The 57671-nt window shown below is 42.9% G+C and carries 54 protein-coding genes; 20 read left to right on the top strand and 34 right to left on the bottom strand.

All coding sequences use genetic code 11. The features are described from left to right. Window positions 1–1059, top strand: a 1059-nt coding sequence (locus HOO90_RS08785; protein ID WP_292842158.1) for an ATP-binding protein, incomplete at its 5' end; no start/stop codon positions are given. 107 nt (window positions 1060–1166) lie between these two features. On the opposite strand, the gene HOO90_RS08790 is transcribed toward HOO90_RS08785, so the two are convergent. Then, window positions 1167–1820: a c-type cytochrome gene (locus HOO90_RS08790; RefSeq protein ID WP_292842160.1), complete on the bottom strand. Its 654-nt coding sequence runs from the start codon at window positions 1818–1820 to the stop codon at window positions 1167–1169. A gap of 217 nt (window positions 1821–2037) precedes the next feature. Here HOO90_RS08790 and yihA point away from each other — a divergent pair, with 217 nt between their 5' ends. After that, complete coding sequence (gene yihA / locus HOO90_RS08795; RefSeq protein ID WP_292842162.1) at window positions 2038–2661, top strand: ribosome biogenesis GTP-binding protein YihA/YsxC; 624 nt, start codon at window positions 2038–2040, stop codon at window positions 2659–2661. 29 nt (window positions 2662–2690) lie between these two features. Here yihA and trmB read toward each other — a convergent pair whose 3' ends face one another. Both trmB and HOO90_RS08805 read right to left on the bottom strand, forming a co-directional pair. Further along, entirely contained in the window at window positions 2691–3431 is a 741-nt protein-coding gene (gene trmB, locus HOO90_RS08800) for a tRNA (guanosine(46)-N7)-methyltransferase TrmB (RefSeq protein ID WP_292842164.1), read from the bottom strand. A 39-nt stretch (window positions 3432–3470) separates the two neighbouring features. Beyond that, window positions 3471–4637 carry an SAM-dependent methyltransferase gene (locus HOO90_RS08805; RefSeq protein WP_292842166.1) on the bottom strand — a complete coding sequence of 389 codons (1167 nt, stop codon included), beginning with the start codon at window positions 4635–4637 and terminating at the stop codon, window positions 3471–3473. Between the two features lie 43 nt (window positions 4638–4680). Between HOO90_RS08805 and HOO90_RS08810 the strand changes: the two genes are divergently transcribed. Both HOO90_RS08810 and ttcA read left to right on the top strand, forming a co-directional pair. Next, on the top strand, window positions 4681–5433 hold the full coding sequence (locus HOO90_RS08810) for a pteridine reductase (RefSeq protein WP_292842168.1): 753 nt from the start codon (window positions 4681–4683) through the stop codon (window positions 5431–5433). A gap of 22 nt (window positions 5434–5455) precedes the next feature. Further along, a complete protein-coding gene (gene ttcA, locus HOO90_RS08815) occupies window positions 5456–6358 on the top strand; it encodes a tRNA 2-thiocytidine(32) synthetase TtcA (protein ID WP_292842170.1) in 903 nt (300 codons plus the stop codon). A gap of 70 nt (window positions 6359–6428) precedes the next feature. Here the strand turns inward: ttcA and HOO90_RS08820 are convergent, their stop codons facing one another. The 8 genes from HOO90_RS08820 to HOO90_RS08855 all read right to left on the bottom strand — a co-directional run bounded on the left by HOO90_RS08820 (window position 6429) and on the right by HOO90_RS08855 (window position 13407). Then, window positions 6429–7406, bottom strand: a complete 978-nt coding sequence (locus HOO90_RS08820) for a vWA domain-containing protein (RefSeq protein WP_292842172.1) — start codon at window positions 7404–7406, stop codon at window positions 6429–6431. Continuing rightward, entirely contained in the window at window positions 7403–7984 is a 582-nt protein-coding gene (locus HOO90_RS08825) for a hypothetical protein (RefSeq protein ID WP_292842174.1), read from the bottom strand. The genes HOO90_RS08820 and HOO90_RS08825 overlap by 4 nt, the downstream gene beginning before the upstream one ends. After that, window positions 7981–8958, bottom strand: coding sequence for a vWA domain-containing protein (locus HOO90_RS08830; RefSeq protein ID WP_292842176.1), 978 nt, complete (start codon window positions 8956–8958; stop codon window positions 7981–7983). Before HOO90_RS08830 ends, HOO90_RS08825 begins: the two co-directional genes overlap by 4 nt. Beyond that, the gene (locus HOO90_RS08835; protein ID WP_292842178.1) at window positions 8958–9893 is read right to left on the bottom strand and encodes a hypothetical protein; all 936 of its coding nucleotides are present in this window, start codon (window positions 9891–9893) and stop codon (window positions 8958–8960) included. Before HOO90_RS08835 ends, HOO90_RS08830 begins: the two co-directional genes overlap by 1 nt. Window positions 9894–9974: 81 nt before the next feature. Beyond that, complete coding sequence (locus HOO90_RS08840) at window positions 9975–10862, bottom strand: DUF58 domain-containing protein (RefSeq protein ID WP_292842180.1); 888 nt, start codon at window positions 10860–10862, stop codon at window positions 9975–9977. 4 nt (window positions 10863–10866) lie between these two features. Beyond that, the gene (locus tag HOO90_RS08845; protein WP_292842181.1) at window positions 10867–11916 is read right to left on the bottom strand and encodes a MoxR family ATPase; all 1050 of its coding nucleotides are present in this window, start codon (window positions 11914–11916) and stop codon (window positions 10867–10869) included. A 205-nt stretch (window positions 11917–12121) separates the two neighbouring features. Then, window positions 12122–13069, bottom strand: coding sequence for a vWA domain-containing protein (locus tag HOO90_RS08850; RefSeq protein WP_292842183.1), 948 nt, complete (start codon window positions 13067–13069; stop codon window positions 12122–12124). Window positions 13070–13122: 53 nt separating this feature from the next. Then, window positions 13123–13407, bottom strand: a complete 285-nt coding sequence (locus tag HOO90_RS08855) for a hypothetical protein (RefSeq protein ID WP_292842185.1) — start codon at window positions 13405–13407, stop codon at window positions 13123–13125. Window positions 13408–13576: 169 nt separating this feature from the next. Here HOO90_RS08855 and HOO90_RS08860 point away from each other — a divergent pair, with 169 nt between their 5' ends. From HOO90_RS08860 to topA, 4 genes are all read left to right on the top strand, one after another. Continuing rightward, window positions 13577–14305, top strand: coding sequence for a hypothetical protein (locus HOO90_RS08860; protein WP_292842187.1), 729 nt, complete (start codon window positions 13577–13579; stop codon window positions 14303–14305). 31 nt (window positions 14306–14336) lie between these two features. After that, window positions 14337–14891 (top strand): TetR/AcrR family transcriptional regulator, encoded by a 555-nt coding sequence (locus tag HOO90_RS08865; RefSeq protein WP_292842308.1) that lies wholly within the window; start codon window positions 14337–14339, stop codon window positions 14889–14891. A gap of 80 nt (window positions 14892–14971) precedes the next feature. After that, entirely contained in the window at window positions 14972–16438 is a 1467-nt protein-coding gene (locus HOO90_RS08870; protein ID WP_292842189.1) for a PLP-dependent aminotransferase family protein, read from the top strand. Between the two features lie 116 nt (window positions 16439–16554). Beyond that, a complete protein-coding gene (gene topA / locus HOO90_RS08875; RefSeq protein ID WP_292842191.1) occupies window positions 16555–19125 on the top strand; it encodes a type I DNA topoisomerase in 2571 nt (856 codons plus the stop codon). Window positions 19126–19205: 80 nt separating this feature from the next. Here the strand turns inward: topA and pbpG are convergent, their stop codons facing one another. After that, complete coding sequence (gene pbpG / locus HOO90_RS08880; protein ID WP_292842193.1) at window positions 19206–20195, bottom strand: D-alanyl-D-alanine endopeptidase; 990 nt, start codon at window positions 20193–20195, stop codon at window positions 19206–19208. 262 nt (window positions 20196–20457) lie between these two features. Between pbpG and gcvH the strand changes: the two genes are divergently transcribed. Then, window positions 20458–20841: a glycine cleavage system protein GcvH gene (gene gcvH, locus HOO90_RS08885; RefSeq protein ID WP_292842195.1), complete on the top strand. Its 384-nt coding sequence runs from the start codon at window positions 20458–20460 to the stop codon at window positions 20839–20841. Window positions 20842–20875: 34 nt separating this feature from the next. On the opposite strand, the gene HOO90_RS08890 is transcribed toward gcvH, so the two are convergent. From HOO90_RS08890 to HOO90_RS08900, 3 genes are read right to left on the bottom strand one after another with little or no spacing between them, the layout of a single operon-like run. After that, window positions 20876–22456, bottom strand: a complete 1581-nt coding sequence (locus HOO90_RS08890; RefSeq protein WP_292842197.1) for a hypothetical protein — start codon at window positions 22454–22456, stop codon at window positions 20876–20878. 56 nt (window positions 22457–22512) lie between these two features. After that, window positions 22513–22932 carry a DNA polymerase III subunit chi gene (locus HOO90_RS08895; RefSeq protein ID WP_292842199.1) on the bottom strand — a complete coding sequence of 140 codons (420 nt, stop codon included), beginning with the start codon at window positions 22930–22932 and terminating at the stop codon, window positions 22513–22515. A 9-nt stretch (window positions 22933–22941) separates the two neighbouring features. Continuing rightward, on the bottom strand, window positions 22942–24441 hold the full coding sequence (locus HOO90_RS08900; protein WP_292842201.1) for a leucyl aminopeptidase: 1500 nt from the start codon (window positions 24439–24441) through the stop codon (window positions 22942–22944). A 91-nt stretch (window positions 24442–24532) separates the two neighbouring features. Here HOO90_RS08900 and lptF point away from each other — a divergent pair, with 91 nt between their 5' ends. Both lptF and lptG read left to right on the top strand, forming a co-directional pair. Next, on the top strand, window positions 24533–25651 hold the full coding sequence (gene lptF, locus HOO90_RS08905) for an LPS export ABC transporter permease LptF (protein WP_292842203.1): 1119 nt from the start codon (window positions 24533–24535) through the stop codon (window positions 25649–25651). A gap of 15 nt (window positions 25652–25666) precedes the next feature. Further along, entirely contained in the window at window positions 25667–26737 is a 1071-nt protein-coding gene (gene lptG, locus HOO90_RS08910) for an LPS export ABC transporter permease LptG (protein WP_292842205.1), read from the top strand. On the opposite strand, the gene HOO90_RS08915 is transcribed toward lptG, so the two are convergent. The 4 genes from HOO90_RS08915 to HOO90_RS08930 are packed head-to-tail and all read right to left on the bottom strand — an operon-like array spanning window position 26706 to window position 28674. After that, the gene (locus HOO90_RS08915; protein ID WP_292842207.1) at window positions 26706–27152 is read right to left on the bottom strand and encodes an RDD family protein; all 447 of its coding nucleotides are present in this window, start codon (window positions 27150–27152) and stop codon (window positions 26706–26708) included. The two genes, lptG and HOO90_RS08915, sit on opposite strands and share 32 nt — an antisense overlap. Window positions 27153–27162: 10 nt before the next feature. Continuing rightward, window positions 27163–27624, bottom strand: coding sequence for a DUF3106 domain-containing protein (locus HOO90_RS08920; RefSeq protein ID WP_292842209.1), 462 nt, complete (start codon window positions 27622–27624; stop codon window positions 27163–27165). Continuing rightward, the gene (locus tag HOO90_RS08925; protein WP_292842211.1) at window positions 27600–28061 is read right to left on the bottom strand and encodes a DUF3619 family protein; all 462 of its coding nucleotides are present in this window, start codon (window positions 28059–28061) and stop codon (window positions 27600–27602) included. Before HOO90_RS08925 ends, HOO90_RS08920 begins: the two co-directional genes overlap by 25 nt. A gap of 10 nt (window positions 28062–28071) precedes the next feature. Continuing rightward, window positions 28072–28674 (bottom strand): RNA polymerase sigma factor, encoded by a 603-nt coding sequence (locus HOO90_RS08930; protein ID WP_292842213.1) that lies wholly within the window; start codon window positions 28672–28674, stop codon window positions 28072–28074. Between the two features lie 145 nt (window positions 28675–28819). On the opposite strand from HOO90_RS08930, the gene HOO90_RS08935 reads away from it, so the two are divergent. The 3 genes from HOO90_RS08935 to HOO90_RS08945 are packed head-to-tail and all read left to right on the top strand — an operon-like array spanning window position 28820 to window position 32123. After that, on the top strand, window positions 28820–29053 hold the full coding sequence (locus HOO90_RS08935) for a PP0621 family protein (protein WP_292842215.1): 234 nt from the start codon (window positions 28820–28822) through the stop codon (window positions 29051–29053). Continuing rightward, window positions 29054–30700 (top strand): HAMP domain-containing sensor histidine kinase, encoded by a 1647-nt coding sequence (locus HOO90_RS08940; protein ID WP_292842217.1) that lies wholly within the window; start codon window positions 29054–29056, stop codon window positions 30698–30700. A gap of 19 nt (window positions 30701–30719) precedes the next feature. Further along, window positions 30720–32123, top strand: coding sequence for a sigma-54 dependent transcriptional regulator (locus HOO90_RS08945; protein WP_292842219.1), 1404 nt, complete (start codon window positions 30720–30722; stop codon window positions 32121–32123). A 47-nt stretch (window positions 32124–32170) separates the two neighbouring features. Here the strand turns inward: HOO90_RS08945 and HOO90_RS08950 are convergent, their stop codons facing one another. Genes HOO90_RS08950 through HOO90_RS08960 form a run of 3 tightly spaced genes read right to left on the bottom strand, consistent with a single transcriptional unit; the run spans window position 32171 to window position 37887 of the window. Next, the gene (locus tag HOO90_RS08950) at window positions 32171–33727 is read right to left on the bottom strand and encodes a sulfatase-like hydrolase/transferase (protein WP_292842221.1); all 1557 of its coding nucleotides are present in this window, start codon (window positions 33725–33727) and stop codon (window positions 32171–32173) included. A gap of 12 nt (window positions 33728–33739) precedes the next feature. After that, window positions 33740–36301: a glycosyltransferase gene (locus tag HOO90_RS08955; RefSeq protein ID WP_292842310.1), complete on the bottom strand. Its 2562-nt coding sequence runs from the start codon at window positions 36299–36301 to the stop codon at window positions 33740–33742. A gap of 8 nt (window positions 36302–36309) precedes the next feature. Further along, window positions 36310–37887, bottom strand: a complete 1578-nt coding sequence (locus HOO90_RS08960; protein ID WP_292842223.1) for a beta (1-6) glucan synthase — start codon at window positions 37885–37887, stop codon at window positions 36310–36312. A gap of 168 nt (window positions 37888–38055) precedes the next feature. Here HOO90_RS08960 and HOO90_RS08965 point away from each other — a divergent pair, with 168 nt between their 5' ends. Continuing rightward, on the top strand, window positions 38056–38559 hold the full coding sequence (locus tag HOO90_RS08965; RefSeq protein WP_292842225.1) for a hypothetical protein: 504 nt from the start codon (window positions 38056–38058) through the stop codon (window positions 38557–38559). Here the strand turns inward: HOO90_RS08965 and HOO90_RS08970 are convergent. The 5 genes from HOO90_RS08970 to HOO90_RS08990 all read right to left on the bottom strand — a co-directional run bounded on the left by HOO90_RS08970 (window position 38556) and on the right by HOO90_RS08990 (window position 43457). After that, a complete protein-coding gene (locus tag HOO90_RS08970; protein WP_292842227.1) occupies window positions 38556–39353 on the bottom strand; it encodes a ChbG/HpnK family deacetylase in 798 nt (265 codons plus the stop codon). The genes HOO90_RS08965 and HOO90_RS08970 overlap by 4 nt on opposite strands. A 13-nt stretch (window positions 39354–39366) precedes the next feature. Next, on the bottom strand, window positions 39367–39759 hold the full coding sequence (locus HOO90_RS08975; protein WP_292842229.1) for a GtrA family protein: 393 nt from the start codon (window positions 39757–39759) through the stop codon (window positions 39367–39369). Between the two features lie 36 nt (window positions 39760–39795). Continuing rightward, on the bottom strand, window positions 39796–40767 hold the full coding sequence (locus HOO90_RS08980) for a glycosyltransferase family 2 protein (protein WP_292842231.1): 972 nt from the start codon (window positions 40765–40767) through the stop codon (window positions 39796–39798). A gap of 24 nt (window positions 40768–40791) precedes the next feature. Beyond that, window positions 40792–42345 carry a glycosyltransferase family 39 protein gene (locus HOO90_RS08985; RefSeq protein ID WP_292842232.1) on the bottom strand — a complete coding sequence of 518 codons (1554 nt, stop codon included), beginning with the start codon at window positions 42343–42345 and terminating at the stop codon, window positions 40792–40794. A 110-nt stretch (window positions 42346–42455) separates the two neighbouring features. Next, window positions 42456–43457, bottom strand: coding sequence for a sodium:calcium antiporter (locus HOO90_RS08990; RefSeq protein ID WP_292842234.1), 1002 nt, complete (start codon window positions 43455–43457; stop codon window positions 42456–42458). An 89-nt stretch (window positions 43458–43546) separates the two neighbouring features. On the opposite strand from HOO90_RS08990, the gene ampD reads away from it, so the two are divergent. The 3 genes from ampD (at window position 43547) to HOO90_RS09005 (ending at window position 48383) form a co-directional block, all read left to right on the top strand. After that, window positions 43547–44080 (top strand): 1,6-anhydro-N-acetylmuramyl-L-alanine amidase AmpD, encoded by a 534-nt coding sequence (ampD, locus tag HOO90_RS08995; RefSeq protein ID WP_292842312.1) that lies wholly within the window; start codon window positions 43547–43549, stop codon window positions 44078–44080. A gap of 80 nt (window positions 44081–44160) precedes the next feature. Continuing rightward, complete coding sequence (locus tag HOO90_RS09000; protein ID WP_292842236.1) at window positions 44161–45264, top strand: efflux RND transporter periplasmic adaptor subunit; 1104 nt, start codon at window positions 44161–44163, stop codon at window positions 45262–45264. A gap of 11 nt (window positions 45265–45275) precedes the next feature. Further along, window positions 45276–48383 carry an efflux RND transporter permease subunit gene (locus HOO90_RS09005; protein ID WP_292842238.1) on the top strand — a complete coding sequence of 1036 codons (3108 nt, stop codon included), beginning with the start codon at window positions 45276–45278 and terminating at the stop codon, window positions 48381–48383. Window positions 48384–48453: 70 nt separating this feature from the next. On the opposite strand, the gene HOO90_RS09010 is transcribed toward HOO90_RS09005, so the two are convergent. Beyond that, window positions 48454–48984: a GNAT family N-acetyltransferase gene (locus tag HOO90_RS09010; protein WP_292842240.1), complete on the bottom strand. Its 531-nt coding sequence runs from the start codon at window positions 48982–48984 to the stop codon at window positions 48454–48456. 196 nt (window positions 48985–49180) lie between these two features. Here HOO90_RS09010 and HOO90_RS09015 point away from each other — a divergent pair, with 196 nt between their 5' ends. Both HOO90_RS09015 and HOO90_RS09020 read left to right on the top strand, forming a co-directional pair. Further along, window positions 49181–50569, top strand: a complete 1389-nt coding sequence (locus HOO90_RS09015; RefSeq protein WP_292842242.1) for a DUF898 family protein — start codon at window positions 49181–49183, stop codon at window positions 50567–50569. Window positions 50570–50583: 14 nt separating this feature from the next. Then, window positions 50584–51636 carry a M48 family metallopeptidase gene (locus HOO90_RS09020; RefSeq protein ID WP_292842244.1) on the top strand — a complete coding sequence of 351 codons (1053 nt, stop codon included), beginning with the start codon at window positions 50584–50586 and terminating at the stop codon, window positions 51634–51636. A 21-nt stretch (window positions 51637–51657) separates the two neighbouring features. On the opposite strand, the gene HOO90_RS09025 is transcribed toward HOO90_RS09020, so the two are convergent. From HOO90_RS09025 to HOO90_RS09050, 6 genes are all read right to left on the bottom strand, one after another. Further along, window positions 51658–51984, bottom strand: a complete 327-nt coding sequence (locus HOO90_RS09025) for a hypothetical protein (RefSeq protein WP_292842246.1) — start codon at window positions 51982–51984, stop codon at window positions 51658–51660. A gap of 59 nt (window positions 51985–52043) precedes the next feature. Next, the gene (locus tag HOO90_RS09030; protein WP_292842248.1) at window positions 52044–52889 is read right to left on the bottom strand and encodes a hypothetical protein; all 846 of its coding nucleotides are present in this window, start codon (window positions 52887–52889) and stop codon (window positions 52044–52046) included. An 87-nt stretch (window positions 52890–52976) separates the two neighbouring features. Next, a complete protein-coding gene (locus tag HOO90_RS09035) occupies window positions 52977–54206 on the bottom strand; it encodes a dicarboxylate/amino acid:cation symporter (RefSeq protein ID WP_292842250.1) in 1230 nt (409 codons plus the stop codon). A 6-nt stretch (window positions 54207–54212) separates the two neighbouring features. Further along, window positions 54213–55754: an RsmB/NOP family class I SAM-dependent RNA methyltransferase gene (locus HOO90_RS09040; RefSeq protein ID WP_292842252.1), complete on the bottom strand. Its 1542-nt coding sequence runs from the start codon at window positions 55752–55754 to the stop codon at window positions 54213–54215. 62 nt (window positions 55755–55816) lie between these two features. Next, window positions 55817–56935 carry a DUF3108 domain-containing protein gene (locus tag HOO90_RS09045; RefSeq protein ID WP_292842254.1) on the bottom strand — a complete coding sequence of 373 codons (1119 nt, stop codon included), beginning with the start codon at window positions 56933–56935 and terminating at the stop codon, window positions 55817–55819. Continuing rightward, window positions 56925–57593, bottom strand: coding sequence for a DUF3108 domain-containing protein (locus HOO90_RS09050; protein WP_292842256.1), 669 nt, complete (start codon window positions 57591–57593; stop codon window positions 56925–56927). The genes HOO90_RS09045 and HOO90_RS09050 overlap by 11 nt, the downstream gene beginning before the upstream one ends. Between the last annotated feature and the right edge of the window lie 78 nt (window positions 57594–57671).

Genomic DNA, 57671 nt, shown 5'->3' on the forward strand with positions numbered 1-57671 from the left:
GCGACTCTGGTTGTTTTAAGCTGGCTATGGAACCCTAGCTCAACCTTTTCTGGCCTAGAATTATTGATGTCGCGCTACTTACTAAGCATCGGCCTGCCCTTTGAGCATTGGATTAGACAAATCGCCAAGTACGCCGAATATGAACCCACGGCAGAAAGCTTTTTGCAATCGGCGATGCGCGAATTAGTCGCGCTCAACTGGGTAAGCGGTTTAATGTGGGAAGTTGAAGGATCTAGAAACCAGATTGGTGATGCCACGCCCTTTATTTCTACCTTTAATTTCCATCAGTTGCATTTAACGCTCTACTCACGCTGGCAATTTAGCCCGGCCATGTACTTGCATGTACAACTGCTAACTCAAATATTGGGCGAATTTTACGAGGCAAAACGTCGTGAAGAACTCATCGTGCAGAATACTTATATGCAATCACTTTATGAAACTGGCTCACGCCTGACGCACGATATTAAAAACATATTGCAATCCATGGGCACCTTATCTACCGCAGCCGAACAAAGTAGCGATGATGGCAGTGATGATGCAAGGCTAATTGAGCTTGTCAAGAAACAAATCCCACGGCTTAACCAACGTTTAGCGAGCACATTGACTAAACTCGAACGCCCAAGCGCCGAGAAAAAAAGTCAAGAGAAAGTAGCAAACTGGTGGAAAGCTTTCAAACAGCTCAACGCGCATCTACAAGTGTTATTTGAAGCGCCCATCAGCATGCCTAAGACCAATATCGACCCCGATGTTTTAGATAGCGTGGTCGACAACTTGATTCACAATGCTTTAGAAAAAGCCAAGCTTGAAGCGAATACGCGCATTACTGTAAGCTTAATGCCTAGCAAACACTTTTGCCTAGAAGTTACAGATACGGGCTCTGCAATCCCCGAGAGTGTTATTGAGCGCCTATTTAAATCGCACATCAGCTCTAAAAACGGATTAGGTGTAGGATTATTTCATGCCGCCCAGCAGGCTAGAAATGCAGGTTACTTGTTGAGCTTGGTCGACAACCGCGATGGCGAAGTGCGCTTTAGACTTGAATTAATCGCAACAGAATAAGATAAGCCAAAAATTGCATGAAAAAAAGGGCTGCAAATTCGCGGCCCTTTTAATTTTTAGCTATCTAATTCTAACAAATCCGTTCATACAATCTGTTTCAATGTGAATTAACGTAAGCCTTGAATGTAATCCGACACTGCAGCCATTTCTGCGTCTGTCAATTTTGTTGAAATCACCATCATCATAGGCGCATTTGCGCGCTCACCGGTGCGAAAAGTTTTTAATTGTGCCAAAGTATAGTCTGCATGCTGACCCGCTAAACGTGGAAATTGTTTAGGTATACCAGCGCCATTAGCCCCATGGCAAGAGGCACAGGCTGGCACATTGGTAGCGGCAATACCGCCACGATAGATTTTTTCACCCAATGAGCCTTTGCCATTGGTTTTTGCTTGGCCTAGTTTAATCCTTTGACTAGCAAAATAAGCCGCAACAGTTTTGACATCTTCATCACTCAAGGTGGCCGCCATGCCAGACATCACCGCATTGGCACGTTTGCCTGATTTAAATTCGGTTAGTTGCTTTATTAAGTATTCAGGGTGCTGACCCGCTAATTTTGGATTCACCGTAATCGCGCTATTACCATCGGCGCCATGACAGGCTGCACATACGGTATTTACCGTCTGCAATGCTTTATCTTCTGGCGCGGCTGGCTTTGCATCTGCCGCCGCTGCTTGTGCAGACAGGCTGAAAACAGCACCAAACATTAAACCTGCTAAATTAGCACTCACAGAACTCAACTGCATTAGATGACGAAATTCCATTACCGCTCCCAAAATATCAAATTTACTTACGCTGATTTACTGAAACTAGCTTAGCTTGCATTTCACATATGTGCGACTAATCTAAATTATTCAACCAATTAACGCGCTATTTTAGCGAAAAACACCTATTCGTGATAGCATTTTTCACGATTGTTTAGCGCGCATCTAATTATTGCGCCACAAGCATTAAGCTACACACAAATTAAATTGGAATTTCATGCCCTTGTTTCAAAACGCTACATTTTTTATCTCAGCCCATCATTTGCGAGATCTACCACCTGCCAGCGGCGTTGAAATTGCCTTTGCAGGACGCTCTAATGCAGGCAAATCCAGCGCACTTAACACCTTAGCCAATCATAATCGCTTGGCTTTTGTGAGCAAGCAACCTGGTCGTACACAGCTGATAAACTTTTTCACACTGGGTAACGATAGGCATTTGGTCGACTTACCTGGCTATGGCTATGCAAAAGTGCCAGAAGCCATGCGCGCGCACTGGCAAAACGTGCTGGCTCGGTATTTAAGTGAGCGCTCCAGCCTAGGCGGCTTGGTATTAGTCATGGATAGCCGCCATCCACTCACACCGCTAGACCGACAAATGCTAGATTGGTTCTGCCCTAGCGGCAAACCGGTGCATGTTCTATTGACGAAATCAGATAAATTATCCCGCGGTGAAGCCTCATTAACACTGAATAAAGTACGAAAAGAGCTTTTGGAAACCTGGGGCAATCATTACCACAGCGAATGCACCATCCAGCTGTTTTCTAGCCTAAAGAAACAAGGGGTTGAAGAGGCGGAAAAGGTGATTGGAAAATGGCTATTTGCCAATGAATCAGAAGTTTGAGCTTAAGTTCAAAAACATCGAGCTACAAATTATCGATGTGCTTGTACCCGTTTAAACACCATATCCCAAACGCCATGCCCTAGTTTTATTCCACGATTTTCAAACTTGGTAAGTGGTCTGTAACTCGGTTTTTCGGCATAAGTTTCCGCGGTATTTTGCAATTGCTGCTCGGCACTTAATACTTCCAATACCCATTCTGCATATTCCTGCCAATCGGTGGCCACGTGCAAATAGCCGCCCAATTTTAACTTGCTACACAGCAACTTCACAAAACCCTCTTGAATCAAACGGCGCTTATGATGACGCGCTTTATGCCAAGGATCGGGAAAAAAAATATGTACGCCATCCAAACTGGCATCTGCTAACATATTTTGCAGCACATCGACTACATCGTGCTGAATTATGCGAATGTTAGTGAGCGCTCCCTCTTCAATTAACTTAAGCAGAGCGCCAACTCCAGGCGTATGAACTTCTGCCGCCAAAAAATCACAGTCCGATAAAGTGTGCGCGATTTTGGCGGTAGTTTCGCCCATACCGAAACCGATTTCTAAGATTTTTTTGCTATCTGTACGATTAAACTTAGCGTTTAAATCGATGATTTCTGGCGCGTACTCAATACCAAACTTCGGCAGACCAATTTCTAAAGCGTGCGCCTGCCCTTTTGTGACGCGCCCTTGGCGCAACACAAAACTGCGAATGCGGCGACCTTTTAAGGCTTCTTTTGCTTCGTCTTGCTGTTTGGTTTCTTCGGATTTATTTATGTCGTTCATGCTGCGTATTATACTGTAGGAGCGATTTTTAAATCGCTCCTACAATGTATAAGATTTATCTCCTTGCAAAAATCCCAATAAGGGCTCGTCAAAATTTTTGCTAAGCGCAATGACCTTAAATAAATCGCCCATCTCAGCGGGGGATAATAGCTTTTGCGCCGCCGCAGCAAGCGGCGCATAACTTGCCATGTCGTGCGGTGATACCTGACTCATCAGGTCTAAAATTCCACAATTTATTAAAAACTGAGCTTGCGAGGCATAGCCTGCGAGCCTTATTCCATGCGGCTCGCAGAGCATCGCAATTTGGCTAAAATCAACGTGTGACGTAATATCTTGCAGGCCAACATTTATTAGCGGGTCAGTGTGCGCATAGTGCTGGTAATGGCACATCAGCGTGCCTTGATTACGCTGAGGATGGTAGTACTCACTTGCAGAGAATCCATAATCAATCATCAAAATTACACCATGATGTAACGCACTAGCAAGGCTGGCAATCAATCCATTTGCTGCTGGGCAAACTTCGGTAATATAACCAGCGGTTAAATTTAGTTTGGTAACGCCATCTAGCAAGTTTGGCTCTTTTAAAATTTCATCTTGCCAAACAAGAGTTTCATCATCAACGGCGATGCCGCACTCGTAAATACCGTCATCCTTAACATGCACAATATGCACTGGAATAGCATCTAAAACTTCGTTTCCTAGCATCACGCCAACAAAACTCTCGGGCAACACTGTTAGCCATTCCACGCGTTGCAATAAATTTGCAGAAATTTTATTACGCAAGGTTTCTAGCTGCACTTGTCGCAAGTGGTCACTTACTTCCAATATATAGTATTTATCAGGGATACAATTCAACTCGGCTAAAGTTAACAAAATATCTGCCACAAATTTACCTGTACCTGCTCCGAGTTCAAGAATACTCCCGTGCGTAATGCGCAAGATTTGGGCTACTTGATTTGAAATTGTTTGCGCAAACAGCGGTGAAATCTCGGGAGCAGTAACGAAATCTCCCCCACCTTTTTTGCTATCACCGAACTTTTGATTACCTGCGCTGTAATAGCCTAAACCTGGAGCATAGAGTGCTAACTGCATGAATTCAGCAAAACTTAACCAACCTTTTGACGAATTGATGGTCTGTTGAATCAACCTGACTAATTGCTGGCTATGTTTTTGCGCTTCAATGGAAGGTGTAGGCAGTGTACTCATAGACTTAGATTATAATAGCTAACAATCAAGAATGGACTAAAGCGTGGATTCAAAACTCATAAATAAAGTTGTTCTCATTACTGGCGGAGCCAAACGTGTCGGTGCGGCTATTTGCCGCCATTTGCATACCGATGGTTTTAATTTGATGATTCACTATAAAAGCTCCATTAATGAAGCGCGTGCATTGCAAGCCGAGTTGAGTTTGCTACGTCCAAATTCAGTGGCGATTATTCAAGGGGATTTATTAAATATCGCCAGCCTACCCAATTTAATCAGCGAAACTGTCAATCACTTTGGCCGTTTAGATGTATTAATTAATAATGCCTCAACCTATTACGCAAGTGAAATTGGCGATATTGACGAAAATAAATGGCATGATTTAATGGGTAGCAATCTGAAAGCCCCCTTATTTTTATCGCAGGCCGCGGCGATAGAATTGCGAAAAAACCATGGCTGCATCATCAACATTACCGACATGCACGTGGAACGTCCAAAAAAGGGCTACATCGTATATAGCGTCGCAAAAGCTGGCTTAGTCACACTAACAAAATCTTTAGCCCATGAATTAAGTCCGGAAGTACGCGTAAATGCAGTTGCTCCTGGCCCCGTACAATGGCCTGAAAATAACCCGCAGTTTGACGAAGTTTATCGTCAGCGGGTGATTAACCAAACCTTGCTCAAACGCGTTGGAGAAGCCGAAGACGTTGCCAAAGCGGTTAAATTTTTAGTGGCAGATGCGCCATTTATTACTGGCCATGTGTTGGCGGTGGATGGCGGACGTTCTTTAAATCTTTAAAACATGCAAACGATGCAAAACCATGATTAACCACTTACCTCCCAATCGCTCAAATAACTTCATCAAGCTGCGTAATAGTTTGATTAGCGCCACGGGTAAAGCCATCGGCGACTACAACATGATTGAGGAAGGCGATACCGTGCTGGTATGCATGAGCGGTGGCAAAGATTCACACGCCATGCTAATGATTTTACTTGCCCTGCAAGAGCGTGCACCAATTAACTTCAAACTGATTGCCATGAATTTGGATCAAAAGCAGCCTGGTTTTCCTGCGGATATTTTGCCTGCTTATTTTAAAAAGTTAGGCATTGATTACCGCATTGTCGAAGCGGATACTTACTCGATTGTAAAAGAAAAAATTCCTGAAGGTGCAACCACCTGTAGTTTATGCTCAAGGTTAAGACGCGGCATAATTTATACTACCGCTAAAAAACTAGGTGCAAACAAAATCGCGCTTGGGCATCATCGAGACGACATTGTCGAAACTTTGTTTTTAAACCTATTTTTTGGCGCAAAACTTAAAGCGATGCCGCCAAAACTATCCACCAATGACAAGCAGAATGTTGTAATTCGCCCGCTGGCTTACTGTAGTGAAAAAGACATTGCTAGCTACGCGCGCCAAATGGCGTTTCCGATTATTCCGTGCGATTTATGTGGTGGACAAGAAAATCTACAACGGCAAAAAGTAAAAGAAATGCTTAAAGCGTGGGAGTTAGAACAGCCGGGGCGTGTGAATAATATTTTTCGCGCCATTGGCAACGTAGAACCTTCACACTTGGCTGATTTTAATTTGTACGATTTTAAAGGCTTAAGCCAAGCCAAGGCAGAAGATGAAGACCCTCTTTTTGGGGACATTGCCAAAGAAGAGAATGCGCTGAATATAGGCAATGTAAGCGACACTAAAATTGAGTTTGTACGCAAATAATGAAGGGCTTACTTCAAGCTAAGCACCTTGTTATTTGCATCTATGTTTCAGCATCAATCGATAGCCTGCACTAAGAGATTTGACGTTTAAACACGCGCCCACCAAAACGGTAAGAAAGTGCATCAGGCAAGTATGTCGCCAACACCAGAAGTGCCGTTATAATTAAAAATAGCCAGCGCACAGAATAATCCGTAATAAACTTAGCTGCTGGTGCTTGTGATTGCACAAAATTGTAAAATTCAGGCTTGTCAATGCCCTCTACATATTGCCCTTTTATTTCAGCGGTCATCGCTTGTAGGTGTTCAACATCAAGCTTTGATAAATAACGGTCAAACTCAGCATAAGCCACAGGAGGGTCGGGGTCATCTAAACTGGCATCGTTATACATAATACCGCCGCCTGCACTCTCGGCCGCTGCATCTGTACCCCAATAGCCGACAAATTTATTATTGGCATTGAATCGTTTAATCGGTGCAGGCTCATGCCCACCAACGCCCACAAAAATTACATTTTTACCAATACGTACATTGCTAATGTCCAGTTTGTTGATGCCATTAGCTTTGGGCGACTCATCGCCATCGGTAAAAAACAACATTTGTGCGGGGATATTTAAATAGTCAAACGTTGCCTCTGCCGCCTTAACGCCAAAGGTCATACGGCTATTGCCGCTCCATGCCATGCGCCATTCTAGGTGGTCAATAGTGTCATTGATGATGTCAAAGTTTTTACAAACCTCTAACGGCATGAATAACAGGGCGACATTTTCAGCGGCAAAGATGCCTACGCTTACATACGTGCCACAGGGGGAAGTTTTCACCACTTCTTTCATCATGTGCTGGGTATACACCAGCCTGCTTACAGGCTGATTGTTTACCTTCATGTCTTCCGCATTCATGCTTTGCGAGACATCTGCCACCAATAAATAATTATGCACGGCTTGCTTAAGCTGAATTTGCGGCTTAATTAAGGCCAGCAGCAAAAAAAACGATGCCAAAACGAGCAACACGGTTTCGTAATTCTCTTTTAGCAGATTAAATGCTTTTCTCATGGCAAACCTTGCGGCAAATTACTAATTTCCATGCCGGATGGGTCTTGCGGCACAGTTTTGATATTACTTGGAATCACGCCCAGCAATAAACTTAAATTAAACTTTGCTGCGCGTGAGCTAGGGTCAAGCTTTAAGGCTTGCTCATAAGCAGATTTAGCCTGTAGGTAATCAAACTTAGCCTGTTCTTGAATTGCGCCATCTGCTGTCACTAAGCGTTGCAAGCCTGAGCGGAATAAGTTGTTACCGATGTTGTAGTGAATATTAGATTTAAGCGCTGGGCTGACTTCAAAAGCAGTCTCGCTTTTTTTATTAGCAATTTCTAAGGTTTGACCAAAGCCCTGCACGGCATGTTTAAAATTACCCGTTTTACCTTGCTGGTAGGCATCAGCAAATTTCTTGTGAAATGGATAGGTTTCGTCATAAATGACCTCCCCTGCGCGTAAGGCTTGATTTACCTTACTGATTTTATTGGTTTGGTAGATTTCATAGGCGGTGCCAGCCAATCCTACCAGCAAGAGCAACCCAAACAGCTGGTTTTTACGGTTTCTATTTTTATGAGAACCAGTATGCTTATTCATTCGTGTACCCCATCTTTAATCGTCAAATTTTTAATCGTCAAAATCAACAAACCCAATATTAAGGCGATGATGATAAACACCTGTGAATAATCATAGCCTGCAATGGTTTCAATATATTTAATGGCTTTTTTCTCTCGCGAGTCAATGTCACGAATCGCCGACTGCAACGACTCGGCATCTTCAGCCTCATAAGCGTTATATTTCAGCCCAAGTGATTGAAAATACTTATGTAGCACGATTGAATTAGGCACTCGATCTTCTGCATAGACCTCTTTGGTAAAAATGCTGGGCTCGCCAGGTTCGCGCAACATAATCCAGTAGATACTGAGTTTTCGCTCTTTTAAGCGCTGACTTAATAAAAACTTTACGCGCGGGCTAAGCTTTCCCGCACCATCAGACAGCAAAATAATGGCACGTGAACCTGAATTTTCAATTTTATCGAATAAACCAATACCCTCAGTTAGGCCCGCGCCGATATTGGTTTGATTCAATGAGGGGCTGGTAGCGGCTATAATTGCCGAGTGAATTGCATCGCGATTGGTGGTGATTTTAACACCATATAAAGCCGAGTTAGTAAACCCTACCACGCCCATCATGTCATTTGGCCGCGAATCAATAAACTGCGAAATAATACGTCGTGCCGCAACGGATTTAATCTCCGCCACATTGCCCGAGTTATCACCAGTAAAAGGGTGATCCATACTCACGCTACGATCTATGACCATCACGGTTTGCGCGCCTTTACCAGTGCGCTGTATTTTTTCATCGTGCCCGCGTGGATTAGCCAAAGCAATGACAATATTGGCTAACAGTAATGCTGTGACCACTTTAATTGCCAAATTAAGCCTATCTGAAAGCTTATCTTCAGGCATCATCTCCAGCCAAGTGTAAACTTTTCCTTGGTGGCCTTTTAGCCAAAAGGGGAGCAGTGTGATAGGCAATAATAAGAGTGCCCAAGGAGTTAAAAAAACCATCAAATGCCCCGCTCACAATCGCGCAATTGCTTGCTGAGTTGCGCCAAATCGCTAATGATTTTTTTGCTGTTACGCGGCTCGACCGCGTATAAAGATTGATTTGACTCATTAAAAAACTGTGCAATTTCAGCCTTCATTTTCTTGAAACTTGGGCGTAGATTAATAAAGTGTTCAATATCACGGGCAAACATATTGGCACCATAATGCTGATTAAACGCTTGATGAACATAAACTAAGGCCTGCTTCTCTTCAGCCGCTGATTTTACTGCGGGTGATTTAGCGAGTCGTTTTAATTGCCGATGTGTTTTAGCAAATGCGCCACCCATAAAAGGTAGCCAATTACCGTCGGCATTCATGTAAAGCAAGACAAGCAAACTGGCGGCTAAAATGCTTGCAAACTCTGCAAGCCGCGTTTTATGTGTGCTTATTTCAACCAGTGGCGGCATGGCTTCTGGCTGAATATTTTTTTGTGCCGTATCAATATTACCTGTAACAATTGGTGATAACCAAAACCCCCATGCCGGCACTTCTAGCGTCTCAATCTTTGCTCCGCCAGCTAGTACCAATTTCTCTGCGGGCAATTGCATTACGGCAGGCTTATTTGGGCTGGTGAACGATTGATAGCTTAAATAAAGGGTGTACTGCGTCAGCGCTTTTTGTTGCTTAGTGACAACGCTAACATCGACCAGCTCAACACCGTTGGTTTTACTGCCTTTTTTTGGAAAGGCACTTTCTGCAAAATTTAATGGTACGGGTACTTGAAGCACAACTTTTCGGCTTAATTTATCACCAATCTGCACACCAAAGGTGTTGGTAGGATTGGTGAGCGACACTATTTTCGCCGTGGTGGTATTATTCGCTTCATCAGCCGCTTGCAATGCAAAACTGGCCGACAACAAGGCGGCGGCACATAATCTTGAAATTAGGTTTATCATGGAATTCTTCATTGAGTTAATCTCGATAGCCCTTGTTTATTCAGCTTGGACTATTCAACTGGGTTTATTCAACGGGCTTTTTTATAGGCTCATATTGTGTTCAAAATAATGCGTCATCGTTTCGGGTTTGTAATCCGCGTGCATAAATAATGCTGGAGAATCAAACTTAAGGAATAAAGCCTCTAGTGCGTGTCTGCGTTCATTAAAGGCCTTAATAAATTTAGCCCTGACTTCATATCTAAAAAACAAGGTTTTATTCAAACCGGTTTCTGGGTCTATCATGGTGCCAAAGCCAAATTTTGGAAGTTTTTTGTACTCTTCGTCATCCCAAAGCACAATCGGAATCACTTGATGTGCAGACATGGCCGTGAGCGTTTGTTCAATCACGCTGAGAGGCATGTGGAAATCTGAAATCCAAAATACCAAACCTCGACTTTGCCCTAGAAAATTAGGCACATCGACTACCCCTTCAGCCCCCACACGCATTTTTTGATAATCATGCAATTGCGCGATGGCTTCTTTTGATTGATATAAATTACGGCTTAAGGGTAGCGTAAAATCTTCAAGCACATGGTTGTTATAGCCAATAAAGCTAAAAACATCACCCGCTTGATAAGCAGAATTTGCCACCGCTGTTGCTATTTCAATAGCTTTATCAAGTTTTCGTTGTTTTCCCTTAAATTGCATCGAACTAGACAAATCACAAATAGCGTAAATCGGCGTCGTGCTTTCTTGGTTAAATTGCCGAACTTGCACTTGCTCAAAGGGGTCGCGAATGGTTTCCCGAATATCCATGCGTCTTGCATCGGGGTGATCAACCAAATTAACATTGCCGCGATACTCTAGCCCCAAGCCGCGTTGTGTGCCACGATGCGCGCCCAATTGTAAGCTGGCAGACTTCCACGAAACAATGTACTCAAAAGGTTTCGCATAAGCATCGTTCGCCGCATTGCGTGTGGCTAAACTCATGAGATTAAGCCGCCTTACTAAATGTTGTGCTAGGCACGGCCACTGTACTCATAATGTTGGCGGTCAACTCACGCGCCAATGCGGTTCTGCGGTTCTCGTACATACTATTAAACACCAAGCGATGTGAAATCACCTCATGGAATACAGCGTGAACATCTTCAGGGTACATACTATCGCGATTGTTCAGCCACGCATTCACACGTGCAGCTTTCATTAACATCCCCATACCACGTGGGCTTGCGCCTGTTTGAATAACACGAGTCACATCGACGCTTTCCATTTTTACACCGAATTTTTCAGGGTGTTGCGTGGCATCCCATAAATCAAGCGCATATTCTTCTAATACATCGCTCGATTTAATGTGGTTTTGCAATTGTTCAGAAAACGCATTGAGTTGATCAAAATGCAAAATGCCACTTTCCACTTGCTGGGTCAATTTTTCTGCGTTTTGAAATTTGGTATTAAAGATGAGTGATTTTTTTAAATCGCGATCAGTTGGAATCTCAATTGGAATTTCCATCATAAAACGGTCACGCGCGGCAGATGGAATTTCAAATGTTTCGTTTTTTTCTACTTGATTACGGTCAGCAAATACAATCATGTGTGGCAGACGGTATTCTTTCTTAAACGCACTGACATGACGCTCTGCCATCACACGCAACATCAAGGCATGTACTTGTGGGCGAGCACGGTTGATTTCATTAAAAAAGAATACCGATAAATTTTCACCCGCACGCAATAGCGGGCCTTCATCAATTTTAGGACGGCCATCATCGCCTAAATAAGTATGGTAAATCAAGTCGTTCGGCATTAAATCGACCGTACCCTCAATACGCTCGTAAGCCCCACCAATACCGCGCGCAATGGCTTGCAATAATGTGGTTTTACCTACACCCACGCCACCATCTAGCAGCACATGGCCGCGCGCAAAAATCGCTGTGTTCATTAGGCGAACCGCTTTACTTTGCCCGACAATGACCTTATTTACTTCATCTTCTAGTTTTAATGCGTGCGCACGCACGTCGGTGAGTTGAGCGTCTAATGGTGGTGACATAAAGTTTCCTTTTTAAACTTACGTTATAACTTCCGTTTAATAATAATGACCTAGGATGCTTTCATCAAAAACCCTATGAAACTATCCCTTGTTACAAAGAGTTGCCACAATGTAACAGAATGTTTGCTGGGCTTAATCCTCCAGATTGGAAAATTTTAGTGGTCCAGCAAAATTTAATTTAATATTAAAGTTCAATCCTCCAGAATCAGGGATTTCTATGCTTCAGGCGATATAACAAATCTGGGATATAAGTGCCCAAAACTGCCAATGCGGCTAACAACAAATATAGCCACCTTAATGAGTAAGCTGTAATAAAATTAGCCGCGGGGGCCTGTGATTGCAAAAATTGATAGAACTCTGGCTTATCCAGACCTTCGATATATTGACCTTTTATATCATTTGCCAGACTTTTCAAATAGTCAGCCTCTTGTTTTGATAAATAGCGGTCATACTCTGAATAGGCCACCACGGGATCGGGATCGTCTTTGCTAGCATCGGCATAATTAGCGCCAACGGCACCAGCATCAGCGGCCGCATCTGTGCCCCAATAACCAACAAATTCATTATTCGCATTGAAACGTTTAATAGGGGCTGGCGCATGGCCGCCAACGCCCACAAAAATCACATTCTTACCGATTCGAACACCACTTAAGTCTAGTTTATTAATACTATTGGCTTTGGGTGCTTCATCGCCGTCGGTAAAAAATAGCATTTGTGCTGGGCTATTTAGATAGTCAAAGGTTGCCTCGGCCGCCTTAATGCCGAAAGTGATACGGCTATTGCCACTCCAGGACATGCGCCACTGTAGATGATCAATAGTGTCGTTAATGATGTCAAGATTTGCACAAACCTCGAGTGGCATAAACAATAAAGCTACGTTTTCTGCCGCAAATGCACCCACACTGACATACGTTCCGCAGCCTGAAGTGTTGACTATTCCTCGCATTAAATGTTGTGTGTAAGCCAGCCGACTTACAGGCAGGTTATTCAACTTTAAGTCTTCTGCATTCATACTTTGCGACACATCAGCAATCAGCAGGTAGTTATGCACTTCTTGCTTGAGTTGTATTTCAGGCTTGATTAGAGCAAGCATTAAAAATGCGACAGCGCACAAATACAACACCGTCTCGTAGTTTTCTTTCAACTTGGCCATAAGTTTGTTTACGTGGTTCATTAGATGAAATTATTGAAGAAGTAGTTTATGTTTTAAAGGTTGAACGAAATATCAGTACAGCACCTTTGCCAAACCCGTAACTTGTAGTGAGAAAACTGGCAAAAAGATATATTTGGAAAATTTGTGGTGGCGGTACTTTGGGCATATCTAAATATTGGAAAGATAGCCATCAGTAAAAACAGACTGGAGTTAGTAAAAGCTCCTACCACCATCGCCCAGCGTACATGCCACGGAAATTGCACTTTTGCGGCATAGTAACCAAAAATGAGCGCACTCATCAGCACGACATTTCCAGCATGATTATCATTTTGGTGCATTACTATTTCCCCCATATTTTTGATATGCTTTGTTCAAAAATCTTTACAGTTGCATTTAGCGCAAGTTAACGTTATTATGCAGACAGGTCTGTTCACTTATTTACAGTCTAATCCCAGTGAACATAATTTTGCAAGCGATTTAAAAATAATTTTTTTAAAGAGGTTTAAATTGAGCGACACTTTGAATGTTAGTCACACTCATTGGCAATGGTTGCGCAATAACTCTCGCATTGGGGGGAAGCGCACAAACGCCAGTTTATATGGGCTTTCCGACCTCATTCACCAATGGAATATAGAGCGCATATCACGCAACCACTTGCATGGGTTAGCGCAAAACTTAACCATTGAAAATGTGCAAGATTTAAAAAGCATTATTCAAAATATCCTGAGCAAAGCAACAGCTACACAAGCGGAAGTAATTGCCGACCAATTGTTATTTTTAGCCATTGGTGCAATTCAAATAGAATCGCAAAATCGCTCAAATGAAGCTTGGCGATTAGTGAATCGTGCCATACAAAATATCGCTGCACCTAAAAAAGAAAAGCCCGTACTTATGCTTAGTTTCATGGCAATGCTACTTGCGACATGCACCTACATCGCGATGAATACACCCTCTAAAACACACATCATCACACCGGCTTTACCGCTAGTAATCGAAGTTAATAACGCGCCAGACCCTGTCACCATAAGTATGCTGGAATTGACTTACAACAAAATGAAAGTGGGTACTTGTCAGCTACCACAAGCCGCTATGTTGCCGCCTGCACAACGACATGCGTTTTTAATGTTTGTGAATGCAGGCACCATTGACGTGCATCACGTAGAAGATTTGAGGCAAGCCTTAGGGTATGTCAATTGCTTATACCCGCAAGAACTCATGCACCCAACGTCCACCTAGGGGCGAATAAGGATATATCATGACTAACAGTATCACTATGTACGAAAAAATACTAAACGCCGCCGCCAGTTTGTTCGAAACGCGTGGCATTCAAGCCTCAGGCGTGGACACCATTATTGCCGAAGCAGGTGTAGCAAAGGCAACGCTATACAAGCATTTTCCCAGTAAAAATGAACTGGTTATGGCGTATCTACGTGATAAATCCGACAAATTTTACGCATGGCTAAATGAGCGATTAAGCGCAAAAAAAGCCACTTCACTAGAGATTTTATTTGAGCTTTGTGATCTCGTAGAAATTTGGATTTCTACGCCAGAATTTCACGGACTTCCGTTTCACATCGCATCCGTGGAGTTCCCTGACCCGTCACACCCCATCAATCAATACTCATCTGTGTTAGCCATTGAGTTACAACACTATTTATCAAAAATAGCAGCAGCTGCGGGCGCAAAAGACCCTGAAGCTTTGGGCCAACAACTCACCATTTTGTTTGAAGGCGCTGCTTTAGTTGAACGCTTAAGCCCCAGTAGTGACGCAGCCAAACGTGCTAAAAATGCAGCTGTGATGTTGATACACGCCTCAATATAAGCATTTTTTATTCAAATCCGTGGTCCACCGATCATTTTACCTTATACTACTTTGCATCATCCAGCTGTAAGGACTTATTGATGCTGCGCTCATGGAAATTTAATTTGGTTCTAAAAAGTACCTCAAGACAAGCAATCTACCTCCAAATTGCCCAACAAATCATAGACGAAATCCAAAAAGGACGACTTCCAGCTGCAACCGCGATGCCAGGTACCAGAGAGTTTGCTGTTCATTTAAGCGTGAACAGAAAAACGGTGGTGCTTGCCTATGATGAACTAATAGCACAAGGCTGGCTAACTACGCAAAATCGTCGCGGCACCTTTGTTTCTTCCAACCTGCCTAATTTCGCCACTTATCCACCTACACAAAAACAGAGCAGCTCCCAAGCAAGTGGTTCTAATAACGCACTTGCAGATTACCTATCGTTGCCAATTTCGGCAAAAGAGCAACTATTCATTGATTTCAATGACGGCATTCCCGACACGCGCCTAATTCCATTTGATATTCTTTCTAGGGCGTTTCGCCACGTATTGCTGGGGCCGTCCAAAAGTAACAAGCTGGGGTATGGTGATCCCAAAGGGGTGTTAGCGCTTCGCAATGCAATTGCACGCATGCTCAATATTGAGCGTGGCTTAAATGTAGCTACAGATGAAATTTGCATTGCGCGAGGTAGCCAAATGGGAATTTTTCTAGCGGCTCGCGTACTCACTAAACCTAACGATTATATTGTTGTGGAAGATCTAAGCTACCCACCAGCTCGTGAGGCCTTTGAATCCTGCGGGGCAAATATCCTTACGGTTGGACTTGATGCTTATGGCATTGATGTTATTGCACTTGAAAAACTATGTCAGAAACATCCAATTCGTGCCATTTATGTCACACCCCATCATCAATTTCCCACTACTGTAATGATGACTGCTGAGCGTCGGTTAAAACTGCTAATGCTAGCTGAACAATATGACTTTACGATAGTGGAGGATGATTATGACCACGAATTTCACTTTTCGCACCACCCCGTTTTTCCGCTTGCAAGCACGAATCATCACGGACGCGTGGTTTATGTAGGCTCGCTGTCAAAAGTACTTGCTCCGGGGTTGCGCGTGGGATATTTGGTTGCAGATAGCGCTTTTATTGACCAATGTGCAAATGAAGTAATGATTATTGACCGGCAAGGCAATTCTATTACCGAATTAGCAATAGCTGAACTGATGGAGTCGGGTGAAATTAAACGCCATATACGCAGAACTTTCAAAGTATATAATGAGCGCCGCAGTTTACTCATAAGCCTGATACAGCAGCAACTCAGCGAGCATACTAATTTTGATGCACCTAATGGTGGCTTAGCCATTTGGTTACGTTTAAATGATGAAATAGAAATTAATCGCCTTGTTGAAAATGCGCTAAATGCGCAAGTTCGCATTTTACCTGGCACACTTTTTTCGGCCAATAATCTTACGGTAAATGCCATACGCCTTGGCTTTGGTAGCCTAAATGCTGAAGAGCTAAGCGCAGGAATCGCAAGGCTAAAACAAGTTCTTTCGTCTTAAATCTATAAATTTATATAAAAATGATATAAGAGTTGCTGTAAGTTGTTGTCTTACAGCCATTTACCTTGCTATTATCCGAGGTGTTATCTTAGTAACCTCCTTTTTCTTAGGCATTCATGTCCAAACTGTTAATTGTTGAATCTCCTTCCAAAGCAAAAACGCTCAAAAAATATCTGGGCAACGACTTTGAAGTACTCGCCTCATACGGACACGTACGGGATTTAATCCCAAAAAATGGTGCTGTCGATACAGCCAATGATTTCGCCATGAAGTACGACATCATTGAACGCAACAGTAAACATGTAGATGCTATTGCAAAAGCCGTGAAAAATGCTGATAGCATTTACCTCGCAACCGACCCGGACCGCGAAGGTGAAGCCATTTCTTGGCATATTGCGGAAATTTTAAAATCTAAAAACCTACTCAAAAACAAGCTGATGAAGCGCGTGGTATTTCATGAAATCACAAAAACTGCCGTAGAGAACGCCATTGCTGAACCGCGCGATATTTCCATGCCAATGGTGAATGCTCAGCAAGCACGCCGAGCATTGGACTATTTAGTAGGCTTTAATTTATCGCCATTGTTATGGAAAAAAATCCGCCGCGGCCTTTCTGCAGGACGTGTACAAAGCCCTGCGTTGCGGCTCATTGTTGAACGCGAATTGGAAATTGAGGCGTTCAAATCGCAAGAGTATTGGTCGATACATTTGGATGCGCTAAAACATAGCCATGGTTTCACCGCCAAACTGATACAACTCAATAACGAGAAAGTGGAACAATTCACCGTCATCAACCATGACCAACAAAGTGATATTGTAGGCAAGCTGTTACTTGCAAGCGCAGGCAAAACTACCGTTTCACGCGTTGAAAAAAAACAACGCAGCCGTAGCCCTACCGCTCCATTTACCACCTCTACTTTGCAACAAGAAGCCGTCCGCAAGTTGGGCTTTACCACTTCACGCGCCATGCGTATTGCTCAACAGCTATATGAAGGTATGGATGTTGGTGGTGGCACTGTCGGTTTAATCACTTACATGCGTACCGACTCCTTTAGCATTGCGGCTGAAGCCATTGCGCAAATTCGTGATTATGTGAAAAAGAATTTTGATGCAGAATATTTACCAAAGTCGGCAATTCTATATAAAACCAAATCAAAAAGTGCGCAAGAAGCCCATGAGGCGATTAGGCCAACAGACATCAGTCGCACTCCTGCTAGCGTGCGTCAATATCTAAATGATGAGCAATTTAAGTTATATGAAATCATTTGGAAACGCGCGCTCGCTTGCCAAATGGCACCTGCTAAATTTGATGCCGTCAGCGTTGATTTAAGCGTCGGCTCTGACGCCAATTTATTCCGCGCCTCTGGTCAAACCTTGGTATTCCCTGGCTTCATTGCCGTGTATATGGAAGGCACGGATGACGAAGAAGAAGAAGGCGAAAGTAAACTACCGCTCTTAGAAACGGGTGAAGTACTGACGGTTGAAAAAATTTACGGCAATCAACATTTTACCGAGCCACCTCCGCGTTATGGCGAAGCCAGCTTGGTCAAGATTTTGGAAGAATTCGGCATCGGGCGCCCTTCTACTTATGCCAGCATTATCAGCACCCTGCAAGACCGCGAATATGTATTACTGGATAAAAAACGTTTCACACCTACCGATGTGGGCCGGGTGGTGAATAAGTTTCTAACTGAGCACTTTACCAAATATGTCGATTATGACTTCACCGCAAACCTAGAAAATGCGCTCGACAGCGTAGCAGAAGGTGAGCGTGAGTGGATACCGCTGATGGCAGAATTTTGGCGCGATTTTAATCAGCAAATTCAAGCAAAAGCCGATGTTGAAAGGCCTGGCAATGAGTTGATTGATGAAGCCTGTCCAAAATGTGGCAAACCACTACAAAAACAACTTAGCCGCTTTGGTACATTTATTGGCTGTACAGGCTATAACGATGAGCCTAAATGCGATTATAAACGTAGCTTAAATGGCGCAGCGCAAGGCGGTAGCGACCCAATCGTGATTGGAACCGATAGCGAATCAGGCAAAGAAATCTTGTTAATGAACGGCCCCTATGGACCCTATTTACAGCTAGGCCTAGCGATTGAGGGTGAAAAAAAGAAACCAAAACGCGTTAGTGTTCCAAAAGAAATTTCATTAGCCGGCATCAATCTGGAAACGGCCACCATGGTGCTATCGTTACCGCGTGACTTAGGCTTACACCCAGAAACCAATAAGAAGATTGTTGCCAACATTGGTCGTTTTGGGCCTTATGTAAATCACGATGGAAAATTCAAGTCGATTCCAAAAAGTGAAAGTGTGTTCAAAATTAATTTGGAAGGTGCGGTTGCCTTATTAGCCGCGGCTCATACAGGTCCAGCACCGCTTTGTTCACTGGGTAAACATCCATCAGAGGATGGACAAATTGAGGTATTTACTGGGCGTTACGGTCCATATGTACAACATGGGAAAATACGTGCCACATTACCTAAAAGTATCGAGCCAGAATCACTCACGCTCGATGAAGCTTTAGAATTATTAACGGCCAAAACAGCAAAAGTCGAGCCTGCTAAGAAAGCGCCAGTAAAGAAAATGGCTACTAGCAAAACCACCACCAAAAAAGTGGCTACCAAAAAAGTCACCTCCACAAAAAGTATCAAGAAGCCAGCAACAAAAAAATCCGCTAGCTAAGGTTTGCTAAATCACAAATTTAATATCTAGAAAAATAAAAAGCGGCCCAAGAGCCGCTTTTTATTTGTTGATTCCTGATGCTAGCCACTGACGTTTTGGCCGAGTAAGTTCACTTCATTATGTTCAATCCATTTACGAATTCTATTGGCATCACCAATGCGAGACAATTTACCTGCAGAATCAAGCAAAACAATAATCATCGGCTGCCCTGAAATTTCAGCCTGCATCACTAAACATCGTCCAGCTTCATTAATAAAACCCGTTTTAGACAAGCCAATTACCCAATCACTACCACGGACTAGCGAATTGGTATTCACAAAATTTACTGGTGTTTGACGGCCGTACAAGGTAATTTCTTGTGAAGCGGTCGTCGTTACTTGGCGAATCTCAGGATAATGATATGCCGCATTGACCATTTTCACTAAATCTTCAGCCGTTGAAATATTATTGCTATCAAGTCCAGTCGCATCATAGAATTGCGTCGCTTTCATTCCTAAAGCATGAGCCTTGCTATTCATGGCGCTAATAAAGGCACTGTTGCCTCCTGGAAAGTTTCTTCCTAAAGCCGAAGCGGCTCGATTTTCGGATGACATGAGTGCCAATTGCAGCAGCTCACCTCGTGTCAAAGATGAGCCAACAACTAGTCTAGAACGCGTCCCTTTAATATAATCAACATCTTCATCTGCAATATAGAGTATTTCATCCATGGGCAAATGTGCATCCAACATCACCATAGCTGTCATTAGCTTGGTAACGGAGGCGATTGGCGTTGATTGATTGGTGTTTTTAGCAAAAATAGTTTCGCCTGTCTGTTGGTTAATAACCAAGGCTTTAGCAGAGGCTAGTTGCAACGGACCACTGCCATCATAAACATCTGCATAAACCATGCTTGCTTTCTGGCGGTGTAGACGCAATTTGATGCGTGTATTTGAGTCATTACGGCCAGATTTGTACTTAACCAACGCATAGCGGTTTGATTTATTTTTAACTGTTGATTTTTTGGTATGAGAATACTTACTGCTAGCAACCGAATGTTTATGCGTTTTTTTTGCAGCCGCATACGAAGCCATCGGAGAAAAGCTTAGCATTAAAGCAATATAAAGAAGTGTTAACTTACGCATATATTCAATTTGTTTGTTTAATGTCATATAGTTATGACGGAATATTATACAAAAACTTTAGCTTTGTCATTAATAAATTATTATATTTTTTCTAGGCCAGTTGCGCATCCTAGTAGTTCGAGTGAATATTATTTTTAAAATTCAATTTTTCGCAATATAATCAACGACACCTTTACTTAAAATCTCACCATTCTTAACTTGAGCAACTAAAATGCAAATCCCAGAATCTTTACTCTACAGCGCCGAACATTTATGGACCAAAGCTTCTAGCGACGGCCTTTGGGAAGCAGGTATCACCGATTATGCTCAAGATTTACTCGGAGATATCGTATTTGTTGAGGCGCCAAAAGTTGGCACATTACTCAGCGCGGGTGAGCCTTGCGGCTTAGTGGAATCAGTTAAAACAGGCTCAGATTTACATGCCTTGATGAATGGTGAAGTGGTTGAAATAAATAAAGAACTCATCAACTCACCAGAATTGATTAATGACAAGCCTTATCAAGCATGGATATTTAAATATCGACCAAACGAAGCCAATGTCGAGGGTAAATTATTGTCCGCACAAGCATACCGCACCTTGATTAATGATTTGTAATTAACCGTAGCCCCAATGAATTTACAAATTGCTGTTAGGAAGACTTAGTAAAAATTAAACGGACTGAGTCAAGTAGTTTTTCAATTTCCTCTTTGATATTAGTACTCAGTTGCTGTTCGATTCGAGGTATTTCAACATTTAATATCGCATTGACCTTATCCGTTAGCGCCTGCTCTACCTCAGGCAGCTCAGCAGCAAGTTTTTGCTTAAACGTATTTTTGCTTTCCTCTGCTATTACCGTTATCTCTTGCAGTAGTGTGGAGTTTAACTCTGCGGACAGGCCTTGATACATCGCAGGGAATGCAGCGCCAATTTCCTGATCCAATTGCTGCTTAGATTTTAATTGCAAGGCGTCTAAATAAATGGTGAGCTCTGCCTGCGACTGCTCAGTCAAGCCTTGATACACCTTGGTGAGCTCACGTGCTAAGTTATCTTGATGATCGCTTAATATTTCCTCATGCAATCTTGTAATCTTCTCAAGCAGGGTATGAGTAGCGTTTTCAACGGTTTTATTTTCCAGCCCAGATAAAGTCGCCTGCAACTGTTCCGTCATCGACTCCTGCAACATTGGCAGTGCATTAATAAGCTTAGACTGCACTTCGGCAATTCCTTGCGCCTGCATTTGCAATAAACTAGCATCTAGCCCGGCCTTAATATTTGTCGCCACTTGTGTAGCCTTCTCAATCGTTGCCGCTTCCAAGCTATCCAAAGTAGTACGAACTTGATTGGTCAAAGACTGCTCCATAAACGGTAAAGCCTGTGTAAGCTTAATCTGCGCTTCGGCGATACCGCGCTCTTGCAATTGATTCAATTCATTTTCCAAGTCAGATTTAATTACTCGCGTACTCGCTTGTAGCACTTGTGTTGCGCTTTCTAGCGCTTTGCTTTCTAACTGGGCTAAGTGTACTTCAAATTGCTTAATGAGCGCCTGCTCGATCTCTGGCAATGCCTGTGAAAGTTTGGCTTGCACTTCCTCTATACCATGAGCCTGCATTTGGTTTAAGGTGTTCGTCAAATCTGCTTTAATGAGGTCTGCGCTGACGTGCATCATTTTAGGGATTTCAGTGGCAAAATCTGCACGGGTTCTATCGACCAATGCGGCACCATTCTCCGCAATCGTGCGTTGTGCCTCTGCCACAACTTGGCTTACTTCTTGTGCCAAGGATTCTTTAATTTGCTCAACTGAAGTGTGCTGTGCCTGCAAAATGGTTGAATGAATTGACTCCATCAAAGTAGCGTGACTAACCTGCTGTGTAGCATTTAACTCATCATTAATATGTTGCTTTAGAATTGCCGAGGTGATTTCCTGAATTGCACTTGCCTTCTCATCTAATTGCTCGGATTGCAATGCATGTTGCTGTTTGAGTGCTTCGGTCAGAAACGCTTGGCTCGATTTCTCTATCGCAGTGGCTTCACTCACCAAATAATCATGCATTTTTTTTCTTAATTTTTGCGTAACAGAAGCTTCAACTTCCTCTTCTATCTGCAGCATTAATTGCGGTTTGATTTGTGCAGCAATCTCTGCAATCAAATCAGCGGTGATATTTATTGATCGAATAGGTTGTGCAGATTTGACGTGCACTTCTGTTAGCAGGGGAATATCTTCTTCTTGCATAAGTTTGAGCCTATTTGAAATTAGATTAAATACTCTTGAATCAGCATAAGACTAGACTAAACAGCGTCATCAGTTGATTTCACTTCATAGCCACGGTCTTTGTAGAACCGAAATCGAGTTCTGGCCGCAGTTTTATCTGCTTCATCATGGCCGACTAACTCTACCAAATAGCGAAATCGGCCAAAAAATAACGGCGGTTCTGTTTGCAGATTAATTAAAATATCATCCTGCAATAAGTTTTCACCTTGTCGATCAAGAATAATCGGAGCGAATTTAGCGTGCGCTTCATCCGCTAGATTACTTGGCAAAAAACTAGTTGAAGAATGCTGCCAAAACCGCGCTTGCAGATCAGAATTCACCTTCGTATCCAGTGAAAAAATTGTGAGCTGACGACCTTTTGCTAACGCCTTTTCACTAAGCTCGGCGATTTTTTCTAACTTACTTGAAACATTAAAATAGAATTCAACGCGCGTCATAGTATGCGTTTATTTATTTGCATTGTTGGCACGATTCACCAAAAACTCTGTTAACAAAGGCACGGGGCGGCCTGTACCACCTTTTTCTTTGCCTGATTTCCACGCAGTACCAGCGATATCCAGATGCGCCCAATCGTATTTTTTAGTGAAGCGCGATAGGAAACATGCGGCGGTAATACTACCCGCTGCCCGTCCGCCAATATTGGCGATATCGGCAAAATTACTATCTAGCAAAGGCTGGTATTCATCCCATAAAGGCATATGCCATGCACGGTCTAACGCAGACTCACCCGCTTGCAACAGCTCTTTGGCCAGATCATCATTATTACTAAAAAGGCCTGTTGCATAATGACCCAAAGCAATGACGCATGCGCCTGTAAGCGTGGCAATATCGACCACTGCACTTGGCTCAAAACGCTCTGCATAGGTCAGCGCATCACATAGAATCAAACGGCCTTCAGCATCAGTGTTCAACACTTCTATTGTCAAACCCGACATACTGGTTAACACGTCACCTGGCCTTGTTGCACGGCCATCTGGCATATTTTCACAGGTTGGGATAATGCCTATCACATTCAACGCTAAATCCAATTCGGCTATGGTCTTAAAAGTGCCTAATACGCTTGCTGCACCACACATATCGTATTTCATCTCATCCATCTCAGCACCTGGTTTCAATGATATGCCACCCGTGTCGAAAGTAATGCCTTTGCCGACTAATACCACCGGCTTTTGCTCTTTTTTACCTTTCAAATGCTGCAAAATAATGAATTTAGGGGGCTCTTCACTGCCTTGTGATACGCCTAAAAATGAGCCCATGCCTAGCTTTTTAAGTTCATCTCGCTCGAGCACCTTTACTTTGAGATCATGCTTTTTAGCCAAAGCCAATGCCTGCTCGGCCAAATAAGTTGGCGTGCATACATTGGGTGGTAAGTTACCTAAATCCTTAGCAAGACTTACTCCTGAAGCCAAAGCCAAACCATCCGCCAAACCCGCTTTAGCGTCTTTTACTTCACTGGCCAAGGTTACGTTAATTGCTAAATTTGTAATACCCTTTTTTGATTCTTCTTTTTTCTTTTTGATCGCATCAAACCGATAAGTAGCATCCAATACAGTCTCAGCGATTAGCGCAACTCTTCTTCTAACGCTCAATTGCTTAACTGGGAGTTCCGCTAAAAAGCTAACCGCTTTTGTTGCACCACTATTTGACAACGCCTTAACTGAGGAACGTACCGCCTTGCTAAATTGCTTTTCAGAAAATTCAGACTCTTTGCCCAAACCCACCAATAACACACGATGGCTCGCAACGCCTGGTAAGCTATGCAGCAAAAGCGTTGTATCAGCCTTACCTTCCAAATCACCACGTTTTAGTATGCTTGTCAGATACCCATCGGACGCCTTATCTAAAGATTGCGCAGCATTAGACAACTTTTGTGATTCATAAACGCCTATAATCACGCAGTCGCTATGCAGTTTTTCCGGATTATCGTTTTTTATGCTAAATTCCATGGTGTTACGTCCTTTTTCTATTATTAAGTTAAATTATCGCGTGTTTTACACGTAATTCATAGTTGTAAATAAATACTTACTCATAAATCAAATGCTTTTTAGGCGTTCACTCTTACAAGAACTCATCTCTACGGCTTCAGGTGCATTTCTTATCCTGCTGGGCATCGTCGTTGCACAACGTGCTGGATACTTAATTCGCCTTGCCGCAAAAGGTATTTTGCCAAATGATGCAATAACCACAATGCTGGGTTTTAATATGATCCGTTTTTTACCCATGTTATTGTCGCTAAGCTTGTTTTTGGCAGTATTGTTAACCTTATCTCGCTGGTATCGAGACTCTGAAATGATCATTTGGTTTAGTTCAGGTCTTAGCATTAGTCACTGGATTCGGCCGATACTCGTTTTCACAATACCGGTTGTCTTAATCATCAGCTTTTTGAGCTTATTTGTCACCCCTTGGGCGAACAATAAAATTGATGACTTTCGGGTACAGCTTGAAAGCCGCGATGACTTAGCCGCCATTACGCCTGGTGTATTTAAAGAATCTGCTCATGCGGACCGCGTTTTTTTTGTGGAAAGTTTTGATGAATTAGGCAACATCGTTAAAAACATTTTTGTGCAGTCAATTCAGCATCAAAAATTAGGCATTATCGTTGCAGCACAAGGTAGACGTTTCGTTGAGAAAAATGGAGATAATTTCTTACTCATGCAAAATGGCAGACGTTACCAAGGCAATAAAGAAGGCGCGGAATTTTCTACTACTGAGTTTGAAAAATATGCAATACGAGTTGAGGCAGGTGAAGCAAAACGTTCTGCTCCTTCAACAGAGTCTATTTCCAGTCAAGAACTTATTCGCAACCAGAACAGCGTCTACATCGCAGAATTACAATGGCGCCTAGCGGTACCAGTTTCCGCTTTAATTCTCGCCCTGCTAGCCATTCCACTAAGTGCACTAGACCCTCGAGCTGGGCGATCGGCCAATTTTGCTTTAGCCATTATCATCTACATTATTTACAACAATCTACTCAACATCATTCAAGCATGGGTCGCTCAGGGTAAGATAAGTGGAATTATAGGCTTATGGCCAGTCCATCTACTTTTTGCTGCGCTGGCTTTTTACATGTTTTACCGACGCACGCACCAATTACCGATATTCCCCAGCGTTTCATTGCCTTGGTCTAGGACGGAAATTAAGCCTAATCTCCGTTAGTGCGCGATAAATCTCATGAATATCATTCATAAATATTTACTCAAAGAAGTGACTAGCAACGTGCTGATGGTCATGTTGGCACTCATTGCCATGTTCTCATTCTTCGATTTAATCCAAGAACTGGAAGCATTAGGTCAAGGTAATTATGGGCTTGGCAAAATATTATTATTCGTTCTACTAAGTTCCCCCGGCCATATCTATGACGTAATGCCTGTAGCTGTGCTTGTGGGCTGTATGTATAGCTTAAGCCAGTTTGCGCGCCATTCTGAGCTTGTGGTGTTAAGAGTCTGTGGTCTATCAATATTAAACATAGCGGCCTTATTGTTAAAAATTGGCCTAGTTTTCACCTTGCTAACTTTTCTGGTAGGTGAACTCGTCACCCCCTACAGCGAAAAAATGGCACAGCGTATGCGCATTAAGGCAACTGATTCTGTCGTCGCGCAAGAATTCAGATCTGGCTTATGGGTAAAAGACGGTAATAACTTTATCAATGTCGAAGAAGTCTTGCCTGACGCGACCTTACTCAACATCAATATTTACGAGTTTGACAAAAACTCCAAGCTCACGAAAGTACGCAAAGCCAAAGGTGGGCAATTTGAGAGCGATTTCTGGAAGCTTAAAAGCGTCACTGAGACAGAATTTAACGCAGAGTCTATAAAAATCAATGAATTAGCAGAAGCAAAATGGTATTCATTGCTTCGTCCCGAGTTGCTGAATGTTTTATTAGTTGCTCCAGAGAAAATGGCCGCTTGGAACTTATATTCTTACATCACACACTTAAATATAAACAAACAAAAAACTACACGCTATGAGGTAGCGTTGTGGGCTAAGTTGATATATCCACTCGCCTGCATGGTCATGGTGATTTTAGCGCTGCCTTTTGGCTTTATACAGCAACGTGCTTCTGGTGCTAGTGCCAAGATTTTTATTGGCATCATGCTCGGCGTCCTGTACCAAATTCTGAACCGAGTCTTTGCCCATCTGGGATTATTGAACGACTGGTCACCTCTATTTAGCGCCATCATGCCGACCATCCTATTTTTGATTGCCGGGCTTACAATGCTTTATTTCGTGGAACGTAGATAAGCTTGCTGCCCAACAACCTGTCGTGCAAAAATAATCTGTCATGATCCAAAAATACCCATAAGAAACCGAACCCTAACGTCAGCAGCCCTAAGCATGCCAAGAGGTATCTTGCTATAGCGACTGGTACTGATAATAGCTGATTGTTTTGATTGAGTAATTGTAGCTGCCAAGTTTGCATTGCTAGCGTGTGACCACTTTTATGCCAAGACCAGACAAAATACAGTCCAGCTGAAATAAGCAACCATAACTGTAATAAATAACGCTTCCACCCTTGGCCTGCATCCCCCAGCAACATCATAAATATGAACGTGCTGACCATGAGTATGGCAATCACAACAAGCGCCTCATAAATAAGACAAGCCCCAAGCTTGAAAAAACTTGGGGCTTGTTGCTGACTAACCTGCTTATTTTGCATTGTTGCCAGTTTAATTTAAGTCCGCATCCTTATAGGTTTCGGGTGAATCTGCACGTAATCTTGCACGCTCAGATTCTGGTAATTTTTGATACTCCAACCATTTTTGACGCAATTCATTTTTTTTCTCTGCTGGTAAAGATTGAAATTGCTGATGGTTTTTTCTAGCATTCTCACGCTCGTAAGGTGTCATACGGCTCCAGTTAGTCAGTCGCTTTTGCACTAACTCCTGCTTTTTAGCGTTCATTTTTGGATAATCTCGGGCAATATCCAGCATTTTTTCGCGCTGCCAAGGACGTAACGTGTCCCACTCTGAAGCCAAAGGATTTAATATTTGTCGTTGCTCATTATTTAGTTGTGCCCAAGCCACATCTGAATCACCTGCAAATGCAATGTGGCTAAATGTGAATACACCTACGATAAAAACTTTTAAAAATAGAACAGCGCGTTTTAATCGCGCTTGGAAACTAACCATGTATCAAACCCCTTGTCTGCAAATGCTTCTGGTGGCAACTCGGATGCCAACAAAAATGCGTCACTATTATTTAAATTATTATCTGCATTAAATTTTTGTGCTACAAAGAAAGTCAACAACATTGCACCTACAATAATCGCTGTAAACATCAGCCGATGATGTTCAAAATAATCACCAAAGCCATTGCCTAACCATTGCAACACATTGCCATTCTGACTAAAACCCTGACTAGTCGCTAATTGATTCACAGCCAAACCACGTGCATAAGACAAGCGCTGCAATGTCTGAGCATTAAGATGCTGCGCATTATCATTTAATAAACCAGCAACAGTATGCGCAAGCTGCTCATCCGCGCTCAAGCTAGCATCTGGCTTACTATTTTCAGTCTTAACTTTTTCCATGTGCATAATTTTAGCGTCTTCTTGTTGTGTACTCATCATTCACCTCTTAGCCTTTTGAGCTTTGATTATTTAACGTCAGGCCTGGTAGACCCAGTTTCTCTAAACCTTGTTTTTTCAGTTCTGCCGCCAACGCATGAACCGCTCGCGAGCAGTGCGTTTTCACGCTACCATCCGAGCAACCCATTATTTCAGCAGTTTCTGCCACATCCATCTCCTCCCAATAACGCAACACAAAGGCTTCTCGTTGACGTGTGGGTAGCTTTTCTAGTGCAGATTCTATCAGTTTTATTGTTTGGCTACGTTCAAGTTGAGCCGATGGTTCGTCACTATCATCCTCAACATCAATCGTCTCTAATGGGTCACGGTCTTCACCCTCATCATTACTACCGAATGAAGATAGCAAGGTAGTCCATAAATTACGTACTTTTTGTCTGCGCCAGAAATCGCGCATAGTATTTTGCAAAATTCGCTGAAAAAGCATCGGCAACTCTTCTGCAGGCTTGTCTCCGTATTTTTCTGCGAGTTTCATCATCGCATCTTGCACAATATCCAGTGCCGCATGGTCGTCACGCACGGCATAAGCTGTCTGCTTAAAAGCACGACGCTCCACGTCCTCAAGAAAATCAGAAAGTTCTTTAGTAGTTGCCATTACACTTCGTAGTAATTTGGTTTACATTCACTTTATTATAAATTGCCAACTCAATAATTTCAGAAAGTATATCAGGTTTACATTTTGAACTAGCGCCCGCATTGGTTACAATCATAGCAATTAATTAATAGGCATTATTACTTCTATGTGGCGACTGATTTTTCTAGGCATCATCATCTACTTGCTTATTGCCGCTTTTAAGCGCGGCATGCTTACTAAAAAGCAGGATGATTTGAATGTTAAAAAGGGCGCGCCCGCCAGTGAAAAGAAAATTGAAACCATGGTCAAGTGTGCGGCTTGTGATGTGCACCTACCCAGATCTGAGGCTTATCTAGTCAATGGTGACTTTTATTGCAGTAAATTGCACATTCCTAAATAAATGCCGCTGCTAACTAACCATTCGAACAACAGCCAACTTGAAGCTAGGCTTCCCCGCGCCAACACGCTAGACGTTCCACTACAAAACCACGCAGTCAATATCCTGAATGTTTTTCGCTTTGTCTTAAGCTTGGTTTTCATTATCTCTTACCTGTATTTAGGTAAGGAATCTTTATGGCAAAGCGAGCACTCGCTACTCACCTTTAAGCTATCGGTTGCTTATTTTATCTTTAGTATTTTCATCTTATTAATCAGCCCACTTAAATCTGATGTATATAAACTATCACTGCCTTTTCAGATTACTGCTGACATTGTTTTCATCATTTTATTCATGTTCGTTGCTGGGGGCATCACCAGTGGATTAGGCATATTATTAATCATCATCATCGTGATTGCCAGCCTAGCAAGTAATGGCCGCCTAGCTTTATTTTATGCCGCAGTCGCCAGCATAGGCTTATTGCTAGAACAAAGTTATCGCATGCTATTGGATGACATATCAGCCACCAGCTTTACCCAGCCTGCAATACTGAGCTTGAGTTGTTTTGCCACCGCTTGGCTAGCTTTTACACTGGCAAAACGCATGCAACATAGTGAAGCTTTGGCTTCTGCACGCGGCATTGACATTGAAAACTTATCACAGGTAAATGCGCTCATTGCGCAGGAAATGCAGGATGGCGTAATTGTAGTAGACGAACACTTTAACATTCGGCATAGCAACATACAGGCTACAACATTATTATCTCTGCCAATAGGCAATGTGGCGGACTTTACGTTAAAGCATTATGCGCCCGAAATTGCTGTCATGTTCAATGATTGGTTAGATGAATTAGACGAAAACAACAATGCATCATTCACGATTAACAATCGAGAATTAAAGCTCCGATTCATGCCAATCAACCAGAATATTGATACTCAAATATCAAACCGACGCTCTGGAGCTGTTATTTTTATTCAAGACCTCAGCCAGATTCAAACAGCGGCACAGCAAGCTAAACTAGCGGCACTTGGCAGACTTACCGCCAATATCGCGCATGAAATACGAAATCCCTTAAGTGCAATCAGCCACGCTAACCAATTACTGCAAGAGGATGAAAAAAATACCGCTTCAACTTCACGACTACTGCAAATAGTTTCAGACAACATTAGCCGTATCGACCAAATCATCAAGGATGTACTTGAACTCAATCGACGTGATCGCACCTATTCAGAAAAAATAGCGTTAAGCGACTTTTTAACGAACTTTCACTCGCAATTCTGCGCTGTTGAAAATATTCCAAGTACCCATTTTCAACTTCAAAGTTTTCAGGATAAAAACTTTATGTTTGATAAGCGTCATTTAACGCAAATTTTATGGAATCTTTGTAAAAATGGCTGGGAGCACAGTCAAAAGCAAATCGGCAGTTTATCCATTGGTGTTCAAGACCTGAGCAAAACAGGGCTGAATATCATAATTAAAGATGATGGCGCTGGCGTTGCTGAGCATGACCAAGCGAGACTGTTTGAACCATTTTTCACCACAAAAACGACTGGCAACGGTTTAGGGCTTTATATTTCACGCGAATTAGCAGAAGCCAATGGTGCAAAACTACAGTATCAAGCCCTAAGTCCGGGCAGCGCATTTATAATTCACCTTAAAAAGTCCAGCTAAAAAAGGCATAATGTTACTTATGACACAAAATCCTACTTGCCTAATTGTTGATGATGAAACTGACATTCGTGAACTATTGACCATGACGCTAGAGCGCATGGACGTTGACACCTATAGTGCCAGCAACATCGACGAGGCAAAAGCATTACTTAAACAACGCGCATACGCACTTTGTCTGACTGATATGCAAATGCCAGGCGGAACTGGTTTGGATCTGGTTAACTACATCAATGAATTTCATCCTGGACTGCCTGTTGCGGTCATTACTGCACATGCCAGTGCAGAAAATGCAGTATCCGCACTCAAAGCGGGAGCATTTGATTACTTAAGCAAACCAATCTCTTTGAAGCAACTGCGGCCAGTGATTGAATTTGCACTCAAACTGACCACACAATCAAATATTAAAAGTCCCAATGTACTAGAAATGGTAGGGGATTCTTTACCCATGGCTCATGTAAGGTCCATGATTGCCAAGCTTGCTCGGAGCCAAGCTCCAGTGTACATCAGTGGTGAATCTGGTAGCGGTAAAGAACTAGCCGCAAAACTCATCCACAGCAATAGTTCACGTGGCGAAGGTGCTTTTATTGCTGTTAACTGTGGCGCCATCCCAGAAAATTTGATGGAAAGTGAGTTTTTTGGCTATAAAAAGGGTTCATTCACCGGTGCCAGCCAAGATAAAGAAGGTATGTTTCAAGCCGCAAATGGCGGTACGTTATTTTTGGATGAAGTCGCTGATTTACCGTTAGCCATGCAAGTAAAATTACTACGTGCGATTCAAGAGAAAAAAATACGCATGGTGGGCGGCACAACCGAGGAAGCGGTCGATGTACGCATCATCAGTGCGACTCATAAAAATCTCAACGACATGATGGAGGCTGGACAATTCCGGCAGGATTTATACTACAGATTAAACGTCATTCAGCTTAAAATGCCTGCTTTACGGGATCGACCAGACGATATTCCTTTGTTAGCAAATTTACTACTAGCAAAACTATGTACCAACCAAAATATTCCGCTACCTGAAATTGAAGCTGACACACAGACCTATCTTTCAAAGTTACAGTTTCCTGGCAATGTGCGTGAATTAGAGAATATGCTAGAGCGAGCTTTAGCCATGAGCGATGGTAAAACCATCACTATAGAAGATTTAGGAAATGAAAATGAATCGTCACGATTTCATAACGCAACGACTTCAGAAACATTGAATAAGGCAAGTTTTAATTCAGAGCAAACTCAAGACCTTAATTTAACCGATTACTTAGAAGACGTAGAAAAGCGTGCCATTGTGAAAGCTCTGGAAAAAACCAACAACAACAAAACTGCTGCTGCCAAACTGCTAGGAGTTAGTTTCCGTACTCTGCGCTACCGACTCGCCAAGCTTGGCCTTGCAAAGGAGAGTGACTTAGAGATTGAGGATGATTGAAAAATCCGGGTTATCAAGTTTAAATCTACCTTTTAAATGTATTCAAACTAATGCGTTGGTGCATTTTCAACTACTAATACAGGCAACACTTTAGGCTTCCACAAATCCAAATATTTATTCGACTTATTTAGCAAATCTCGGTTCATTTCCTCATATTCAGTTTCTGGCGGCAGGTTTATGTTCTTAGCAATGGCGGAATAGCCTAGACCTAATTTTCCGCCTTCAACTTTAAAACCAATAAAATCCAAAACAGTAGGAAATAAATCAAAAGGCAAAATAGCTTCGCGATTTTTATGGATAGTCTCTTCTGAAATAAATCGATTGAAGATATGCCGTTCTTTAATTTGGTCTAATTTATTCGATACTGGATTTTCCATCGCCAAATGATCGCCTAAAATTACAATATTAGTGTCTTTAAGATAACCATTTTTTGTGATGAACGCCACTATATCCGCAACCTGTTGGGCCGTACATTCAACAATGCCTTCAAAATCTTTAATGCCCCTCTCTTTGCAATAATTTGAAAAATGGCCATCTGGGCCATGCGTATCAATCGTGGTAATAGTGAGATTAAAGGGTTGTTGTTTCGCATGCAATTCCACCAACTTGTCTTTGAATATTGACAATAAATCGTCATCGTACAAACCCCAAAAATTCATATCAGCGTCGCTAAGATTGCCTTTTAATTCATCCTTTCCAAGCACTTCATCGTAATGATGATCCCGAAAAAACATACCTTTACCAGCAAAGGCTAAGGCATCCCCGCCTAAATAAACGCTGTAATAGCCTGCGTCGTGTAAAACATCCCCTAGACAAACTGCATTGGGTAAAAATGATTTAATTTTTTCACCTTGATCATTCCCATCATACAAACTGACACTTTTAAGTGGTACCGCACATTGCGTTGCAGTAATACCCGCAATTGTCCACCAACTTCCAGGTGCCGTTTTGTAACTGACAAAACTGGTGCCTTTTAATTGATCTAGCGGAGCAAGTAAGTTTTTCCCAAACAGATGGGTGTCTTTGTATGAGTCTTCCAGGCTTTCTACATAGATAAACACCAAGTTCTTGGGCTTGATTGGTTTGACTAACTTGACTTGTGCTGGGGCGAGGTAATGCTCTGCAAAATAATCTTTTCCAAACAAGTGATGAATAAACACGCTAATTGAAAACTGCACCCCAAAATAAAGACCAGCAGTAAGCAAGGTATATAACGGCGCCCGATGCCCGATAAACCAATAAATCACCTTTAAAAAATGAATATTGGCTGAACGTGCAGGTCGGGTCAGCCAATGCGCAGACCCGTGAATCAAAAATAGTGCGATGGAATACTCCACTAACACCAATAGCATTGCAGCACTTACAGGAAGCGCTATGCACCAAGCCAAAAAGCTTTTAATGATAGCTGCATCGGTATCCACCAGCCCATCTAAACCAAATTGAGCATGGTAAAAAATCTGCTCTAACGAAGGCTCACCGAAATTGTCTCCAATCCAATAGGCACTTGCGGCTAAAAAGAATGCACTTAAATAGGTTAAAAATCGAATTAAACCGCGAATAAAATGGCGATGGCGATTATGAAGTTGTTGGGCGCGACTAAGCATGTTGATTTACTTTTAATTTGGGCGTTGCGAAATAAACTGGCAAGTGACAGCGCTGGCATAAGGTAAGCATTGCAAGGTCAACATGGCGACCCACAATTGAGCATCTATATTATTTAAACCACGCGTTGCTAACATAAGGAAGCCACACAAAATCAAAGCCGTTAGAAGCGTGAGTTCTTCAATAATTGGATTTAGAATTTGTAGTTTATTGATTTTATTTTTGCCCTTAGCCGTGACCTTAAATACTCCGTCTTTCTTGAATATTCCTGTTATTACACCTTTAGCAATAGCATGAGAAAGCCCGAGACTGGCAAGTGAAGCGCCAAAGATATCAGTCCAGCTACAATTCATGGTTTTTCTGTAAAGAATCGGACCGAGGGCGGCCTTTATGCCCAAGAAGCACAAGATTGGCACAATCATAATCGAGACTGGCAAACTAAAGGCTGTTGGAAAGACCAACATCGCGATTGTCCAGCCAATAGAACCAATGGTAAAAAATAACTGTAAGGCATCGCCCAACCAACCAAACCAGCCGGTAAGAAAGTGATAGCGCTGGCCAAAAGAAAGTGTTGAATCACCCAGCAATTTTGGCAGATGATGTTTCAATATCTGCATGGCTCCAAAAGCCCAGCGGAAGCGTTGCGACTTAAGCGCCTTAAAGTCTGCGGGCGTCAATCCACGTCCAAAAGTATCATCCACATAGCGGAGTTCATAGCCTTTTTCCAGCAAGCGCAATCCAAGCTCAGTATCTTCACAAATACACCATTCCGACCATTTACCGCTATCCAGCAAGGCCTGATGGCGGACCAAAGTCATTGTGCCGTGTTGAATTAGCGCATTGCGCTCATGGCGATGATGCATGCCAATGCGAAAAAATCCTTCGAACTCCCAATTACTCATCCGTTTAAAAAAGTTATTTTCCCATTCGCGATGCGCCTGGGGCGCTTGCACAACCGCAACTTGCGCGTCAGAAAAGTGTGGCACAAGATTCGATAACCAGTCCGCTGTAACTTCATAATCAGCATCGACCACCCCAATCACTTGTGCCTTTTTATTGGTCTTATCTAATGCAAAGTTCAAAGCGCCGGCCTTAAAGCCAGGCCATTGCGGAAGATGATAAAAATGAAAATTAGCTGGCATGTTTGCTACGTAGGTTTCGAGTGGCTTCCACTTGGCTTCATCTTTGGTGTTGTTATCCACCACGATCACTTCAAAATGGGTGTAATCAAGCTTATGCAAACTTTCAATGGTCGCAATCACCATTTCAGGCGGTTCGTTATAACAAGCCAGGTGAATCGAAACATACAGTTCTTTATCCGTGGGTAAAGGTTTTGCACGCTTGTAAGCCCGATTCCAGCCACCTTTAAACATCACCTCACTAAATTCAACGCCATAAATCATCAACACGGCAGAAGTAAGCCCCATACCGATAATCAGGCCGATTAAAACGATAAAATCACGCAATGTGTAGTAGTAATCGCCAGGCAAGTTCCAAGCCACGACCAAAGTAGTGACGCAGGCTTGTAATAAAATTGCCATGGATAATCTACCACCCAGACCCCAGCGTCTAAAACGATAACCGATAAATAAAATAGGCAAGAATGCTAACAAAGTAGCCCATAAGGCTTTTTCTTCCCAGCGGCTATCTTTTGGCACAGCGCCCTGCAAAGAATATTTTTCATGACGGTCTGCCGAAAACATGCCCCAATAAGCCCCTGCCCAGCCTTCTAGCTTTTGTTTCCAAGGCTGATCAAACGCTTCCATCAAATAATAGTCATAGTTTTTATAGGCGGTCTTTGCTAAAAACTCTCGAACAAAGCGCGCTTGGTTCACATCTGAAGCAATAGCCGCGCCAATAGTAGGCCCATGGCTAGGCCAACCAATTTCAGTGATAACAATTTTTTTTCGTGGAAACGCTTCCATCAGTTCTTTATAGCGACTGAGTGAATAATCCACTGCATTTTCAACTGGCAAACCTTCGTGATAAGGCAACAAATGCACCGCGATATAATCCACATGTTTGACTAGATCCGGATTTTTGAGCCAAACATGCCAAGGCTCGGCAGTAGAAATTGGCAATTTAGTGGCTTTTCGTACATCATCCAGATAGCTAAACAAAGCTTCTGGTTTCAAGTCACTTCGCAGCAAGACTTCATTGCCAACAATGGCACGTTCGATACGAGGGTAGTTTTTAATTTTTGCTTTTAATGCCTCTACCTCACGTCGGTTAGCATTAGTATCACTGCCTAGCCAAGCACCAGCAGTAACATAAAACCCGAGATTAGAAGCTAAGGCAGTAACTTCGCTATTTTCCAATGCTCCATAGATACGTATACGATTTGTCAGCGGTTTTAGTAACTTGAGATCGAGTTCCAACTCAGCTGTGCTAGGATATTCTTTATCTAGCGGACTCTGATTTTCTTGAAAGCCACTATAAGCAAAGCCATGAACAATCGTCGGGGCATTCATCACCGGCAATGCCTGGTTAAAAAGACTCCAAATACCAAAATGGATTAAACCAAGCGCGGTGGCGAATAGGATTGGATTTAAAAAACGCTTAAATTGTATAGAAATCAAAATAACTAGTATTTCCTAAAGAAATTCAAAGATGCGCTGAATGACCTAGGCCAAGCAGATGTTGCAAGCATGATGTTGATTGCTAACCAAAGGACTGCGAGTAAATTCTTAGGCTCCAAATACAAGCAATAAACCGCAGATACAATTAATAAAGCATGGAGTACATAATAAATTTTTATCTTTGGCCGAATACGTTGTTTAAGCAAGTATAACCCGAGTGAAAGTTGTATCGCTGGTAGTGCATACAAACTGACTGCAAAATCGCGATAGCGTCCATCAATAATCAACAATGTGCTTGATGTGATTGCCGCTAGTAGCAATAGGGTTGAACATGCTAACAATAGTCGTGTGTTGTTTAGGCCAGTACTACTCACCGTCCAGATGAGACTAATTACTGCAATTCCACCAATCGCCGCCACTCCACCTAAAGCCAGCCATTCCCGACTATTTTGGCATGCGCTAAACAAATATTCGGTTTGCAATAAAATAGTGATTCCCAATAATGCGCCCAAACTGGCCAATCCAATCAGCCCTGCTTTCCTGCGCTCTCCAAGAAAAAAACTTAACCCTAAAAACAATAGAGCACCAATGCTAGCCACTATAAATGGTCGCAATCCATCTGCCCGCGCTTTAATATCCCCATTGAAAGAAAATTTTGGCGAGAAATCGGTCTGGTAGATCCCCCAATAACCACCGACAGTCCCCTCCAAGACGCGCTTCCATGGCTGATCGAAAGCTTCAATTAGATTGTAGCTCCAATTCCTGTCATGCGCGAGTTGCAAAAACCCTCGAATATAGACGGCCTGATTTATAACGCTAGGCTGAGATTCTTGGCGTTGCCTTCCCACTGAGGGCCAGCCTGTTTCGCCAATCAAAATCGGCTTTTTAAAACTTGCAGTGACTAAGCTCATCACATTACTGGTATGGTCTAAGGCATTTTCTATGGACTGCGGATTGTCTTCCCAGTAGGGAAGAATATGCACCGTCACAAAATCTACAGAATTTTCCAACGTGGGATGCTTGCGCCAAAACTCCCAAACATCGGCATAGGTAACGGGTACCTGCGTGGCAAGCTTTGTCTTTTCCAAATAGGCTTTCATAGCCGCTTCAGTCTGCTCCCCACGAAGCAGAACTTCATTTCCGACAATCAAAGCTTTAATAGTTTTAGGATATTTGTTCGCAATTGCAATAGCGAGTCCGAGTTCACTGTCATTCAAACTTTTCACCCAGCCAATCCAAGCGCCTAAATATACTTTCATCCCCAGTTTAGCGGCTACCACTGGAACATAATCTAAACCCTGGCTAACCGAATAGATGCGAACACAATTGAACTGCTTAGCTAATATTGTTAAATCTTGGTCAATTTGAGCAGGATTAATACGTGTGCTCGAATTAAGCGGTGATTGCTCTTGGTGATAATAGGGCGAGTAAGAAACGCACTGAAGTTTTCCATCGCTAGGTAATTGCGGCTTGATAATGGCTAAGGCTTGATTTTGCTGCCATAACCAAGCGCTCAACAGTGCTAGCAATGCCAAATTAAATAGAGCAAAAAACCAAGTAGATTTAGCACTGTGAATAGTCATAAATTTCTGAAAGAACAGCTGATGCAACGGCTAGATAGATTAAGTAGCGCCTATGATAATCTAGGACGTTCACATAACAAAATTTTACCGCTAAAATATGTGCAAATTTACATGGACCGCTCGGCTGGCATTACAATAACAACTTATAAAAATATTTGAGAAATTTGCATGAAAAAACAGTTTTTATTCTTTTTAATCATTCTATATTCAAGTTTAATGAGCTTGGCCCATGCAAAATCCAATTTTAAAGGCAATGATTACAGCGGCGTATACGCCTGCAAGGGGAGCAATAATAAGGTCGGCGATTATGAAGTACAGGCAACATTAAAACTCAATCGCCTCAGTAGCCAAGGTGCCTTTGGTGTATATGATTTCAATACTGAAACCGAAAATTCCTGGATTTATCAAGGTCAGGCGATTGCCAATGGTAATAAACTTGCGCTGACATTTAACTTATCCAATGGTGTAGCAGCGGAATACAGTACCGGCTTAGCTGACATTCAAAAGATATCGCCTAACCGTTGGGCTTATACCAACCATTATTATGAACCCGATGACTCTGGTGGTGATTATGGAACGGAGTATTGTGTGATGGAAAAGCCTGCAAAGATGGCTAAAAAAACAAAAAAACTAGTGAACAAGAAAACAAATGCGGTTGAACGTCGTCTTTAACAATCTTGAGGGCTGCGGCTTAGTTTAATTTTTTGCAACAAACCATCCATTGCATCACTATCAAGAACCGAGTATTCAATAAGCCTTGCAAAGTAAATGGGGTCATTCAACTCCCCCTCCATCTTGGCCGTTGCAGGATGACACATTAAAACTGGTGTGCCTAGTGTGCTATCGACATTCGATAGCCAAAAATTCAATGCGTTTTTATAGTCAACGCTAGTACCAGAAAAGTCATAAACACCCAACAAATCACCGCTGCATCTAAAGTCCATGCGCTTAGCTGCCTTTTCGAGCGCTGATGCGCCTAACGAACTAATCACTTTAGCCTTCAAACCATCGTTGACTGGAGGACGCGCAATGCGTATCCACGGTAATTGCTGGCTGTATCGCGTAGTTAAAACGTCGAGTAAGGCCTCACGTATTTGCGGCAGTTGATGCACATGCTGATGGCCATCCACATAATCTGGGGCAGTGCCAAGCGCCTTTTCAAAACGATTGAGTTGCACCTCAATGCAGTGTTTGATCGCTTTTGGAGGTAAGTTCCTAAATAAGCTACGGGCAATTAAAGCAGTATGGCGGTGGGCATCACCAAAATGGGTGAAATCTAAATGCAAGCCAATGTCTGCTTTTTGTCTTATGTCAGCAGTTAACCTTTGCGCCGACTCAAACCAGCGTGGACTTAATACCATGCAAGACGTTGCAGTCAATCGGTTCTTTTGTATTAGTTGGATAATCGCCTCATCAATCGCAGAGCTTTGCGCAAAATCATCCGCACAGATAATTACCGATTTCATCACATTTCCAATTTCATGGCGAATGCTTAAAGGCCCAATTACGACTCAGTAAATAGGTGGAAACGGCGATGATAACCATCACCAATCCTAGTGCCAGCCAAAAAGGCAGCCAAGTATAAGTCAATGCCGCTATCAGCAATAACTGATTTGCAATAAACCCAGCAACCGCAACTGTTAAAAAACGTGGAAAAGCTTGGCTGTGTGTGGAAGTTTGCTTTGAAAAACTGAACTTTCTATGCCCAAAATAACTGACTGGAAAAGCCATTAAAAAACCAACAATATTAGCCTGTGATGGAGGCAAAACTCCCGTAAATTCAAAACTCACGGCTACAATATAATGTACAATTGCCGCTAGCGCGCCAATAATAGCGAACCATGAAATGGATTGTTTATGCAGATTGCTCATGGTACGTTACTTTTAATCACTGAATCGTATACGCAATTACGAATTGGCTTCTGGCTTGTTAACTTCTGCAACGATATACGGCGGGCGACCTTTAACTTCGTCGTAAATACGGGCTAAATACTCGCCCAATATACCAATAAAAAGAAGTTGAACACCAGCAAAGAACATCATGCCTGCCACAATGGTTGGCCAACCCGGCACAGATTCATTGAAGAATAAATGGTCAACAACCACATAAAGCCCATAAATAAATGCTAAAAAAGCAAGCAATCCACCAACGGCACTGGCCAGCCGTAGTGGCATGACTGAGAAACTCGTGACCCCTGTCCAGGCTAATTGAATCAATTTTAATTTAGAAAATGTACTTTCACCGTGTGACCGTGGCAAAGGTTTATAGGGAATGCCAACCGACTTATAACCTACCCAGGCGTATATCCCCTTCATAAATCGATTGCGTTCAGGTAAGGAAAGTAAGGCATCCACTACCTGCCTATCCATCAAGCGAAAATCACCCGCATCTCGCGGAATATGAATTTGACCACCCAAGCTAATCATTCGGTAAAAAACACGCGAGCCCCAGCGTTTAAAATGCGATTCTGACTCACGATCTTGGCGTACTGCATACACCATATTGTAGCCTTCGCGCCACTTTTGCAACATCTGCCCCAGCAATTCTGCACTATGCTGGCCATCAGCATCCATACAGATTACGATGTCACCGCCTGCATGCTCCAAGCCAGCACTAATGGCATACTCTTTACCAAAGTTACGCGAAAATCTCACTAACGTAGTGTTGAGATTTATCGGCAAATTTCTAACCAAATGCGCTGTTTGATCACGACTACCGTCATCGATTACGACAATATCCCAGCGTGTCGTTAGTTGCCTAAGATGCTCCGCAATATGATTTACGGTACTTGCAATCGTAGCTTGTTCATTAAAAGCAGGCACAATCACCGTGATGTGTGGCTGAATAATATTGGTCGGTGGTAACTCGTTTTGCGTCATCTATTGGCCTCTTGTCACTATACGTTAATCTCGCGGTGGCGCATGCGGGCGGCGATCCTCACCGGTCAAGTTTCTGCGGTCTTTAACGATAGCTAATGGCGCATCCAAACGCGTTATAGATGCAATGACTTTTCCCTGCAACACTTTATCGCAATGCATAATGGTGCTGGAAATAAAAAAATCCGCCACCACCCAATCTTCTGTAACAGTAAAACGCTTATCTAAATAGGCGCGACCTTGGAACGCCTCGGCACATACGGCGACAGAGTATACATGTGGATTGTTTGGGGTCTTTTGCTGTTCAAGATCAATGTACTTTTCCAATGCAGTAGTTGCCTCTATGAGGCTGCTTGACCAGTAATCGCCTTCCCAATCATGAATGGCTTTTTTAAAACTATTGCCTGCAAATTGATTGTAATAAATGTATTCATAAGGATGCAACGAATAAAGCGTATAAGCCGTAGTTGAAATGAATAGCAGGCAGAATGCAGTAAAACCCAAACGTAGCTTTTTATAACTTGCCAAAAGCTGAAAAACTTGCGACAAGCCAATCCCTGCAACGATAGCCAGCACAGGTAGAATAAACGTGAAATGCCTTACGCCATTGTAAAGCGCTGGGCGATCGAAAAGCACAAACAATAGTGGCGTTAAAAGTGCAATTGCAACAGTGAGTTGTGGCAGTTGCTTGCTAAAATCGATACGCTTTATTTTGAATAAAAAGATAGCCGTTACGCTGAATAGACCCAATAAAAATACTTCGGGTAAGCGCACGCCTAAATACTGCATCAAATAAGTATTCGGCACATCTCCAATTTTGAGGTATCGACCATTTAATATAGTTTCCATATCAAAGGTAAAATGTGAAAATGATTTTGCGGCAATCAGAATATGGTCTAAACCCATGACTGCCCAAGGCCAGCAAAGCGCCATCAGGATAAATGCCACCACTCCCGCAGGCAGTAAGCCCAACACACTCTGCCAGTAAAAACTGAGTTTTTCTTGCAACTTATTGGTACGTAACAAACCGGCAATCAACACTAATAACAGCAAATAAATAACAGCAAACGCCCCACCAATTCTCAAACCCAAAGCAAGACCAACGGCCACACCCAACTTAAGCGACAATAGCAAAGGAATGCGCGGCAGATGTTTAGAAATAAGTAAGGTGTAATAAAGCGCCCACATCATACATGCGCCAAACGACACGTCTTTAGTATGAGTGAACATCGCACCTGTCCACGCGCCTGTGATGCTTAGTAACAACACTGCCAAGAAGGCAGCCCGCTCGTCTGCAAGTTCCCGTGTACATTTATAAACTGCAACTATCCCAGCAAACCCAAAAATTGCAGATAGCAAATGGCGAATATCCCACACCCAAAGTGGCAGAATTTTCTCCAAAGTGGCGGCCACTAGGTCGAATAATCCACCATAAAGGTAAAGATTCTTATAAGTAAATGCTGATAAATCAGTAAAGCCTGATTGATAAAACTTCAGCAACAGCTGGCCATAGAGGTGCTGCACTTCCTCATCATTACTTATGCCATACTGCTTAAAAGTGAGCAGAATAAAAATTGCCAACGCTACAAAAAGGACGTACGTAAGCTTTCTATATGGATTCAAGATCATCAACTTATCAGTTTTTTGCTTGCGGTGAATTTACTAAGATAGGCGTGTGGCGATAATAGATTTTAGGCAAGAACTAAGGTTAAATAGCTAATGTACATCGCACCATTTACAAACAAGTGCCAGACCTTTATGCCACCTTTTGCCACCAGATAACGAAGCCAAATTGAAGCAAGCAAGGTCATTACAATACCTAGCAACACTTCTTTACGCGGCTCCCAAGGGGTGAGCATAATGCCGATTGCTGGCAACAAGGTGCCCTGAAATACCATTGCGCCGGTAATGTTACCAAAGGCAAGCGTATCTTTGCCTTTGCGTATCCATAAAATGCTATTCACTTTTTCAGGCAATTCGGTTGCGATAGGGATAATCAATAAAGACAATAACAAGGCAGAGATGCCGATAATTTGCGCGGCTTCTTCTACACCATGTATAAAGCCTTTCGCGCCGGCTATCAATAAAGCCACACCCAATATCAACTGAATCACAATCACAATCATATTGTTAGGCAAGCCCAGTTTGCATAAAAACATGTCGCCACCAGCTTCTGTGGCATGCCCATCGGCCACCAGCGCTTTTGATGCGTTAAGCGTCATCATCACATAAACAAAATAAATCATCACCATGCTAGCGCCAATGCCGTATCGCACTACAGTGAGCGTGTGCGGCACGAACATGGCAATGGCCGCAAAACTAAAAGCGATAATAAAGAAATTAAGGTCGCGGATTAAACCCGTGCGTTCTGGGCGTAAGTGACCATGGCTACCTCGTCGCTTCCAAACCGATATCGCCATTAATGAAATTGATAACGTTGCGAGCATCAACGGTGCACCCAATATTGAGCCTACGCCAATTTCTTCATTGGTCGCTACATTCTGCGTACCAGCAAGCAACGCCAGCAAGGGCACCATGGTTTCAGGCAATGCCGTACCAACGGCGGCAAAAAGCGATCCTGTAACGCCTTCAGAAATACCTAATTTTTCGCCTAAATGTTCCAACGCATTGGTAAACACCTCGGCTGCAATTAGAATTACAATAAGCATTAAAAACAATGTTGCAAAAACCATGCGTTGCCCCTAGCTGAATACATAAAACACGCATTTTACAGGAGTTTACTAAAATCGTATCAAACAAGCACTCTAAAGCCACCAAGCAAATCACTATTTCGGATGCAGGGTTTGCTAGCCAAGGGGTTTATATCCCATCGCCAAATTTTGATTCTCGCTCTGAAAATGAGATTAGCCTGATTGTCATCCACAACATCAGCTTGCCACCCAACCAATATGGCGGCAATGGCATTATTGAGCTATTTACCAATCAATTGAATCCTGATGAACATCCCTACTACGCTGGGATTCATACGCGTAAAGTATCCTCGCACTTTCTTATTCGACGCGATGGTAGACTCATTCAATTTGTTTCTAGTTTAAATCGCGCATGGCATGCTGGCATTTCTAATTGGCAAGGGCGGGAACGTTGTAACGATTTCTCGGTCGGAATTGAGCTGGAAGGCTCTGACTTTGAAATATTTGAGAATGCGCAATATCAAACACTTGAAAATTTAATTGCTGCACTCTCCAAAGCCTATGAAATACAAGCTATAGTAGGACATTCAGATATTGCGCCAGGCAGAAAAACTGACCCAGGCCCTTATTTTGATTGGGCGCGACTCGATAAAATAAACCATTAAACCTTTGGTCGTGAGGCCTTGCTCTTTTTGAGCTAAGATAAAAATTTGCGGTTAATTAAAAATTAAATAAAAATACAAACATGAGAAAACTCCTTAAACTTGCATTCATTGCTCTACTTTCAACCCTATTAATCGCATGTGGCACTAAGGATACTACGAAAGAAAAATCAAAAGCTGACAAAAATGGCCCAAAACCGACACTCGTTACTGTTACGCAGGTGAAAAACCAGGCCATAGAGATTACCGAAGAAGCTGTTGGCTCACTTGAAGGTTTAACCAATCCAACAATATCAGCCGAAGTAGCTGCACGCGTGATAAAAATTCACGTAAATACTGGCCAGACAGTAAGACAAGGGCAATTAATCGCCACCTTGGATGCGGCGGATTTTGGTTTGCAGCGGAATGAAGCACAGGCGGAAGTTGCTCGCATTGAGGCGCAACTTGCTAATCAAGCCAAAACCGTTATACGCAATCAAGCACTGGTAAGTAAAAAATTCATCTCTCAAAACGCCGTCGATAATGACATTGCGCAAGAAAACGTATTAAAAGAACAGCTTGCAGGTGCCAAAGCACGCATCAGCAGTATTGACCATGGCAGCAGTAAAACCAAAATCTATTCCCCTGTCAGCGGCAATATTGAAAAAAAGTTAGTTGATGACGGCGAATATTTACGCGTTGGCGACCCGATTGTACTGATTGTATCAACTCAAAATTTACGCGCGCATTTGCCTTTCCCAGAACATATTGGCGCACAACTCAAAGCAGGCTTAAAAGTACGCCTTAGCTCGCCGATTAGCGACAAAACTGTAGAGGCCGTCATCCATGAATTAAAACCCATGATAGTTGAAGGTAGTCGCTCGGTAGATGTGATTGCCGATATTGCAGATGCACCAGGCTGGCAACCAGGTGCCAGCGTTACGGGTAAGGTGATCTTGGGTGAACGCGCCGAAGCTAAAATGGTGCCCGAGCAGAGCGTTGTACTTCGTCCTGCGGGTGAAGTAGTGTACATAGTTCGCAACAATACTGCTTATCAAGCGATTGTCACTACAGGTGAGCGTCAAAATGGCCTAGTGGAATTACGATCAGGTATTAATATAAATGACACGATTGTGGTCGATGGTGCAGGATTTCTAACCGATAAAGCACCGGTTAAAATTAGCAACAGCAACACTGATAAAAAGTAGTACGACAAACCATGACGCTTCCTGAATTTTCCATTAAACGCCACGTACTCGCGTGGATGCTATCTGCGGTCATTGTGCTATTTGGCGTAATTGCCTATCAAAAAATTGGCGTTGATCGTATTCCCACCGTAGATTTTCCTGTCATTACCATCACCACCACTTTACGAGGGGCAAACCCCGATGTAATTGACACGAGCGTTACCAGCATTATCGAAACGGCAATCAACACCACCCCTGGCATTGAGCACATCCAATCATCATCTTCGCCAGGCGCATCTAATATTAGCGTCACTTTCACACTCGATAAAAATATCGATGTGGCGTTTAATGAGGTGCAATCTAAAGTTAGTCAGGTCATGCGACGTCTGCCTACAGGCACTGATGCCCCTTCGATTCGTAAAGTAGATGCTGCCAGCATTCCAGTGATTTGGCTGGCGCTAAGTGGCGACAGAACGATATTGCAACTCAATGAATACGCCAATAATGTACTGAAAAAGAAGTTTGAAACGATTAACGGCATTGGTGAAGTGATGATAGGTGGCCGGCAAGAACCAACCATTCGTGCCAATGTTTTACCAGAACGCATGGCGGCTTATAAAATCACCGCCACGGATTTAGCCAATGCCTTTAATCGTGAACATATTCAAATGCCAGGTGGATTTTTGGTAAGTGAGCAATCTGAGAACCTGCTTAAATTAGACCTTGAATTTCATAACTTAAAAGATTTAGCCAATTTAGTGATTGCTGTCCGAGATGGCGCACCTGTCCGCCTTAAAGACATTGCAATTGTTGAAAGTGGCATGGCAGACAAACGCCAAGTGGCGCGTTTTAACGGCAAGCCTTCGGTGGGCTTAGGGATGGTAAAAATTGCCAATGCCAATACCGTAGAAATTATTAAAGAAGTAGAACGCCGATTAAATGAAGATGTACGACCAAACCTGCCGCCTGGTTTAAGCCTTGAAGTTTCTACCAATGATTCAATCTTTATCAACCAAATGGTTGCCTCGCTAAAAGAACACTTAGTCGAAGGCACATTGTTTGCCGCGCTCATTGTGCTAATTTTTATGCGCTCTTTTAGCTCTACATTGATGATTTGTTTAGAGATTCCTGTTTCATTATTCGGCGCCATTGCCGTGATGTATTTTGCTGGTTACACCTTCAACAGCATGACCATGCTGGCATTACTGCTGCTCATCGGCGTGGTGGTGGATGATGCCATTGTGGTGCGAGAGAGCATTCTAAGGCACATGGAGGGCGACATTGGAGCGGGCTTAAGTGCAACAGATAGGCAAAATCCACGGGCAGTGGCTAAATTTCGCACCTTATCCACCATTAACGGCAGTAACGAAGTGGTGTTCGCGGTGCTCGCTTCCTCTGCCTCACTGGTGAGTATTTTTGCGCCCGTCATTTTTATGGACGGCATGATTGGCAAGTTTTTTAAATCCTTTGCAGTGGTGGTTACTTTTGGCGTATTGGTCTCACTGTTTGTGTCGCTTACACTCACGCCCATGCTCTGCTCGCGCTACCTAAAAGTAACGCACAATGAAAATGCCATTTATCGCGCCTTTGGTCGATTTTTATATGGTATGGATAATATTTATCGAAAACTATTAGGTGCGATACTGCATCACCGCGGTTTCGTTTTGCTGGCTACACTAATCTTTGTCGCAGTCACTGGCTATTTTTCGCTTAAATATGTTGAGAAGGACTTTGTACCTGAAACAGACGAAAGCAATTTTAGAATCAACTTTAAAACACCTCTAGGCTCTAATATTAACTACACCGATTCACGCCTAAAATTAATAGAAGCTGAACTTGGCAAGCATCCAAATGAAATTGAAAGCTATTTTGCCCTTATTGGCTCAGGCGCAAGTGGGCAGGTAAATCAGGGGAGTGTACAAGTACGGCTTAAACCAAAAGAAGCCCGCAGCATTAGTCAAAAAGAACTCATCAAGACGTTAAAAGTTGAACTCGATAAAATTCCTGGAGTAAGTGCATCTCCAGCGCCAGTTAGCATGGTGCGTGGTCAACGATCCGAAAAACTACAATTTAATCTCACCGGGAATAGCTTGCAAGAAATTGCGCGTTATGCCCAAGCCATTCAAAAATCGTTGAGTGAAAATCCCAACATGGGGAAGGTGGACATTGATGTTCAACTTGATTTACCACAATTCAACATGAGTATCGACCGCGTACGTGCCGCCAACTTTGGTTTAAGCGCCACTGAAATTGCTAATGCAGTTTCACTGTATGTGGGTGGTATTAACATAGGCAAATATAATCAAGAAAATGGCGATGGCCAGCGTTATGACATGCGCTTACGGGCGGCAGAAGGTACGCTAACGAATATTGATGATTTAAAGAAAATCTATCTTAGAAACACGCAGGGTGAACTGATTCGCCTTGATGCTGTGGCTCAATTTAAGCAAGAATTAGGCGCTGCAGTTATCGGCAAATACGACTTGCAGTACGCCGCAAACTTTTATGCCAGCCCCAGCATGCCCCTAGGTGACGCTGTAACATTGGTCAACGAAACGACAGCAAAAATATTACCGCCAGATTACGTCATTAAAATGACGGGGCAGGCCGAAGAGTTTGGCAAAACCATGAAAAATGTAAAATTTGTTCTCATTCTCGCCTTCACTTTGCTTTACATGGTGCTGGCAAGCCAATTCAACTCATTTATACAGCCAATATTAATCATGCTTGCCCAGCCACTGGCCATTATCGGTGGCCTGATTGCATTGTGGGTATCGGGCAACAGCTTGAATATGTACTCGATGATAGGCTTGATATTACTCATCGGCCTAGTGGCCAAAAACTCCATCTTGCTGGTCGATTTAACCAATCAACTGGTAGAAAAAGGCGCCAACATCAATGATGCCCTAAAAGAAGCCTGTCCTATCCGCCTAAGGCCAGTGTTGATGACTTCGTTTACCATTATCCTAGCCTTACTCCCTGCCGCAATTGGCTTAGGTGCTGGTAGCGAAACCAACAAGCCACTGGCCGTTGCAATCATTGGTGGCATGATTTCTTCCACCCTGCTGACCTTGGTTGTAGTGCCCGCAGCTTATTCACTGGTGATGGGCAGAGTACTGCGTTTAGGTAAACATTCTTAATCTTTTGTACAAAAATATATTGCTCCAACTAGACATGCGCATTTAGACGCGTGCATTGCACCTAACAGGTTTAGCACTTGATTATCTTTTCGAGGGTTTCAAGCCGAAGCCCTTCGCGCTTAGGCTGCCACACGCTTGGGTTGACTGGAAAATCAATTAGAACGCCAGTGCGCTGATAGCCGCGTCGCTCATAAAACGCGATTAACTCATAGCGAATAGTAATAACATGCATCTGCAGTTTTTCAGCATCCCAAACTTGTTGCGCCAATTTTTCAGCGGTATTCAACAACTTTTTACCCAAACCTTTACCCTGCAAAATGGGATTCACCACAAACATGCCGAGGTGAACGGCCCCCAACGCTTTCTCAAGACAGATTGCCCCCAGCAAGTCATTTCCATCTAAGCAGATCAATATCATTGAATTTTCAGACTCAATTAAAAGCTGCACATCCTTAGCGCTAGTGCGCAAGCCCTCTAAGATATCGGCTTCGGTCGTCCATCCAGCGCGGCTAGATTCGCCACGATAGGCTGAATTGATAAGCATGGTGATTGCTGGCGCATCAGTAGATTCAGCCTTGCGAAAATGGAGATGTTGATTCAAAGCGTTCATTTAATAATAAAAATCAGTTAGTTAAGTTGCCTAAGCGCAGGTTACAACATTTTACTTTGCTGTTCAATATTCTAAATGCTACTATTCTGGGACGGTATTACAATTAATTTGTAATATCACTTTAATTATGAGGGGACTCCTAGCCTTTTATATTTACAAATAAACTCAATAAAAAAAGGGAGTCACAATGTCAAACAGTCAAACCCCCGTTGAATTTACGGGTAAAGCTGGCGAATACTTTGGTATTTGGATTGTAAATCTACTATTGTCTATCGTCACACTAGGCATCTATTCTGCATGGGCAAAAGTTCGCCGCAAAAAATACTTTTATAATAATACCTTAGTCGATGGTGTTGGCTTTGATTACCACGCCAATCCTGTTTCCATACTAAAAGGCCGCATCATCGCTTTTGTGTTATTTGTTTTATATCAAGGTCTAGCCGCTTTTAGCCCTGTCGCCGCGATAGTATTGTTAATCGCTTTTTTTGTTGCTTTGCCTTGGATTGTCGTACGCAGTATGACGTTTAACGCACGCAACTCTAGCCATCGTGGCTTACGTTTTGACTTTGACGGAAAATATGGCCAAGCCGCCTTGGTATTTGTTGGTTACACCTTGTTATCCCTTGTCACATTGGGCTTGGCTATTCCATTTGCAGCTCAACGTACGCATAAATTTGTGGTGGATAATCACAAATTTGGCACCAGCCATTTCAATCTAGAAGCCTTAGTTAAAAGCTTCTACAAGATTTACCTCGTTATTTTTCTAATTCCACTGATAGGTATTCTTGCCGCTGTAGCGATTCCTGCCTATCAGCAATATAAAATTAAAGCGACGAATTTAAGTGAAGCTCAATATGTTCAGCCAGTTTCTTCAAGCCTGACTAACAGCATCAATGCTGGTGGATTTATCAAGGTTACGGCTGAAGATACGACCAATAATGCGCCTGAAAACTTGGCCACAGAAGCTGAAAATACTGTACTTGAAGCGCAAAATATTCAGGACAGTATTTCAGAAGAAGAAATGCTAAAAAACTTAACGCCTGAAGAGCGCGCCGAATATGACAAGTTAATAAAGTCTGCCGAATCTCAACAAGCCATTGAGGGTGGAGCTGACATTTATAGCGCTGAAACTGAGGTAGCACCTGAGAAGAAAGATCCTCTTGCAAGAGTTATTGAACATTTAATATCAACGAAAGGAATTGCAGCGGCAATTATTGGTGGAATACTAGCATTGTTAGTCTACCTTGCCATCATCTTTTCATTCGCAGCGTATTTTAAATCACGCATCCAAAACTTGGTTTGGAACAACACAACGCTTGATCAGGTAAGATTTTTCAGCGATCAACGTATGCGCGATTTATTATTGCTTTACATCACCAATACCTTAGTGCTAATTCTCACCATTGGTTTAGCAACCCCATGGGCGCAAATCCGCATGGCGCGCTATCGCGCAGAACATTTAGCGCTTTCGGGCGAAACCGATTGGGATAAATTTGTCGGCGACAAAAAAGCCGCAACACGTGCGACTGGTGAAGAGATTGCCGAAATGTTTGATGTGGATATTTCGTTCGGCTAATTTGTAATATTTCCATGCAATTTGAAGCAGACTTTTACAATGGCATCAGCCCCCGCGCCAAGCGGGTGTTGGTGTACATTGAAGAAAATCATTTTCTGTTTTCATTCTCAAGCCCAAACGATGAAGGTAGCATTTCCAACCAAACGCTTAAATTCTTAATCGACGATTGCCATGTACAGGCCAGACTCGGCAGTGGTAAGCGACTGATCGACTTGCCCGATGGCGGACGCTTAGAAACTGATTTTAAAGATTTAGAAAATTGCTTACCTGAAAAACCAGCCCATACTTTCTGGCAATTTGTGCATTTTGCTGAAACACATAAATCCGTCATTTTTATCGCATTTATTGGTATTGCGCTCGCCAGCTGGCTGCTGTTGCAATACGGCGTACCTACCATTGCCAAATACGCGGCACTAGCGACCCCTGCCAGTGTTGAGCAATATCTCGGCAAACAAACCCTAGACACATTAGATCACGAAAAAATTGGCTATTTTGAGGCCAGTGAACTACCAATATCCAAACAAAAAGAAGTGCAAGCCGCCCTAGAAGCCATGTGTACTAAAACGAGCAGCTGCCCAAGCTATCAATTGAATTTCAGAAAGAGCCCTAAAATAGGTGCTAACGCCTTTGCTTTGCCAGGTGGCTATATGGTCATTACCGATGAACTGATTACGTTGGCAAAAAATAATCATGAAATTGTCGCTGTTTTGGCGCATGAACTCGGCCACGTTAAAGGACGTCATGCCCTACGGCAAACCTTACAAGGTACAGTTTCTGGGCTCATTATAATTGCCATCACAGGAGATGTGAGTAGCGTCGCCTCTGGGTTGCCAGCCTTAATGATGAACATGAGCTACACACGAGAATTAGAAACTGAAGCAGACAACTATTCATTACAGTCATTGAATGCTGCTTGCATCCCGGCTAAATCATTTGCCACACTGTTAATGCGGCTTGAAAAAAGTCATAATGGCGAGGGTTCATCTATCCCTGAAATGCTATCATCACATCCAGATACCAAGGCTAGAATCGTGCCGTTTTTAAAAGACCCTAGTCACTGCACATAAAGCAGTTGGTTTCATTAATAACTACTTCAACAGCTTGGCTAGCGAAGTCAGTACATTTAGTGCAGATGAAATTAGACTGAGTTTTTCAGTAGCTTTTTTGAGTCCGGTCAAGTCGTCTTGTAATTTTTTAGTTTCAATCGCCAGATTCTCCAGCTTCTTTTTCGCTTGCTCGGTTAGCGTGCTGAAGGCCTTGTTCTCCATACGAATAACTGCGAGATAAGCCACACTTAAAGCTTCTTGATGGCTAACGCGGTGTGCTGAGGTTAAGGAGCCAACATCTATCACATAAAGTGAGATGAATACATCTTCAACTTGTTTACGCATCACTTCATAGTCCTTACTATTCATTTCAACCTCCTTGCCAGAATTTACTAACAGTGACACCTATAGTAGTTTAGTCATAAAAGTTATTTGGATTGAAGTAAAAGTGTTATCGCATCGATACCAGCTTTAACGTTATCCAGCGATGCTCGCAACTCTGTCACTGAATATTGTCCGCGAAGAATATTAACCCACAGCTTCTGCATTTCTTGAGAAGATTGCTTAGCTTCCACTAGTAGGGCCTCAATTTTTGGCCCACGGATATCTTCCTTCCATGCATTTTTCCACTCTGAACCTAAACTTGCATTTTCTATAAAAGGCTTATAGACCGCTAGTTTTCTTTTCTTCAATCGCTCGGCTTTTTCTCGAAGGTTCAACCACCTTATTTGCTCATCCAGCATTTGTTCACTTAAGGCAAGCGCTTGAGCTACAGTAGTTGAATCTCGAATAAGCGCCTTTTCAACAGCCTTTGCATGGACCTGTTTTGCCACATAGCCCGCCAGACCTGTTAGTGCCACTTTGCGTTCATCGGAGAGCTTAAGGTTTACTGGCTCAACCTTTAACGAATCTGCAATTTTAGCCAGTGCATTGACCGTGGCCTCACTTTGATCACCATTGCTTAGTGCTTGCAGTTCTGAAAAGTAGCTAGCTATTCCGTCTATATAATCATGTGCATCCCCAACGTAATGCACGCGTATTTTCAGCTCATCTGAATAATCATTGAGCGTCTGCTCGGTTCTTGGTAGTGCAGGGAGAATATCAGCCGTAAAGTCAATTGAAATATCCAAGGCAATATCGTTCACTTTTTTAATATTTTGAACGTAGTCTCTGCCAGCATTTGCAACAGTTAAGGTTCTATCAGCGGCTACGTTAGCGCAACCTGATAAGAAAGAGCAAGTGATTACAGCAACTAGTATTAAGTTTCTAGGCACAGTCAATCTCCAAAATAATTAAAACTTGTTACCTCAGTCATATTAGCTAACTTTTTCAAGACACTTGCTCTAGAAACTTATTGGCGACTATTTGATAAGTTTTTGTACCACTAGACTACCTACCATATCACCTTCAACATTCACGGTAGTACGCAAAGTATCAAGCAATCGGTCAATTGGCAACAATATCGCAATCGCTTCAGCGGGCAACCCCACCGATTGCAGCACCATGACCATGGTCACCATACCTGCACTTGGTATGCCAGGTGCACCCATGGCAGCTATCATTGCCGTAAAAAACACGATTAGTTGCTGTGCCAAATTCAACTCAATCCCAGCCAAATTGGCAATGAATAATGCCGCAGCGGCTTCATAAAGCGCGGTGCCATCCATGTTGATGGTTGCCCCGAGTGGTATGACAAAGCCCGCAATTTCTGGCTTAACGTGTAAATGTTGCGTTGCGCAGCGCAAGGTAATGGGAAGCGTGGCGGAACTTGAGCTAGTAGCAAAGGCCGTTACCAATGCCTCACGTGCGCCGCGCCAGAACCACAAAGGCGATTTACCGGTAATTAAGTAGAGGATTAATGGCAATACGACTACGCCATGTAATAAAGTTGTGCCCATTACCACAGCAACGAACTTAGCCAGCGTATTTAGCATCGCAAGGTCTTGTACGGCTACCAGTTTAATAAGTAAGGCCATAATGCCGAAGGGCGCCAAACGCATTACCCAGCCCACGATTTGCATGCTGACTTCCAAACCCTCTTGCAAGAGTGACAATACATTCTTATAGCGTTCGCCGCCCATCACTAAGGCAATGCCCAAAATAAGTGCAAACATCACAACCGCAATTACATTACCCTGCGACAAAGCTGCAAAAGGGTTGATGAATAGTGAGTGCAAAAATTGAGCAAAAAATTCAGGTAATGGTAGTTGCTTGGCCTCAAAATTTTGCATGGCGCTATCGAACATCGCCAATTGCATGCCCGCGCCAGGGCTAAAATAATTTCCTGCAATTAAAGCCAGCGTGATTGCGAACGCCATACTCGCTATAAAAAACACTAAAGTACTGACCCAAACGCGATGCATTTGTTGGTGTTGTCTTAAGTTGGCAATACCAACTGTGATGGAACAAAACACCAGCGGAATCAATATCATTTTGAGTAAATCAATGAACAATGTGCCAATCAGTCCTGCCGCGTACAATCCGCCTTTTACTGGGACAGCCTCGGCGCCTAATGTATGAAAATACAAACCAATCACAACACCAAATATCGCGCCCAGGATTATCTGAATGTTGAGACTGGGGAGTTTCATCTTGTCTTACTCCTTTGCAGCTTTGGCTTTTGCTACTTTAGATTTAACCACCTTTGATTTAACTACCTTTGACTTAGCCACTTTTTCTATCACTACTTTTTCCACTGGCGGTTTATCAAGCTTATTCGCCTTAGGTTTTACTGCGGCTTTTTTAACTTTTGGCGTTATAGCCTCAGACACAGGCTCGGCAATTTCAGCAGCTTTTGTGGCCTCAATAACTTGAACTTTTTGGTCCTGTTTTGCTGGCTTGTTGGTGTCGCTAATTTTGGTATCGCTTACTTTTTCAAACACAGCCGCAAAAAAACCGTCGGTATTATGTAAATGCGGCAATAGCTTTAAGTATTTACCTGTGTCCAACTGAATTTGTTGCTGGCTTAATATCTCCGTAGCATTCAACAAGGTAAAATCAGGATGTGCGGCTAAAAAGCTTTCTGCGATTTGCTCATTTTCATCTTTAAGTAAACTACAAGTTGAATAAATCAAGCGACCGCCTGCTTTGGTGAGTTTTGCGGCACGCGCCAGAATAGCGGCTTGTTTAAGGGTAAGTTCGGCCAAGTCTTGTGGCGTTTGGCGCCATTTAAGATCTGGGTTGCGGCGAAGAGTGCCTAAACCCGTACAAGGTGCATCCACCAGCACGCGGTCAAATTTACTATTAAGGCGTTTTAGTTTTGGGTCATTTTCACTACTGATACTCTGCGCATTTAAATTACTCAAGCCAGAGCGCTTTAAGCGTTGGCCTAGATTGTGTAAGCGCTTATCTGAAACATCGAACGCATATAAGCGCCCTGTATTACGCATCAACGCGCCGATAGCTAAGGTTTTTCCACCTGCTCCTGCACAAAAATCGGCCACCATCATGCCACGTTTAGCCGCAACCAGATGCGCCAACAGTTGACTGCCTTCGTCTTGTACTTCTATTTTACCTTCAGTAAACAAAATGTGACGCCCAATATTCATGCGGTTTGGCATGCGAATACCAATGGGCGAATACGGTGTTACTGTTACATTGGTTTCACCTGATGTATTCTCAGCTATGAATTTTGCCAGCACCTCATCACGCGTGCCTTTAATGGTGTTTACACGTAGATCCAATGTAGCTTGTTCATGCATACTGCGAGCAATAGTGAGTGCCTCGGCCTCGCCATATTGAGCCACTAATTTTTCCCACAACCAATCACGCACATCGGCCTGCACGGCCAATGGCATATTTTCCGTCGATTTTGCTTTAATGAGATGCGCCCACTCTTTTTGCTGTTCATTCAGCATCGGCTCAAGCTCGCGTATACTCATACCTTGCACGCGTAACAACCACGCCAAGATCAGCTTACGTGCATCATCGGGGTCGTTATCATCATTAGCAGTTACCGTGCTTAAAAAACGTAAACGACGCAATACGCCATAAACACTCTCGGCCACAAAGGCGCGCTCTTTAGTACCCAAATCGCGGTTGTTGCGAAAGAATTCGCTCAACTTTGCATCTGCTGGACTATTGAATTCGAGCAGGTTGGATAACATCACTGCGGCTTGCCGTATTAGATTGGGCGTCATTTATTTCTCTTTAAAATAATGTTAAAAGGCTCTAAATCAGAGCCTGTATTTCTGACCATTGGTTATTCTGAAGTTGCAGCGCGCTCTGTTTTTAAATCGGTCACCAGCAACTCATAGACCTTACCGTCTTTATCGGTTTCGCGTATTTTAACAGGTACGTAGCGATAATCTAAGGCCAACCACAATTCAGTTTTCTTTTCTCCTTCTGCCGCCTGACGCGCTAAGTGTAGCGTATTCAACTCGCCCATTTTTGTTGCGATAAGTTCCTCGCCTTCAAAACTATAATCATATACACCGAGTTTTTTGCCATTAGTAATAAGAATTTGCATGTTTTGCAAAGGCGGCACAAACATAAACTGATACATAAAGCTGAGTAAATCTTGTGTACCTTCGGCTAAATCAAGTTTCTGTTCGCCTTTTTCGGTGCGTAAACTTAGTTTTTTGCTTTCCCAATCAAAGTCTGCGCGGTAAGTCTTCTCTTTTTTATCGCCAAATTTATATAGGTAATGCGCGGGCTCTAGGCCAATCTGGTCTAAATATCCTTCACTGGTCTGCAACAAATCCGGTATTAGCAATGCCGCCAAACCTTTGGCTTTTATCAGGCTTTCTATTTTATATTGCTCGCCACTGGGTAAAATCTGGAATACCATTCTAGCGCTTCCAGCGGGCGCTCTATCAACAACCGTGTCTTTATCCGTGTAAACATCAAATTCAGATTCAATATATTGGTAGGGCTTAGGATTTATTATTAGCCCAACTTCCTCTGCTAGGTTAGCTAAAACTGGTTCTGCAATTTCAGGCTCAGTGGCAGGTTCAATCAGCTCGTTTTTGGGTAACTCGGCGATAGATACTGGGTCTGCTGGTTCAGATATTTTTGTTGGTGTAGCTAGTTCTGCAGGGGGTGATTCAACGTCAGCAGGGTTTTTTAAATCGACTGGTTTGATTGCGGGCTTATCTTTTACAGACAGCGGCTGCTCGGTAGGTTGAGGTGCGACTTTAGGCAAAACCAACCGCGCCTCAATTACCTGACGGCTGTCCGTGAAATCAATAAAATTTAAATGAAACTTACCAATTAAAAATAGATGCAATAGGCCTGATAAAGCTAGCGCGTATGCTAGACGCCTATAGCTAATATCCTGCCATAGCGATTTGAGGCGAATCCAATAAAGGCTATTCCACATGTAACTCAGTTAAAGTTTGCTCGAGTTTTGCGCCGTCTTCATCCACCATCAAAAAGCGCACTAATAAATAATTTTTCTCAGTCGCCAGCCATAGCTCTTTGCCTTCATTTTGATCGGTCGGAACCAGATGCAAGGTTTTATACTGTCCTCCTTCAACATTCAACAATTCCAGCGCAGGTTTAACTTTATACGAATACTCGTTAAGCTTTTTACCCGTGGTCAATTTCACTGTCAGGTCGTTTTTAATTGGCCTAGGTAGAAACATAAACTGATAAGCAAAGCTTGCCAGATCTTGTGTCCCAGACGATAACTTAGCCTCACGTGGCTCACCTTTCACTAACATGCGTAAGGTATTTTTTGACCAATCAAAATCGGCAAACAACGCTTTTTTCGGATTATCCCCCTGATGTAATTCAAAATGCCGAGGTTGAAGGCCCTTGCTGGTTACCTTACCTGTGCTTATCAACTTGCGTTCACCAAGAAGTGCGTATACGCCAATACCTTTTGTAACACTTTCTAATTGGTAGGTTTTACCTGTAATGACAAATTGCTCGCGCACATTGGCAAAAGCTTTTCCATCTTTAGACACCACATAATTCGCTTGAATTCTTTTCGGTAAGGCGACTTGTTGTGCTGCAAAAACAGTGTTCGAGGTCAATAAAAAAACTAAACTTATCACTTTAATGTATCTAAACACACGCACTCCTTAAATAAGACTGTAAAAAAGTCACACCCG

This window comes from Methylotenera sp., from assembly GCF_013141425.1.
Lineage (GTDB): Bacteria > Pseudomonadota > Gammaproteobacteria > Burkholderiales > Methylophilaceae > Methylotenera.

Bases quoted from the DNA above. Each gene is read 5' to 3' on its own strand.
- HOO90_RS09000 (WP_292842236.1), top strand. From the start codon at position 44,161: ATGAGAAAACTCCTTAAACTTGCATTCATTGCTCTACTTTCAACCCTA.
- HOO90_RS08935 (WP_292842215.1), top strand. From the start codon at position 28,820: ATGTGGCGACTGATTTTTCTAGGCATCATCATCTACTTGCTTATTGCC.
- HOO90_RS08840 (WP_292842180.1), bottom strand. From the start codon at position 10,862: ATGAGTTTAGCCACACGCAATGCGGCGAACGATGCTTATGCGAAACCT.
- lptF (WP_292842203.1), top strand. From the start codon at position 24,533: ATGCTTTTTAGGCGTTCACTCTTACAAGAACTCATCTCTACGGCTTCA.
- HOO90_RS08825 (WP_292842174.1), bottom strand. From the start codon at position 7,984: ATGAATAAGCATACTGGTTCTCATAAAAATAGAAACCGTAAAAACCAG.
- HOO90_RS08930 (WP_292842213.1), bottom strand. From the start codon at position 28,674: ATGGCAACTACTAAAGAACTTTCTGATTTTCTTGAGGACGTGGAGCGT.
- HOO90_RS09035 (WP_292842250.1), bottom strand. From the start codon at position 54,206: ATGAAACTCCCCAGTCTCAACATTCAGATAATCCTGGGCGCGATATTT.
- HOO90_RS08830 (WP_292842176.1), bottom strand. From the start codon at position 8,958: ATGGTTTTTTTAACTCCTTGGGCACTCTTATTATTGCCTATCACACTG.
- HOO90_RS08900 (WP_292842201.1), bottom strand. From the start codon at position 24,441: ATGGAATTTAGCATAAAAAACGATAATCCGGAAAAACTGCATAGCGAC.
- lptG (WP_292842205.1), top strand. From the start codon at position 25,667: ATGAATATCATTCATAAATATTTACTCAAAGAAGTGACTAGCAACGTG.
- HOO90_RS08980 (WP_292842231.1), bottom strand. From the start codon at position 40,767: ATGACGCAAAACGAGTTACCACCGACCAATATTATTCAGCCACACATC.
- HOO90_RS09015 (WP_292842242.1), top strand. From the start codon at position 49,181: ATGTCAAACAGTCAAACCCCCGTTGAATTTACGGGTAAAGCTGGCGAA.
- HOO90_RS08845 (WP_292842181.1), bottom strand. From the start codon at position 11,916: ATGTCACCACCATTAGACGCTCAACTCACCGACGTGCGTGCGCACGCA.
- HOO90_RS08975 (WP_292842229.1), bottom strand. From the start codon at position 39,759: ATGAGCAATCTGCATAAACAATCCATTTCATGGTTCGCTATTATTGGC.
- HOO90_RS08970 (WP_292842227.1), bottom strand. From the start codon at position 39,353: ATGAAATCGGTAATTATCTGTGCGGATGATTTTGCGCAAAGCTCTGCG.
- trmB (WP_292842164.1), bottom strand. From the start codon at position 3,431: ATGAACGACATAAATAAATCCGAAGAAACCAAACAGCAAGACGAAGCA.
- HOO90_RS08820 (WP_292842172.1), bottom strand. From the start codon at position 7,406: ATGAGAAAAGCATTTAATCTGCTAAAAGAGAATTACGAAACCGTGTTG.
- HOO90_RS09025 (WP_292842246.1), bottom strand. From the start codon at position 51,984: ATGAATAGTAAGGACTATGAAGTGATGCGTAAACAAGTTGAAGATGTA.
- HOO90_RS08890 (WP_292842197.1), bottom strand. From the start codon at position 22,456: ATGCAAGAAGAAGATATTCCCCTGCTAACAGAAGTGCACGTCAAATCT.
- HOO90_RS08915 (WP_292842207.1), bottom strand. From the start codon at position 27,152: ATGCAAAATAAGCAGGTTAGTCAGCAACAAGCCCCAAGTTTTTTCAAG.
- HOO90_RS08850 (WP_292842183.1), bottom strand. From the start codon at position 13,069: ATGGCCAAGTTGAAAGAAAACTACGAGACGGTGTTGTATTTGTGCGCT.
- HOO90_RS08950 (WP_292842221.1), bottom strand. From the start codon at position 33,727: ATGCTTAGTCGCGCCCAACAACTTCATAATCGCCATCGCCATTTTATT.
- HOO90_RS09045 (WP_292842254.1), bottom strand. From the start codon at position 56,935: ATGTGGAATAGCCTTTATTGGATTCGCCTCAAATCGCTATGGCAGGAT.
- HOO90_RS08805 (WP_292842166.1), bottom strand. From the start codon at position 4,637: ATGAGTACACTGCCTACACCTTCCATTGAAGCGCAAAAACATAGCCAG.
- yihA (WP_292842162.1), top strand. From the start codon at position 2,038: ATGCCCTTGTTTCAAAACGCTACATTTTTTATCTCAGCCCATCATTTG.
- pbpG (WP_292842193.1), bottom strand. From the start codon at position 20,195: ATGGCTTCGTATGCGGCTGCAAAAAAAACGCATAAACATTCGGTTGCT.
- HOO90_RS08990 (WP_292842234.1), bottom strand. From the start codon at position 43,457: ATGGTTTTTGCAACATTGTTTTTAATGCTTATTGTAATTCTAATTGCA.
- HOO90_RS08855 (WP_292842185.1), bottom strand. From the start codon at position 13,407: ATGCACCAAAATGATAATCATGCTGGAAATGTCGTGCTGATGAGTGCG.
- HOO90_RS08920 (WP_292842209.1), bottom strand. From the start codon at position 27,624: ATGGTTAGTTTCCAAGCGCGATTAAAACGCGCTGTTCTATTTTTAAAA.
- HOO90_RS08790 (WP_292842160.1), bottom strand. From the start codon at position 1,820: ATGGAATTTCGTCATCTAATGCAGTTGAGTTCTGTGAGTGCTAATTTA.
- HOO90_RS08965 (WP_292842225.1), top strand. From the start codon at position 38,056: ATGAAAAAACAGTTTTTATTCTTTTTAATCATTCTATATTCAAGTTTA.
- topA (WP_292842191.1), top strand. From the start codon at position 16,555: ATGTCCAAACTGTTAATTGTTGAATCTCCTTCCAAAGCAAAAACGCTC.
- ttcA (WP_292842170.1), top strand. From the start codon at position 5,456: ATGATTAACCACTTACCTCCCAATCGCTCAAATAACTTCATCAAGCTG.
- HOO90_RS08925 (WP_292842211.1), bottom strand. From the start codon at position 28,061: ATGAGTACACAACAAGAAGACGCTAAAATTATGCACATGGAAAAAGTT.
- HOO90_RS09020 (WP_292842244.1), top strand. From the start codon at position 50,584: ATGCAATTTGAAGCAGACTTTTACAATGGCATCAGCCCCCGCGCCAAG.
- HOO90_RS08940 (WP_292842217.1), top strand. From the start codon at position 29,054: ATGCCGCTGCTAACTAACCATTCGAACAACAGCCAACTTGAAGCTAGG.
- HOO90_RS08870 (WP_292842189.1), top strand. From the start codon at position 14,972: ATGCTGCGCTCATGGAAATTTAATTTGGTTCTAAAAAGTACCTCAAGA.
- HOO90_RS08835 (WP_292842178.1), bottom strand. From the start codon at position 9,893: ATGATAAACCTAATTTCAAGATTATGTGCCGCCGCCTTGTTGTCGGCC.
- HOO90_RS08945 (WP_292842219.1), top strand. From the start codon at position 30,720: ATGACACAAAATCCTACTTGCCTAATTGTTGATGATGAAACTGACATT.
- HOO90_RS08895 (WP_292842199.1), bottom strand. From the start codon at position 22,932: ATGACGCGCGTTGAATTCTATTTTAATGTTTCAAGTAAGTTAGAAAAA.
- gcvH (WP_292842195.1), top strand. From the start codon at position 20,458: ATGCAAATCCCAGAATCTTTACTCTACAGCGCCGAACATTTATGGACC.
- HOO90_RS09040 (WP_292842252.1), bottom strand. From the start codon at position 55,754: ATGACGCCCAATCTAATACGGCAAGCCGCAGTGATGTTATCCAACCTG.
- HOO90_RS09005 (WP_292842238.1), top strand. From the start codon at position 45,276: ATGACGCTTCCTGAATTTTCCATTAAACGCCACGTACTCGCGTGGATG.
- HOO90_RS08960 (WP_292842223.1), bottom strand. From the start codon at position 37,887: ATGACTATTCACAGTGCTAAATCTACTTGGTTTTTTGCTCTATTTAAT.